Origin of the sequence: Microcoleus sp. S13_B4 (assembly GCF_036700885.1) — a bacterium.
Lineage (GTDB): Bacteria > Cyanobacteriota > Cyanobacteriia > Cyanobacteriales > Microcoleaceae > Microcoleus.
This window is the reverse complement of the sequence record NZ_JAUBPU010000018.1, coordinates 1-57671: the sequence shown is the minus strand read 5'-3', so window position 1 is coordinate 57671 and position 57671 is coordinate 1. Positions and strand designations below refer to the sequence as shown.

Annotated in this window: 56 protein-coding genes (1 of these 56 running past the window's edge); 31 read left to right on the top strand and 25 right to left on the bottom strand. The window is 45.9% G+C overall.

Annotation, left to right across the window (positions count from 1 at the left end):
• Together QT994_RS12875 and QT994_RS12870 are read right to left on the bottom strand one after the other, a co-directional pair.
• Positions 1–1182: the 5' end (the start) of a helix-turn-helix domain-containing protein gene (locus QT994_RS12875; protein WP_333175029.1), read on the bottom strand. 1314 nt of this gene lie to the left of the window's left edge; the window shows 1182 of its 2496 coding nt (coding positions 1–1182); it begins with the start codon at positions 1180–1182; its stop codon lies off the left edge, out of view.
• A gap of 129 nt (positions 1183–1311) precedes the next feature.
• Positions 1312–2358 carry an AAA family ATPase gene (locus QT994_RS12870; RefSeq protein ID WP_333175027.1) on the bottom strand — a complete coding sequence of 349 codons (1047 nt, stop codon included), beginning with the start codon at positions 2356–2358 and terminating at the stop codon, positions 1312–1314.
• Positions 2359–2517: 159 nt separating this feature from the next.
• On the opposite strand from QT994_RS12870, the gene QT994_RS12865 reads away from it, so the two are divergent.
• Together QT994_RS12865 and QT994_RS12860 are read left to right on the top strand one after the other, a co-directional pair.
• On the top strand, positions 2518–2811 hold the full coding sequence (locus tag QT994_RS12865; RefSeq protein WP_333175025.1) for a hypothetical protein: 294 nt from the start codon (positions 2518–2520) through the stop codon (positions 2809–2811).
• A 132-nt stretch (positions 2812–2943) separates the two neighbouring features.
• A complete protein-coding gene (locus QT994_RS12860) occupies positions 2944–3141 on the top strand; it encodes a DNA-binding protein (RefSeq protein WP_333175023.1) in 198 nt (65 codons plus the stop codon).
• 210 nt (positions 3142–3351) lie between these two features.
• Here QT994_RS12860 and QT994_RS12855 read toward each other — a convergent pair whose 3' ends face one another.
• The 3 genes from QT994_RS12855 to lepA all read right to left on the bottom strand — a co-directional run bounded on the left by QT994_RS12855 (position 3352) and on the right by lepA (position 6073).
• Positions 3352–3756 carry a transcriptional regulator gene (locus tag QT994_RS12855; RefSeq protein ID WP_333175022.1) on the bottom strand — a complete coding sequence of 135 codons (405 nt, stop codon included), beginning with the start codon at positions 3754–3756 and terminating at the stop codon, positions 3352–3354.
• Entirely contained in the window at positions 3740–4039 is a 300-nt protein-coding gene (locus QT994_RS12850; protein WP_190738855.1) for a type II toxin-antitoxin system HigB family toxin, read from the bottom strand. Before QT994_RS12850 ends, QT994_RS12855 begins: the two co-directional genes overlap by 17 nt.
• Before the next feature lie 219 nt (positions 4040–4258).
• Positions 4259–6073, bottom strand: coding sequence for a translation elongation factor 4 (gene lepA / locus QT994_RS12845; RefSeq protein ID WP_333175019.1), 1815 nt, complete (start codon positions 6071–6073; stop codon positions 4259–4261).
• Between the two features lie 526 nt (positions 6074–6599).
• Between lepA and QT994_RS12840 the strand changes: the two genes are divergently transcribed.
• Both QT994_RS12840 and QT994_RS12835 read left to right on the top strand, forming a co-directional pair.
• Positions 6600–6827 carry a type II toxin-antitoxin system CcdA family antitoxin gene (locus QT994_RS12840; RefSeq protein ID WP_333046063.1) on the top strand — a complete coding sequence of 76 codons (228 nt, stop codon included), beginning with the start codon at positions 6600–6602 and terminating at the stop codon, positions 6825–6827.
• Between the two features lie 564 nt (positions 6828–7391).
• Complete coding sequence (locus tag QT994_RS12835; RefSeq protein ID WP_333175017.1) at positions 7392–9290, top strand: ATP-binding protein; 1899 nt, start codon at positions 7392–7394, stop codon at positions 9288–9290.
• Between the two features lie 245 nt (positions 9291–9535).
• Here QT994_RS12835 and QT994_RS12830 read toward each other — a convergent pair whose 3' ends face one another.
• Entirely contained in the window at positions 9536–9706 is a 171-nt protein-coding gene (locus QT994_RS12830; protein ID WP_333046065.1) for a hypothetical protein, read from the bottom strand.
• 338 nt (positions 9707–10044) lie between these two features.
• Here QT994_RS12830 and QT994_RS12825 point away from each other — a divergent pair, with 338 nt between their 5' ends.
• Entirely contained in the window at positions 10045–10854 is an 810-nt protein-coding gene (locus tag QT994_RS12825) for a GAF domain-containing protein (protein WP_333046067.1), read from the top strand.
• A 304-nt stretch (positions 10855–11158) separates the two neighbouring features.
• On the opposite strand, the gene QT994_RS12820 is transcribed toward QT994_RS12825, so the two are convergent.
• Positions 11159–12697 (bottom strand): PAS domain S-box protein, encoded by a 1539-nt coding sequence (locus QT994_RS12820; RefSeq protein WP_333046068.1) that lies wholly within the window; start codon positions 12695–12697, stop codon positions 11159–11161.
• 319 nt (positions 12698–13016) lie between these two features.
• On the opposite strand from QT994_RS12820, the gene QT994_RS12815 reads away from it, so the two are divergent.
• From QT994_RS12815 to QT994_RS12785, 7 genes are all read left to right on the top strand, one after another.
• On the top strand, positions 13017–13667 hold the full coding sequence (locus QT994_RS12815; protein ID WP_333046069.1) for a DUF3386 domain-containing protein: 651 nt from the start codon (positions 13017–13019) through the stop codon (positions 13665–13667).
• A 279-nt stretch (positions 13668–13946) separates the two neighbouring features.
• Positions 13947–14183 (top strand): NifU family protein, encoded by a 237-nt coding sequence (locus QT994_RS12810; RefSeq protein WP_006632519.1) that lies wholly within the window; start codon positions 13947–13949, stop codon positions 14181–14183.
• Positions 14184–14532: 349 nt separating this feature from the next.
• Entirely contained in the window at positions 14533–16779 is a 2247-nt protein-coding gene (locus tag QT994_RS12805) for a glycoside hydrolase (protein WP_333175014.1), read from the top strand.
• 356 nt (positions 16780–17135) lie between these two features.
• On the top strand, positions 17136–19703 hold the full coding sequence (locus QT994_RS12800) for a PAS domain S-box protein (protein WP_333175012.1): 2568 nt from the start codon (positions 17136–17138) through the stop codon (positions 19701–19703).
• A gap of 402 nt (positions 19704–20105) precedes the next feature.
• Positions 20106–20498, top strand: coding sequence for a response regulator (locus tag QT994_RS12795; protein WP_333046072.1), 393 nt, complete (start codon positions 20106–20108; stop codon positions 20496–20498).
• A 465-nt stretch (positions 20499–20963) separates the two neighbouring features.
• Entirely contained in the window at positions 20964–21182 is a 219-nt protein-coding gene (locus QT994_RS12790) for a hypothetical protein (protein ID WP_333046073.1), read from the top strand.
• A 106-nt stretch (positions 21183–21288) separates the two neighbouring features.
• A complete protein-coding gene (locus tag QT994_RS12785; protein WP_333046074.1) occupies positions 21289–21501 on the top strand; it encodes a hypothetical protein in 213 nt (70 codons plus the stop codon).
• A 203-nt stretch (positions 21502–21704) separates the two neighbouring features.
• Here QT994_RS12785 and QT994_RS12780 read toward each other — a convergent pair whose 3' ends face one another.
• Entirely contained in the window at positions 21705–21848 is a 144-nt protein-coding gene (locus QT994_RS12780) for a chlorophyll a/b-binding protein (protein WP_006632525.1), read from the bottom strand.
• A 673-nt stretch (positions 21849–22521) separates the two neighbouring features.
• Here QT994_RS12780 and QT994_RS12775 point away from each other — a divergent pair.
• The 3 genes from QT994_RS12775 (at position 22522) to QT994_RS12765 (ending at position 25000) form a co-directional block, all read left to right on the top strand.
• On the top strand, positions 22522–23313 hold the full coding sequence (locus QT994_RS12775; RefSeq protein WP_333175010.1) for an NYN domain-containing protein: 792 nt from the start codon (positions 22522–22524) through the stop codon (positions 23311–23313).
• Between the two features lie 325 nt (positions 23314–23638).
• Positions 23639–24352, top strand: a complete 714-nt coding sequence (rnc, locus tag QT994_RS12770; RefSeq protein WP_333175007.1) for a ribonuclease III — start codon at positions 23639–23641, stop codon at positions 24350–24352.
• 219 nt (positions 24353–24571) lie between these two features.
• On the top strand, positions 24572–25000 hold the full coding sequence (locus tag QT994_RS12765) for a DUF1824 family protein (RefSeq protein ID WP_333175005.1): 429 nt from the start codon (positions 24572–24574) through the stop codon (positions 24998–25000).
• Between the two features lie 134 nt (positions 25001–25134).
• On the opposite strand, the gene glgA is transcribed toward QT994_RS12765, so the two are convergent.
• From glgA to hemC, 3 genes are all read right to left on the bottom strand, one after another.
• Entirely contained in the window at positions 25135–26562 is a 1428-nt protein-coding gene (gene glgA, locus QT994_RS12760; RefSeq protein WP_333175002.1) for a glycogen synthase GlgA, read from the bottom strand.
• 561 nt (positions 26563–27123) lie between these two features.
• Positions 27124–27951, bottom strand: a complete 828-nt coding sequence (locus tag QT994_RS12755; protein ID WP_333046083.1) for a trypsin-like peptidase domain-containing protein — start codon at positions 27949–27951, stop codon at positions 27124–27126.
• Between the two features lie 357 nt (positions 27952–28308).
• Positions 28309–29280 (bottom strand): hydroxymethylbilane synthase, encoded by a 972-nt coding sequence (gene hemC, locus QT994_RS12750; protein WP_333174999.1) that lies wholly within the window; start codon positions 29278–29280, stop codon positions 28309–28311.
• Positions 29281–29426: 146 nt separating this feature from the next.
• On the opposite strand from hemC, the gene QT994_RS12745 reads away from it, so the two are divergent.
• Both QT994_RS12745 and QT994_RS12740 read left to right on the top strand, forming a co-directional pair.
• Positions 29427–29606, top strand: coding sequence for a hypothetical protein (locus QT994_RS12745; RefSeq protein WP_333174997.1), 180 nt, complete (start codon positions 29427–29429; stop codon positions 29604–29606).
• Between the two features lie 113 nt (positions 29607–29719).
• The gene (locus QT994_RS12740) at positions 29720–30175 is read left to right on the top strand and encodes a type II toxin-antitoxin system antitoxin SocA domain-containing protein (protein ID WP_333174994.1); all 456 of its coding nucleotides are present in this window, start codon (positions 29720–29722) and stop codon (positions 30173–30175) included.
• Between the two features lie 58 nt (positions 30176–30233).
• Here the strand turns inward: QT994_RS12740 and QT994_RS12735 are convergent, their stop codons facing one another.
• From QT994_RS12735 to QT994_RS12720, 4 genes are all read right to left on the bottom strand, one after another.
• Entirely contained in the window at positions 30234–30671 is a 438-nt protein-coding gene (locus QT994_RS12735) for a type II toxin-antitoxin system VapC family toxin (protein WP_333174991.1), read from the bottom strand.
• The gene (locus QT994_RS12730; RefSeq protein WP_333046092.1) at positions 30668–30904 is read right to left on the bottom strand and encodes a type II toxin-antitoxin system Phd/YefM family antitoxin; all 237 of its coding nucleotides are present in this window, start codon (positions 30902–30904) and stop codon (positions 30668–30670) included. Before QT994_RS12730 ends, QT994_RS12735 begins: the two co-directional genes overlap by 4 nt.
• A gap of 141 nt (positions 30905–31045) precedes the next feature.
• The gene (locus tag QT994_RS12725; protein WP_333174988.1) at positions 31046–32074 is read right to left on the bottom strand and encodes a hypothetical protein; all 1029 of its coding nucleotides are present in this window, start codon (positions 32072–32074) and stop codon (positions 31046–31048) included.
• Between the two features lie 145 nt (positions 32075–32219).
• Positions 32220–32780: a hypothetical protein gene (locus QT994_RS12720; protein WP_333174986.1), complete on the bottom strand. Its 561-nt coding sequence runs from the start codon at positions 32778–32780 to the stop codon at positions 32220–32222.
• 190 nt (positions 32781–32970) lie between these two features.
• On the opposite strand from QT994_RS12720, the gene QT994_RS12715 reads away from it, so the two are divergent.
• The 3 genes from QT994_RS12715 to QT994_RS12705 all read left to right on the top strand — a co-directional run bounded on the left by QT994_RS12715 (position 32971) and on the right by QT994_RS12705 (position 35757).
• Positions 32971–34056, top strand: a complete 1086-nt coding sequence (locus QT994_RS12715; protein ID WP_333174983.1) for a T4 RnlA family RNA ligase — start codon at positions 32971–32973, stop codon at positions 34054–34056.
• A gap of 176 nt (positions 34057–34232) precedes the next feature.
• A complete protein-coding gene (locus QT994_RS12710; RefSeq protein ID WP_333174980.1) occupies positions 34233–35081 on the top strand; it encodes a phosphatase domain-containing protein in 849 nt (282 codons plus the stop codon).
• Between the two features lie 91 nt (positions 35082–35172).
• Entirely contained in the window at positions 35173–35757 is a 585-nt protein-coding gene (locus QT994_RS12705) for a Uma2 family endonuclease (RefSeq protein WP_333174978.1), read from the top strand.
• A 69-nt stretch (positions 35758–35826) separates the two neighbouring features.
• Here the strand turns inward: QT994_RS12705 and QT994_RS12700 are convergent, their stop codons facing one another.
• Positions 35827–37362: a mercuric reductase gene (locus QT994_RS12700; protein WP_333174976.1), complete on the bottom strand. Its 1536-nt coding sequence runs from the start codon at positions 37360–37362 to the stop codon at positions 35827–35829.
• Between the two features lie 16 nt (positions 37363–37378).
• The gene (locus tag QT994_RS12695; RefSeq protein ID WP_333174974.1) at positions 37379–38110 is read right to left on the bottom strand and encodes a TVP38/TMEM64 family protein; all 732 of its coding nucleotides are present in this window, start codon (positions 38108–38110) and stop codon (positions 37379–37381) included.
• A 77-nt stretch (positions 38111–38187) separates the two neighbouring features.
• On the opposite strand from QT994_RS12695, the gene QT994_RS12690 reads away from it, so the two are divergent.
• The 3 genes from QT994_RS12690 to QT994_RS27815 all read left to right on the top strand — a co-directional run bounded on the left by QT994_RS12690 (position 38188) and on the right by QT994_RS27815 (position 40090).
• Positions 38188–39216, top strand: coding sequence for an isochorismatase (locus QT994_RS12690; protein WP_333174972.1), 1029 nt, complete (start codon positions 38188–38190; stop codon positions 39214–39216).
• Between the two features lie 219 nt (positions 39217–39435).
• Positions 39436–39876, top strand: a complete 441-nt coding sequence (locus tag QT994_RS12685) for a hypothetical protein (protein WP_333174969.1) — start codon at positions 39436–39438, stop codon at positions 39874–39876.
• Positions 39877–39928: 52 nt separating this feature from the next.
• Complete coding sequence (locus QT994_RS27815) at positions 39929–40090, top strand: glutathione S-transferase C-terminal domain-containing protein (protein WP_445243901.1); 162 nt, start codon at positions 39929–39931, stop codon at positions 40088–40090.
• Positions 40091–40235: 145 nt separating this feature from the next.
• On the opposite strand, the gene QT994_RS12680 is transcribed toward QT994_RS27815, so the two are convergent.
• Entirely contained in the window at positions 40236–41258 is a 1023-nt protein-coding gene (locus QT994_RS12680; RefSeq protein ID WP_333174967.1) for a cysteine peptidase family C39 domain-containing protein, read from the bottom strand.
• A gap of 419 nt (positions 41259–41677) precedes the next feature.
• Here QT994_RS12680 and QT994_RS12675 point away from each other — a divergent pair, with 419 nt between their 5' ends.
• Positions 41678–43132, top strand: a complete 1455-nt coding sequence (locus QT994_RS12675) for a methyl-accepting chemotaxis protein (protein ID WP_333174965.1) — start codon at positions 41678–41680, stop codon at positions 43130–43132.
• Between the two features lie 255 nt (positions 43133–43387).
• Here the strand turns inward: QT994_RS12675 and QT994_RS12670 are convergent, their stop codons facing one another.
• On the bottom strand, positions 43388–43807 hold the full coding sequence (locus QT994_RS12670) for a hypothetical protein (protein ID WP_333174963.1): 420 nt from the start codon (positions 43805–43807) through the stop codon (positions 43388–43390).
• Between the two features lie 778 nt (positions 43808–44585).
• Here QT994_RS12670 and QT994_RS12665 point away from each other — a divergent pair.
• The 4 genes from QT994_RS12665 (at position 44586) to QT994_RS12650 (ending at position 50247) form a co-directional block, all read left to right on the top strand.
• Positions 44586–45971 carry a CmpA/NrtA family ABC transporter substrate-binding protein gene (locus QT994_RS12665; RefSeq protein ID WP_333046127.1) on the top strand — a complete coding sequence of 462 codons (1386 nt, stop codon included), beginning with the start codon at positions 44586–44588 and terminating at the stop codon, positions 45969–45971.
• Between the two features lie 65 nt (positions 45972–46036).
• The gene (gene ntrB, locus QT994_RS12660; RefSeq protein WP_333174960.1) at positions 46037–46882 is read left to right on the top strand and encodes a nitrate ABC transporter permease; all 846 of its coding nucleotides are present in this window, start codon (positions 46037–46039) and stop codon (positions 46880–46882) included.
• A 334-nt stretch (positions 46883–47216) separates the two neighbouring features.
• Complete coding sequence (locus QT994_RS12655; protein ID WP_333046133.1) at positions 47217–49217, top strand: nitrate ABC transporter ATP-binding protein; 2001 nt, start codon at positions 47217–47219, stop codon at positions 49215–49217.
• 184 nt (positions 49218–49401) lie between these two features.
• Entirely contained in the window at positions 49402–50247 is an 846-nt protein-coding gene (locus tag QT994_RS12650; RefSeq protein ID WP_333174959.1) for a nitrate ABC transporter ATP-binding protein, read from the top strand.
• Positions 50248–50400: 153 nt separating this feature from the next.
• Here QT994_RS12650 and QT994_RS12645 read toward each other — a convergent pair whose 3' ends face one another.
• The 3 genes from QT994_RS12645 to QT994_RS12635 all read right to left on the bottom strand — a co-directional run bounded on the left by QT994_RS12645 (position 50401) and on the right by QT994_RS12635 (position 52250).
• Positions 50401–50706, bottom strand: a complete 306-nt coding sequence (locus tag QT994_RS12645) for a hypothetical protein (RefSeq protein ID WP_333046138.1) — start codon at positions 50704–50706, stop codon at positions 50401–50403.
• A 100-nt stretch (positions 50707–50806) separates the two neighbouring features.
• The gene (locus QT994_RS12640; RefSeq protein ID WP_333174957.1) at positions 50807–51970 is read right to left on the bottom strand and encodes a DUF6745 domain-containing protein; all 1164 of its coding nucleotides are present in this window, start codon (positions 51968–51970) and stop codon (positions 50807–50809) included.
• Positions 51957–52250: a hypothetical protein gene (locus tag QT994_RS12635; protein WP_333174955.1), complete on the bottom strand. Its 294-nt coding sequence runs from the start codon at positions 52248–52250 to the stop codon at positions 51957–51959. The genes QT994_RS12640 and QT994_RS12635 overlap by 14 nt, the downstream gene beginning before the upstream one ends.
• A gap of 212 nt (positions 52251–52462) precedes the next feature.
• On the opposite strand from QT994_RS12635, the gene QT994_RS12630 reads away from it, so the two are divergent.
• A complete protein-coding gene (locus tag QT994_RS12630; protein WP_333046144.1) occupies positions 52463–52639 on the top strand; it encodes a DUF6888 family protein in 177 nt (58 codons plus the stop codon).
• A complete protein-coding gene (locus tag QT994_RS12625) occupies positions 52639–52845 on the top strand; it encodes a DUF6887 family protein (RefSeq protein ID WP_333046145.1) in 207 nt (68 codons plus the stop codon). The genes QT994_RS12630 and QT994_RS12625 overlap by 1 nt, the downstream gene beginning before the upstream one ends.
• A 59-nt stretch (positions 52846–52904) precedes the next feature.
• Here QT994_RS12625 and QT994_RS12620 read toward each other — a convergent pair whose 3' ends face one another.
• The 3 genes from QT994_RS12620 to QT994_RS12610 all read right to left on the bottom strand — a co-directional run bounded on the left by QT994_RS12620 (position 52905) and on the right by QT994_RS12610 (position 56481).
• A complete protein-coding gene (locus QT994_RS12620; protein ID WP_333174953.1) occupies positions 52905–53117 on the bottom strand; it encodes a hypothetical protein in 213 nt (70 codons plus the stop codon).
• Positions 53118–53198: 81 nt separating this feature from the next.
• Positions 53199–53348: a hypothetical protein gene (locus QT994_RS12615; RefSeq protein WP_333174951.1), complete on the bottom strand. Its 150-nt coding sequence runs from the start codon at positions 53346–53348 to the stop codon at positions 53199–53201.
• Between the two features lie 286 nt (positions 53349–53634).
• The gene (locus QT994_RS12610) at positions 53635–56481 is read right to left on the bottom strand and encodes a diguanylate cyclase domain-containing protein (RefSeq protein WP_333174948.1); all 2847 of its coding nucleotides are present in this window, start codon (positions 56479–56481) and stop codon (positions 53635–53637) included.
• A gap of 539 nt (positions 56482–57020) precedes the next feature.
• Between QT994_RS12610 and QT994_RS12605 the strand changes: the two genes are divergently transcribed.
• On the top strand, positions 57021–57584 hold the full coding sequence (locus QT994_RS12605; protein WP_333174945.1) for a class I SAM-dependent methyltransferase: 564 nt from the start codon (positions 57021–57023) through the stop codon (positions 57582–57584).
• Positions 57585–57671 lie beyond the last annotated feature (87 nt).

The window sequence follows — 57671 nt, the reverse complement described above, 5'->3', positions numbered from 1 at the left end:
AACATCGGCAATTACCCGCCGTAGAGAGGCAATTGCTTCCCAAGTAGTCCCACGAAGCAGAGGTGGATTTGGGGAAGCAGGCAGCTTCAGGGAAGCAATCTCGGCTAGTTCTGCTGTTTGGTGAAAATCTGTGAGAATCTGCGCTAAGGTAAACATCTCGTCTCCATAAACCAGATCTCGCACTACAGCGAAAGCTTCTGTGGCTTTGTCTGGTTTTTGCTCGTGGAGATACCAAAAACCAGCGGCAGAGGCACGGGCAGGAGTATTTAAACGAATTTCTGTTTGAAAACGAGCTTGAATTTGCTGTCGCCAAGGTAGGATGAAAAAAGCTTCTACTGCTTGTGACTTCATTACTTGACTTAAAGAAGCTGAGGCAAAACGCACCAACTTCCAATCATAAAGATCTTCTGATAATTGAGCGACGCGATAGATAAGTTGTTCTTTTGGTGTTTCTGCCAGTACACGATTTACAGCTTTAACAACAGGGATAAACTGAAGGGTAAATCGTAGTAATTGGTTAATGTTGTGCAATCCTGTTTCCCAATCCCGCCTCAGCCAATTAGCTATTTGAGAAGACAGGTAGGGAAGAGGAAGTGGGGTAATGTGAGGAAATTGTCTATTTAGCTGTTGACGCTGGAGTAAGGTAAACGGTACAGCGAAAAGCCAATTTTCAGGACGTGCGAACCCCACGCCGAACGCCACGCCGAACGCCACGCCCCACGCCACGCCCCACGCCACGCCCCACGCCACGCCCCACGCCACGCCCCACGCCACGCCCCACGCCACGCCCAACGCCACGCCCAACGCCACGCCCAACGCCACGCCCAACGCCACGCCGAACGCCACGCCGAACGCCACGCCGAACCAATCGATAGAAATGCCTATTTCCTCGAAAAATCTACTCAAGCCTACGGGGATAACAATGATTAACATCAAGGCTTGTAGAATTAACTGACGCTGGACTGAATTGTGACGCAACCAATCCCACTTTTCTCGCCAGGTTTTGGCGTCTTGTAAATTAGATTCACCCCCAAAAGTAGACTCATACCACCCCACAGCTTGAGGAAAGAAAAACACCCAATATAACAATCGCAGGTAATCTAAAGGATTCCACAAAGAAAGAGGGCGCTTCAGTTTGGGAGCTAAATCTAACCGAGGAACAGGGCGATCGTTTTGACTCATAAATAGGTGGGAATGAATAAACAGGACTTACGCACGGGTGGTGAGAAACCGGGTTTTTTACCGAATCTGCGATTCTCTAACGAAATATTTTCGTAAAAAACCCGGTTTCTGGGCCCCCATGTGTAAGTCCTAGTTGATATAACGAGCATAAGTTTGATAGCACAACTGCATCAATTTCTGAGGATAGCCGCCACTTTCAGCAATTAACCCCGCAATTTCTTCCTCAGTAAAATGCACTTGCTGAGCAACAGGTGTTAACCAGGAAGCCTGGAGGCGACTAGCAATAAATTCGCGGCAGATTTTTTCATCCCATTGCTTCAGAGTTTCCTCAATACAAATCCCTTTAAAAGGAGATGTCATATTTTTGTCTTGACTGTCAGGAAACAGTGTATCCAGAGAGGTGCAGGCGGCGACAACTAGACGCAAAGGTGCGTTATTTCCCTCCGCCAAACCCCTCAATTGGCCGCGTACTTGGTTAGTAAATCCATCCCAGGTCATTTTCTCGACTTCATCTAAAAGCAACAGCAATCGGTGCGATTCTAAAGCCCGTTGTAGTAAATATCCCTTTGCTGTCTCGATACTCACTAAGCTGCACAAAGCACCATAAAAGTCATCTTCATCGCGAACATTTTGCAAATTCAGGTAAATGGGTTGGCGGGGAGAATGGAGTTGATTAGGTGCTTGTTGGTAAATGGCTTGTAGGAGAGAACTTTTGCCGATCGCTCTTTCGCCAATGATTGCTACGCTACTGCCACTATTGAGCGTCTCGAATACCCGCCGAATTTCCCTTTCTCTGCCAAAGAAAAATTTCGTATCGTCTATCTTGCCATGCTGGGGAATAAAGGGATTATTGTGGTTGATATTTAGCGGGTCTAATTCTGCTATTGGATTGTCATTTGGTAATGATTTTTGGGGCGATGGCGTTCCATTGGGTTCTCGAATTTCCTCCCAATCCAATCCTAAAGCCTTGCAAATTCCAACAAATAACTGGGACTTGACATCCTTACAGGTGAAAAAATTATTAACTGTACCAAGACTGATGCCTGTCTGTGACTTTTTGCCCTCCCCTATCACAACACGATCAGCTAAGTCTTGGCGACTCCAGCCTTTGTCTGTGAGAGCTGTTTTTGCTTTTTCGATTCCTGCCTGGGATGCTTTGAGCGTTGGTTGTGGCATAGCCAAATTACAAACCTTTTAAGTATTATAGCGAGCGATCGCCAACCAAACGCATCCTAAACGCATACCAAACTCATACTAACTGAAACCTATACACAGGCTGACTTTCAAGCTTTTACTCTTTAAGATTAAAACATATCCAATAAGAAAGTAGCAATTATGAAAGCTAAACCAAATATGACACCTGCTAAACCCAAATCTACTAAAATGACTCGTAAAAACACTCCTCCTCAATCTCCCTCTCGTTTCCAGTACGTCTTCGCCACTGTTATCTTTTTTACCTCACTTTCTGGAGGCGTGTCTTTCTGGATTAGTACCGAAGATCGGCCATCTCCCCAACAAGTTCGCATTTTTGAGACTTGCAATAGCACTTGGAATATGGGTGTGGGTGCGATTTTCGGACTTTTAGGTAGTAAGGTAGTTCAAGATGATGATGATGATGATAATGAGTAATCTCTGATAGTTTATTTGCAAAAAGGCGATCGCCCTTAATCTCCAAAAGTGCGATCGCTCTTTCAAAAACCCTAACTCCTGCTCAGACAGTTGACGTGCGACACTCAGAGTATCGTCACAGCCACAAACAGAATGCAAACCATTACCATCACAATTCCAGACGATCGCCTGCAGAAGCTCCAAGAAACCGCCAATATCCTCGGCATTTCCCTAGAAGCATTACTGCTTGCGGGTGCTGAAAACTTGCTCGCACCACCAGAAACATTGTTCCAAAATGCTATGGAATACGTCCTCAAAAAGAATGCTGAACTTTACCAAAAGCTCGCGTGATGCGCTATCTAACTTTAACAGAAATCTTATAAATTTATCGGCGCATTATCGAGCAGTCTGGCTGCGCTGTCATATTGTTCCTAATTCTATTTGAGAAATTCGGGTTCTGAAAACTAAACTGTATTATGCCACAGTACGATCGCCCTTAATCTCTCAAAGTGGGCGCGAGCGTAGCTATCCCGTAGGGAATCGCCCTTAATCTCACTTTCCTTAATTACAAAACAAACTCGGCTCTACATGAAAAAAACTCCCCAGAATCAATGCCAACTCTTTACCAATATCTTGATCGCCATTAACCACTTCATACACTCTTTTTTCAGAGCCAATAACTCCCACCAAGTCAGCAGGTTGTAACTCTCTTTGTTCCATCAAAAACAGTAGTATTGAATGAGGCGTTGCTGTAGTTCCTGGTGCGTAATATTCCTGCTCAAATTTTTCAATCAATGCAATCAGCAATTCATATAACTCATTTTCTTCAGGAGTGCGATCGCGCTGGTGCATTAACTCTTCCACAATAGCCAGAGCCTTTTCATTATCCGCTTCAGTTCTAATTATTTTCGGCTGATACTGAGACAATAACTCTTTGTATTTATCTGGATTAAAAGTAAGGGTCATTTTTCCATTTCTCCTTATCATACTCAGCATGGGTGAGAATATATTTGATATAAATTAATTGGCTTTCATAATCAATACTAACGATTAATCGATAATTATTACCTTTGATATTAAAAACTGTAAACCCCCCAACTGCTTCGGCTTTAGGAAAAACAGATTGTACCTCAATTAAATTAGACCATTTAGCCTTGCTAGCAATTTTAAACCAGTTATCCAAAGCTTCCCCGCAATCAGCATGAGTTTCGCTATATTCACGCACCCGTTTGTAGCTGATTATGTGCATCTACTATACGCAATTTAAACTAAGTTTTAGTTTAGCTCAACCAATTTCTTTGGTCAAGAGCGATCGCCCTTAATCTGCAAAAGGTAGAATAGGCAGGAAAGCCTGTTCCTAGAACCCCATTTGTGGAACAGACCGGAAAGCCTGTTCCTAGAAGCGACAAGAAGACTGACTCTTTGTGGAACAGGCAAGATGCCTGTTCCTAACAAAAGGCCACACAGATTACGAATCTCGATCGAGCTTCAGCACAGCCATAAAAGCCTCCTGCGGCACATCCACAGTACCCACAGACTTCATCCGCTTCTTACCCTTCGCCTGCTTTTGCAGCAACTTCTTCTTCCGCGAAATATCACCGCCGTAACACTTCGCCAACACATCCTTCCGCAAAGCCGGAATGTGCTCCGAAGCAATCACCTTGGCGCCAATTGTCGCTTGAATGGGAACCTTAAATTGATGACGAGGAATCAACTCCTTGAGTTTTTCCGTCAACCCGCGGCCCACATTGTAAGCCTTATCCCGGTGTACGATCATCGCCAAAGCGTCAACCGGATCGCCATTAATTAAAATGTCCATTTTCACCAACGGATTTTCGCGATAACCGATGAGGTGATACTCCATGCTCGCATAACCGCGCGATCGCGATTTCATCTGGTCGAAAAAGTCCGTCACCACCTCCGCCAAAGGCAACTCGTAAACCAGCGTAGTTCGGCCTTGACTCAGATACTTCATATCCATAAAAATGCCCCGCCGACTTTGAGACAGTTCCATCAGCGCGCCCACATAAGTTTCCGGCGACAGCATTTCTACCCGCACGTAAGGTTCCTCAATTTTCTCCCGGTACTGAGGATCTGGCAAGTGGCTGGGATTGTCAATTGTTAACACTTCGCCTTTAATTGTTGTGACTTGATAAACCACAGAAGGAGCCGTAACAATCAAATCCAAATTGTATTCTCTCTCCAGTCTTTCTTGCACAATTTCCATGTGCAGCAAACCCAAGAAACCGCAGCGGAAACCAAATCCCATCGCACTCGAAGTTTCCGGTTCGTAAGAAAGCGCCGCATCGTTGAGTTCGAGTTTTTCTAAAGCTTCCCGCAAATCGGGAAATTGGTCAGCATCGATCGGGAACAAGCCGCAAAAAACCATGGGTTTTGCTTCTGTATAACCCGGCCAAGGCTCCGATGCAGGCTTTTTAACTAAAGTAATGGTATCGCCGACGCGAGCATCAGCTACAGCTTTAATTGCCGCGCCCAGATAACCAACTTCCCCCGCGTGCAATTCGTCTACTTGAATTTGAGTCGGTGAAAGGATGCCCAATTCATCGATGACATATTCCTTACCCGAAACCATCAACAAAACCCGATCGCCCTTTTTGACACTTCCGTCCATCACCCGGAAATACACAATTACCCCGCGATAAGCGTCGTAATAACTATCAAAAATTAGCGCCCTCAGCGGTTTGTCAACAGTATCCTGCGGCGGCGGCACCAATTCGACGATCGACTCCAAAATCTCATCTATACCAATTCCTTCCTTAGCCGAAGCCTCAATCGCCCCGCTACAGTCCAGACCGATAATTTCTTCAATTTCCCCTTTTACCCGTTCCGGTTCTGCCCCCGGCAAGTCAATTTTATTTAAAACTGGAATAATTTCCAAATTATTTCCCAAGGCAAGGTAGACATTTGCCAGGGTTTGTGCCTCCACGCCTTGAGATGCGTCTACCACCAGCAGCGCCCCTTCGCAAGCAGCGAGCGATCGCGACACCTCGTAAGAGAAGTCCACGTGTCCGGGAGTGTCGATCAGATTGAGCACGTACTCCTTACCGTCCTTGGCAGTGTAATTCATCCGAGCCGCTTGCAGCTTGATCGTAATGCCGCGTTCGCGTTCGATATCCATATTGTCTAAAAACTGCTCCTTCATCTCCCGTGCCTGCACAGTCCCAGTCGCCTGCAACAGCCGATCGGCCAAGGTGGATTTTCCGTGGTCGATGTGAGCAATAATCGAAAAATTACGAATGCGAGATACAGGGACGTTTGTCATAAAACCTATCGGCAAAAGATTGACTTTTGTTGTATTATAAAACTTCATTCAATTTACAATCATTTATACTCATTTAGAGACTTAAATAGAATTTAATTTTTTCTACGCTGTGGGTTGACAGATTAATTGTATTTATGCTATGTTAAACAGCCAACTCCAGCCAATACGCCCTCCTGGGAAAAAAGTTTTCTCTCTGTTATCGTACAAAAATCTGTTAAACGGTTAGGGAACAGCCGATCGCCACCATCCGCCCTCAAACCTCCAGCTCAGTCAGGTTGCTCTCAGGAGTGCGATCGCCAACTTAAAAATATTGGTTAGAAGTTACTGGCGCTTGACAACAAGCACATAATTTGGTCAAATGACGGAAGCGAGACGGTAAGGGTGTAAAAAATATAGGTTTTCATCCGTTGTGAATATCTACTAGGGGTAAGGCATCACTACCTTCAAAACACTTCCTTCAAAACAAAAAGGCGTAAATTCCTAGAAGGAATTGAAACTTAAGAATTAAAACTAGGATTTTTTAACTATGAGCGAATCACGTATACCATCCCACAGTTCGTCAGAAAAAGTGGAACTATCTATCCATATAGATTCTGAACTGCTAGACCAAATTAAACACTTGACGAATGACCCCAGCAAAGTCATTGAAACCGCAATCAAGCAGTGGCTCAGAGGCGAGCGCCGCGAAGACGAGCTGGCTCTGAGTTTACGCCGCAACCCCCCAGTCCCCCCTCGCGGCGAATGGAACGACTGAGTTTCTCTCGCCCCAGACGGTGCGCGCAAATCTGCAGGGTGTGAAATTTAGATCGCGCGGGCGATCTCCTGCTCATTTTGTGGCGAAAGCTACAGGTTGTGGGCGACTTAACTCGGCTAACTGACAACCTCGGAACTATTCAAGATGACGGAAAAAATGCCTGAGCCAGTCCCAGACTTGAGCTGTTGGCAGCCTCAGATTTTGACGTAATTTTCAAACTCGATCGTTAATCGGTGCAGATTCCTAATTCCTCAATCTTAATTTGAATTTCTTAATTACCCAAAACGGCTGAGAACGAATAGTTTTGAGTTTTGAATTGAGTTCAGAATTAAAGTATTAATATTTGATGAGTTCATTAATCACTCAAAAGTGAATAGTAGAAGCCTAAAATTTTTGCTAAGTGTGAGTTTTGAGCGATTAATGTTTTAATTAAAAAGCCAACAACTTTTTAATTAATTAATAACTCACCAATTAACACTAGAAGCCCCAAACAAGGGCGAGTCTTGAGCCTTTTATTAAAAACTCAATACTCCAAAATCAGAACTACTTTCATCCCCTACTCTGATGGACTCTAACACAGATTTCCGGCAATCGAGCCTCGCCTCTACAGCCTTTTTTCAAGAGTTAGGAGCAGAATTAGTATTTACCCAAGACGCCTCTGGTCGATATCTATCTTTTTATTGGCAAAAAGCCGAACAGTACAACGTTACAGCAGAACAAATTGTCGATCGCCCCCTCAGCGAAACCCTGGAACCCATCCCCCCTGCACCTTATCTCGATATCGTGCGACGATCGCTCGAAACCCTCGTTCCGCAACGGTTCAGCTATCCATTTGGCCACGCCGGACAATATTTTCTCTTCGATTTGACACTCACTCCGGCGATCGACTCAAACGGCAAAGCTACAAAAGTCTTAGTTATGGGAAGGCTGCTGTCTGACAAACCCACAGACAGACGGCCTGATTCCCCAGAATTCATGCTCTATCGAGCTTTGCCATCCCCCTTGGACGCCCGCCAACAAATGTCGCTTCCAGCTAGCCGTATCCCCCGTCGATCGCTCCCTCCCTACTCGGAAATCGACCGTAAAATAATCTCCCAAATCGCTCATAACCTGCATAAAACCCTCGATTTAGCCACCATTTGGCAGCAAACTGTTAACAGCTTGGGTCAAGTTTTAAACGCGAGTCGCTGCATCATCTGTTCCTACAAAAAAGACAGCGAAAATCTCGAAACATCCCCCTTCCTTGCCTCAGAAAATCAGCAAAATTCGACCGCCACAGCAGCCGAATTACAACAGCCCATAGTTAGCGATCCCTCGCCCCCAATTTCCCCCACTCAAATCGAAAATCTCCAATCGAAAATTTTTAAAGTAGTAGCTGAGTACCGCCAAGAAGCTTACTCTTCTATGCTGGGAGTAGAACTGCGCGCAGCCGAACAGCCAGGGTGGATTCAAACTTTAGCTACCTTAAAACCAGTAGCAGTCGATTACGCCTCCCCCGCCGCTGATCCCTTCCACCGCCATTCCGTGCTCGTAGCAGCTACCTCCTATGAAGACCAACCCAATGCACTGATATGTTTGCACCGCTGCGGCAGTTCCCCGAAATGGAGTCCAGTCGAACTCGAATTCGCCCGCGAGTTAGTCGCTCAAGTCGGCAGTGCGATCGCCCACGCTACACTTTACCAAGAATTAGAACAAGCCCGCGCCGAAGCCGTAGCTCTTTCCCAACTTAAAAGTCAATTTCTTGCTAATACTTCTCACGAACTCCGCACCCCCCTCAACGGCATCCTCGGCTTCCTAAAACTGCTTATGGACGGCATGGCAGATGACCCCGAAGAAGCGCACCAATTTATCGAAGAAGCTTACCGATCAGCAGTACATTTGTTCAATGTGATTAACGATATTTTGGATGTCGCTAAAATCGAAGCTGGCAAAATGGAGTTAGACCTCGCTCCCGTCAAACTCGGTGAACTGTTGCAACAAGTTGAGAATTTTACACGGGTTCAAGTCGAGCAAAAGCGATTGCAATTTCAAATCCAAAAACCCCCTGTGGAGGACGAGATTATTCTGTACGGCAACTACCAACGCCTGCTTCAGGTAATCTTGAACCTCACAGGCAATGCGATTAAATTTACCGGGGAAGGGGGAATTCGCATCAGTGCCGAAATTATTAAGAAAAAGGTGACTGTTGACAACCAGCAGTTCCCCGGAATGGTGAAAATCCGAGTTGCTGATACTGGCATTGGCGTTTCTCTCGACAAGCAGGATAAATTATTTGAGTCGTTTTTTCAGGTGGACGGCGCTCGTACCAGACAATACGGCGGCACCGGTTTGGGATTGGCTATTTCTCAAAAACTGGTAGAAGCAATGGGGGGTACAGTAAATTTTTACAGTATGGGCGAAGGGCTGGGAGCGACTGTTACTTTTACTGTCCCGCTTTATCAAGAACCACTATTTAAAAATTAATCATCGGTAATTGATCATCAGTAATTGGTCATCGGGACATTGAAGGAATCAGCAAAAATTAAGAAGCAAGAGGGAATCAGGAAGCCGAAAAAAAACTGCTAGATCGGTTCTCAACTTTCGTGAGGTAATCGCTAGCTTTCTTACCAATTACCAATTACCAAACTGTACCTTACTTACTTAAAAATTGCTATATTCTTGTATTAGTAAGTTCTGTTGCGTGAATAAAGGTCATCGATAATTGGTAATTATCCTATAAACACTGTTCGATCGCCCACTACCGTATCAATTTTGACTTTTATCGGTCGCCAAGCTGCCTCCTTGGGAGTTTTGGACTCATATTGATCACCCACGCCACTTCCGAATCCCCACCCAGAATTGGCATAAATCAAATCCGGGGGATGCGGATAACAGCTCATCTTTAATCTGTCGGCTGGCAGCCCACACCTCCTAGTAAACCCCCACAAACCGCCAACTTTACAAGAACTTAATGCCTACTTTTAGCACTGATTCAGCTTTCTAATCCCCTACTGTAAAGGATTTTTAAGAAAAAAGGACGCTCTCCCTTCTATGTGAAAATCATAAAGATCTTGTAAAGACACCGCAACTACTTAGTAATGTTTGACGACCTGTGGCAATATTTAAGTAGAATTACGTAATCCATAAGTCGCACAGCGGCAGGCTGGCAAATTCAGTAACTTCCTGCTCTGTTGCCGGAGTGGTAAACTTTTGCCAGTCTAGTAGAAAAAGGGTTGCTATGAATCAGCAAATATCAGCTCAATCGCAAAAGCTTTTACTCCAAATTGGCAGAAATATTCGTCGAACCTTGGATGTCCATACCATCTGGCAGCAAACAGTTAATACTCTGGGAGAAACACTAGGCGTCAGCCGCTGCATCATTTGTCCCTATGAAAGTTCTAGCCTACAAGTCAAAGTAGCTGCTGAATACTGCCAAGAAGCATTTTTACCAATGCTGGGAATGGAAATCTCGCTCACAGCAGCACCTCATTTCCTTCAAGCTCTAGCCACCCTCGAACCGGTAATAGTAGACTCCTTTGCAGCTAATGACCCTTTTGGTCCGCAGTCGCTGCTAGTGGTGGCTACCGCTTACCAAGAGCAACCTAACGGCATAATTAGCTTGCATCAGTGCAAGGATCGATCGTCGGGAAAGGGTAATGCCGATCGACCTTGGACTCAATCGCAGATCGAATTCGCACAAGAACTTGCCGAGCAAGTAGGAAGTGCGATCGCCCTCGCCACCCTCTACCAAGAGCGCAGCAAGCGAGTACAAGGACTATCCCAGCTCAAAAAGCAATTTTTGTTGAAGGCGTCCCACGAGCTCCGCACTCCCCTAAATCACATCATCGGCTATTTACAACTAACCATAGACGATCAAGCTGACGATCCGATAGAGGAGAGAGATTTTATCCAAGAAGCTCACCGTTCGGCTATCCACCTTTCTCAAGTAATTTCCAATATCTTAGATTACATTGAGTTAAGTGAAGCTTGCCAAACTCACGCAGAGTTAGCCACTTTCAGGACTCAGGATAAATCAGGGTCTAAGTAAACTTTATAGTGGCGTATTTAACAAGTCTAATATTTACCGTGCCAACAAGTTTTACCGGGAAAAAGCTGACACTTTATCGCTAGATTCCCTCACTAAATTCGGTAGCTGCTTCATCAATTATTTTTAGGGAATTATAGTTTTACAGACTACAGGATAGCAACTACTACACGTAGTAGCTCGGTGTATTTATCAGATTATGTCCGGTCGAACGACTCCCATCAAATAGGTTATTTGACCGGAAAATATTGCCAGCATAAGATTGCACTTTCGCACTTTTAATGCTTTTAACTTGTGCTTGATAGAATTACCCCCGGCCATTTTTTTTCGGAGTTTTTGGAGGGCTGACATAGCGCGCCCAAAAAGGTTCCTCCATATCTTTCATCGCTGCTAGTTTTTGGCGCTCTTCCTCTATGCGCTTGCGTTCTGAAAGATCAGAAAATATATTGATACTGCCGACAGTCTGACCGCCCGCATCTCGAACGCGTGCGGCAAACAGCCAAACATCGATCGAACTACCGTCTTTTTTCAACAAAGATATTTCTAAACCGTTTTGCGGTTTGCCATTAGACGCAGACTTTAGCAGCGCGTAAAAATCTTGCTTTTGACCTTCAGGAATATTCGGTAAAGGTTTCCCTAAAACCTCAGCCGCAGTCCAGCCAAAAAGTTGTTCGGCAGCGCGGTTCCAAACAACGGTATTGCCGTCATTGCTGGTACAGTTAATCGCCAGTGGCGCCGATGCTATCTGGGCTTGCAAAACTTGGTTAACGAGTTGCAGTTTCAATTCTACTTGCTTGCGATCGGTAATTTCCTGACAAGCGCCCCACAAACGGACAACCCGTTCAGCAGTTTTGTCCCACACCACTTGCCAGTAATCCCGCACCCAGCGCACCTCGCCTTTTTGATTAATAATGCGATACTCATTAGCTCCAGTGCGGCTGAAAGTACAGCCTTCTAATTGTTTAATTAACATTTCCCTGTCATCGGGATGAACGAGTTCGGAGTTCCACCAACCAAACGATTCTAATTCTTCAGGAACGATCCCGGTGCAACGCTCAAAAGCTTCTGTCGCCCACTCGCAGGCGAACTTGCCGTCGGGCATTCCCTTAAAAGAATAGGCAAAATCCGAAGTAATTTGCGACATAACTCTGTAGTGGACTTCCGACTCTCGGACTGCGATTTCAGCTTGCTTTCGTTCCCCTATTTCCCGCGAATTAATTATAATTCCCTGCACGCTAGAATCGTAAAGCAAACTGTTACCTATCGACTCCATATAGATCCAAGAACCATCAGCGTGGCGTTTCCGATATTCGATGGCCCCCCCAATTCCTGGAGATTCTAACAACTTACCAAAATACGTCTGCCAAGCCAGCAAATCGTCGGGATGGATTAACTCGCCGTGAAATTTGCCAATTCTTTCTTCTGGGTTGTAACCCAAAAGCCGCTGTAGGGCTCCGCTGTGGTATCGAACTCGCCCGTCCGAGCCAACAATGCTAATTAGATCGGGAGAATTACGCAGCATAGCTTGCAGTTTGGCTTCACTTTTAGTTAAGGCTTGATGATCCCTGCGATGCTGGCTGGTCTGTTTTTCCAACTGCTCCCGTAGTTGTCTAATTTGCCCTACTTGCTGGGCTACAGTTCGTTCCAAGAGGCGATTATTTTTTTCAATTTCAACCAACTTGGCGGCGTTATTTGTGGCGCTTTCAAACAAGCGGCTGCCTGCAATATCCTGTAGAGAATTTGATAAATTTTCCAAAATTTTTGTGAAAATTGCCTGTTGCGGGTGTGGCAATTCCCTAGCTTGTTCCTGCAATGTTTCTAAGTGTTTGTAGACAGTTTCTAGCATTTTATTAAGGGGGAATCTAATAGTTGCCTGCGGGTGAAGCCCCTAAAAAGCGGACACAAGTTTTTTCAACACAACCCATAACTAAGACTGGTGTCTGGCGATCGACCCATCGCGTTCTCAATAACCAGGGATTTTGGGACTTTATTTTCAAATCATAGCAACCGATAGAGAAAGTAAATTCTTGTTGTGCCCTAATTGCCAGCCCAGCACCACCCCCAAGAAGTGCTCGCCAGGAGTGCGGGTAACTCCCCTACCCAGTGAATGTGGGGCTTCTCGCGGTTAAGCTAAACTAGATGGGTGTCAAGAGAAAGAGGGATTTATGACAGAGCAAGCCAACGCTCGCGATTTGTTTCGCGCTGCTTACGAACACCGCTATACCTGGGATGCCAATTTTCCCGGTTACAGCGCCGATATTGAACTCAAACAGGGCGACGAAGTATATACGGGTCATGTTTCCATCAAACCTGACATGAGCGTGGAAGTCAGCGGCATTGAAGATGAGGAAGTGCAGCAAAGCGTCTACACCCAAATGCGCGATATTGTCACCCACCGCAAACGCTCGACATTTGAAAAATCTCACGGCAAAAATAGCTTTACCCTGGGTGAGAAAGACAGCACCGACGCTGTGGACATCTTGGTGCAAGGCGACTCAATGGGCTCGAATTATAAAATCCGAGGTCTCTCAATTTGTCAAGTCAGCCGAGTGATGGGCCGCATGGCTTTCGTAATTGACACGCACAAAAGCTTAGAGACACCCGAAGGTTCTTTGGCGAGCCACTACGATGCCGTTTTCCGCAACCCTCAAACCGACGAAATCATCAGAGAACTCGAATTTGAAGATACCTTTGAGAAGATAGGCGACTATTATGTCATGACCAAGCAAGTAGTTCGAGCCAAAGAAAAAGGTCAACTGACAACAACCGAGTTCAACTACTCCAACGTCAAACTGCTAGAACCAGCAGTAGTCTAGAGCGATCAAAAACCCGATTTCTTAAATAAAACGGGCTTTTTTGGTTAACGTATGAGAATCAACTTGATTTGGCAGCAAGTAACGCTACGATCGAACGAGAGAGCGAATTCCGATCGAGCATCAGCGTGACAGAAACCGGGTTTCGTGCCGCGGGCTCACCTGAGTGCCTAAGTATTTTATCAAAAACCCCGGTTTCTTAAATCCTGCGCGGGTTGAGAATGCTGCCCTTGGCTCAAATCGAACACAATCAACTGCAAGAAATCTTCACAGAGACGAAATATGACACTAGCACTAACCAGAGATAACGTCGAAACAGTTCTTGATGAAATGCGCCCCTACCTGATATCCGACGGCGGCAACGTCGAACTCGTAGAAATTGACGGCCCAGTGGTACACCTGAGACTGCAAGGAGCTTGTGGCTCTTGCCCGAGTTCCACAATGACTCTGAGAATGGGCATTGAACGTCGCCTGCGCGAGGCTATCCCAGAAATTGCTGAAGTCGAACAGGTAATGTAATTACAATAGTCCGGACAGTTTTTATATGGCCCAATGGCTTATTCTGGCTTGACTTCGCAGCCCCTGTGGATAATTAAATCAATGTCAGCTCCACCCCTGACGTGGCATTTAATTCGACTTTATTTATGATCCTTGCCCCGCGTAAGCTTGGAGTCTCGTTCCCAAAACTGTCCGGAGTATTGTAATTAGTCAGTTGGCAATTAGCAGTTGGCCGTTGACGGTTGACTGTTGACGGTTGACTCTTACCAATTACCAAATTTAATTGCCAATTACCAATTACCAATTACCAATTACCAATTACCAATTACCAAATTCAATTACCAAATTCAATTACCAATTACCAAATTCAATGTCTCACCCCCTTTATGTAGCCTTCATTTGGCACCAACACCAACCGCTCTACAAATCCCGAGTATCAGCTAGCGCAGGAACAGCCCAGTACCGACTGCCTTGGGTGCGCTTGCATGGAGTCAAAGACTACTTGGATTTAGTTCTCCTTCTAGCAAAATATCCCAAACTGCATCAAACCGTAAACCTGGTTCCGTCCTTGATTTTGCAGATAGAAGACTGCATCGCAGACAAAGCATTAGACCCTTACTTGGCGGTGACATTAAAGCCAACAGAAACTTTAAACATCGCAGAACAAGAGTTCATTTTAGAACACTTCTTTGACGCCAATTACCACACCCTGATTCAGCCTCATCCCCGCTACGCTCAACTCTACACTCAGCGGCAGGAAAAAGGCATTCAGTGGTGTTTGGCAAACTGGAAATTGCAGGATTTTAGCGACTTGCTGGCGTGGCACAATTTAGCTTGGATTGACCCGCTGTTTTGGGACGACCCCGAGATTGCAGGGTGGCTGAAACAAGAACAAAATTTTAGTTTGGCAGACAGAAAAAACATCTACTCAAAACAAAAAGAAATCCTCGCTCGTATCATTCCCCAGCACCGTAAAATGCAAGCTGAGGGACAGTTGGAAGTCTCAACAACCCCCTACACGCACCCGATTTTACCGCTGCTTGCCGACACCAACGGCGGCCGCATAGCCATTCCAAACATGACGCTGCCAAAACAGCGGTTTCAGTGGGAAGAAGATATTCCCCGACACCTGAGAAAAGCCTGGGAAATGTATCAAGACCGATTTGATTGCCAACCGCGCGGTTTGTGGCCGTCGGAACAAGCAGTCAGCCCGGAAATTTTGCCCTATATTGCTAAACAAGGCTTTAAATGGATAGTCTCGGACGAAGCAGTATTGGGCTCGACAATTAAACACTTTTTTAACCGCGACGGGGCGGGGAATGTCTACGAACCCGAACTGTTATATCGTCCTTACCGTTTAGAAACTCCTGACGGCGATTTGGCAATAGTATTTCGAGACCACCGATTGTCTGATTTGATCGGGTTTACTTACGGTTCGATGGAACCGGAAAAAGCAGCATCAGATTTAGTGGGACACTTAGAAGCGATCGGCAGAACTCTCAAAAACCGACAGTTGGGCGGCCAAACAGCTTTAGAAACTCCCTGGTTAGTTACGATCGCCCTAGACGGAGAAAATTGCTGGGAATTCTATCCCCAAGACGGCAAACCGTTCTTAGAATCCCTCTATCAAACTCTCAGCGATAATCCAGATATCAAATTAGTCACAGTCTCAGAATTTCTCGACCAATTCCCAGCAACCGAAACAATTCCGGCAGCCCAACTGCACACCGGTTCCTGGGTGGACGGTTCCCTCACAACTTGGATCGGCGATCCCGCGAAAAATCGCGCTTGGGACATATTAGGGCCCGCCAGACAAATGCTGGCAAACCATCCAGAGGCCACAGAAGAAAGCAACCCAGAAGCTTGGGAAGCGCTTTATGCGGCCGAAGGTTCCGACTGGTTCTGGTGGTTTGGCGAAGGCCACACGTCGAACCAAGATGCCATGTTCGACCAGCTATTTCGAGAACACGTAGCGGGAATTTACGAAGCTCTGGGCGAGCCCGTGCCCCCGGAAGTGCGACGACAAGTAGAGGTGCACGAGGTTCAAGGCGACCACCTGCCGCTGAGCTTTATTCACCCGGTGATTGACGGTATCGGCAACGAACAGGATTGGGACAAAGCCGGTCGGATTGAAGTTGGGGGAGCAAGGGGTACGATGCACCGGAGTTCGGCAATTCAGCGGCTTTGGTACGGGGTTGACCACTTGAATTTTTACATTCGCGCCGACTTCAAAGCAGGGGTGCGACCGGGAATTGATTGCCCGCAACAGTTAAATTTGTTTTGGTTTTATCCCGATCGCACGATGAACAACAGTCTGATTCCGCTATCGGGTTTGCCGGACGAAGCACCACTAAACTATCGATTCCACCATCAGTTAGAGATTAATTTGCTGACGAAATCGATTTGGTTTCAGGAAGCAGGAGAGGGCGATGAGTGGCATCCCCGCATCAGCCGGGCCCAAGTGGGATTGGATAAATGTTTGGAGGTAGCAATACCTTGGGGGGATTTGCAGATTATGCCCGACTGGTCGCTGCGACTGATTGCGGTTTTATCGGAAGGAGAGCGTTACTCTACCTGTATGCCGGAAGATACTCTGATTCCGATCGGAATGCCGTAAAAAGTCCTTAGTCCTTAGTCATTAGTCATTAGGCTGTAGGGGCGGGTTGCACCAGCTTTCAGAGAACTGAAAACCCACATAAATATAAACCCGCCCCCTGAATTAGTCATTAGTCATTTCTTTCACCAACAAACAATTAAATGATTATCAAATTATTATATTAAATAGGCGCTTTAACTCTGGCTACATAATGCCTTGATCATTTCGAGAACGTCCGGTCGATCAAGGGCTATAAAATTTGTTGGTAGTGAGGGTGCATCCCTCATAAAAAAGAGGACTTAAGCCCTCACTACAAAACATATAATGGTTAATTTACCGGACATCATATCATTAGTCATGGGGAAATAAACAAACTAATGAGCCGCATTTTACTCTTGGTCGATCGCCAACAACAACCTAATTTGCCGATCGCACACCTCAACACCGAGCATGAGGTGATCGTACTCGATCGCGCTTTAGATCCCAACTCGGAATTTCCCTTTCCCCAAATCCCTTTTGACTTGTGCATTCTCGACGAGGCCAATTTTGATCGCATCGGACCGCTGGTAGAATCATTAAAAGCTGCGGCCGAGCCGATATTTTTACCCTTCTTGCTTGTTAGTAAATCCCAAACGGCTGCTCAGACAGAGCAGCCCTTTTCGCAGCAGGCAAAACAACTCGAACGAAGAATAGACGATTTGATAGTAAGTCCCGCAGAACCCGCCCAACTGCACTTGCGGGTAGAGAATTTGTTGGCCCGCAGGCGGCAGTCGGTAGAACTCCACAGACTTCAGGAAGTAATTAAAGAACAGACTTTTACAGAAAGTTTGTTAATCAACTCGGTGCAAACGGCAAACGAAAACCTGCAACGGGAAATCGCCAAGCGGGCGGAGGTAGAAACTGCACTGCGAGAAAACTCCTATCTTGACTCGCTGATCAATGCCATGCCAGATATTGTCTGCTTCAAAGATGGCGAGGGCAGGTGGCAGGAGGCAAATCAAGCGATGTTGGAAATGTTTGAGCTAGAAAAGATAGACTACCGCGGCCTCAAAGATTCTCAGCTAGGAGAACTCAGCAGTTTTTACCGGGAGGCGCTACAGGCGTGCGAGGTGAGCGATCAAGAAGCGTGGCAAAAAGGTGAGCTTTCTAGGGGAGAAGAAGTGATTCCCCGCTCAAACGGTACTGTGAAAATCTACGATGTGATTAAAGTACCTGTATTTCACCCCGACGGCAGACGCAAAAGTATAGTGATTTTGGGTCGTGACATTACTCAACACAAGCAAACTAGAGACGAACTCGTGCGCTTGGCGTCGATTGTCGAGTCTTCCGACGACGGCATCGTGGGCAAAACCCTCGCCGGGACCATTCAGAGCTGGAATGCAGGAGCCGAGAAGATTTACGGCTACTGTGCGGCGGAAATCAAGGGGCAGTCGATCGAGATTTTAGCAATACCCGAACGCCCCAAGGAAATGCCCCAAATATTGGAAAATATTAGGGCTGGAGCCACCATCGACCATTACGAAACCGTGCACTTGCGGAAAGACGGCCAACACATAGATGTGTCCCTGACAATTTCTCCGATTAAAGACGCCACTGGAGCGGTAACGGGCGTTTCCACCATCTCTCGCGACATCAGCGACAGCAAGCGAGTCGAAAAAGCCTTTGAACAACTCCGCCACCAAACAGAAATGATTTTGTTCTCCGCAGGAGAAGGAATTTGCGGGTTGAACAAAGAGGGAAAAGTAACTTTTGTCAATCCTGCGGCGGTGAGAATGGCTGGGTGTGAATCAAAGCAATTGATCGATCGACCACTCTATGAAAGCTTACACCGTTCACAGGAAGAAGGCTCAAAGGGGATCAAGCAACTCTCACCTGCAACAGACATCAATTCAGGCTCTGAACGGGTTCCACACTGCGCCGCACCGCAGGCGGGCAAACTGCTGTCTCAGCGGGTAAGTTCTCAAATTTTAGCCACCTTGGAAGACGGAGAGGCCCGGCGCGTCACCGATGAGGTTTTTTGGCGGCGAGACGGCAGCAGTTTTCCGGTTGAGTACGTTGTTGCTCCGATGCGAGAAGAAGGCGAAATTATTGGAGCTGTGGTGACTTTTAAGGATATCACCGATCGGCTTGCCGTCGAGCGCATGAAAGATGAATTCATCTCTGTTGTCAGCCACGAACTGCGGACGCCCATGACCTCAATTCACGGCGCCCTCGGTCTCCTCAACAGCGGTCTGCTTGACGCTTACCCCCAGAAAGCTAAGCGGATGCTGGAGATTGCTGTCACTAACACTGACCGTTTGGTGCGCTTGGTCAATGACATCCTAGATTTAGAGCGGATGGAGTCGAGTTACAGCACTGCTATCAAACAAACTTGTAATATGGCTGAGCTGATGTTGCAGGCGGCTGACGAGATGCAGGGAATGGCTCAGCAGGCGGGAGTTACTCTGTCGGTGAAGCCTGTGGGGGCGCAATTGCAAGCTGTTCCCGATCGGCTAATTCAAGCCTTGACAAATTTGCTCAGTAATGCTATTAAGTTTTCTCCCTCCGGGGCTACGGTTTGGCTGAGCGGGGAGTTGACCCACAATCCGGATGTGCCAGAAAATGCAGGGTACAAGCCGGTGTCGTCCCCGTCTTTGTTGTCTCCTAAGCCTGCCGCCGCGCCTCCGCACTTGCCAGGGACGAGCTCGTGGTACATCGTGATTGCTGTGAAAGACCAAGGGCGGGGTATTCCGCCAGACAAACTGGAGATGGTCTTTGAACGCTTTCAACAGGTTGATGCTTCTGATTCTCGTCAGAAGGGAGGTACTGGTTTGGGGCTGGCTATTTGTCGCAGTATCGTGCAGCAGCACGGGGGCCGGATGTGGGTGGAAAGCGTTTTGGGGGAAGGCAGCACTTTTTTCTTAACTCTGCCAGTTTTAAGGGAGGGGCTTGCAACTGAAAGTTAATTTCTACTGATCAGGTGTACCCAAAGTTAGTGATTTTCTGTCGATTGTTCGTGAGAGTCATCGAGAAACAATCTCAGCCTTTTATGCCGTTCGGGGACTGCGGGCAAAAATCGCGATTTGAGGTAGAAAAGTGGCTTTTTTTGGGGGGGGGAAATTTTACAGCAACCGCGCCCGAGGGTTAGGATGTTCTTAATTGTTGAAACCCAGGCGGTCGATGGCAACGGAGGTGTTCTTTTTTCCTTCTTTTTACCCGCTCACGAAGCCTCCGGGAGGCGAAGGGCTTTCAACATCTGCTATACAGTTTTGAAAATTTACTGTAAAGTCCGATCGGGTAAGATAATTTGCTTTACAAAATATTCACATTTCGCCTCTAGTCTGTGATCAGTTCTCATTCCTAAAAAAATGTTAATTTTGACTGCCAAGCGCATCTTGGTTATTGACGATGCGGAAGATATTCGGGAAGTGGCTCAAGTCAGTCTTGAGGTGGTGGGGGGCTGGGAAGTCCTGACAGCGAGTTCGGGCCGCGAGGGTGTTGCTAAGGCTCTTGCCGAACAGCCTGATGCTATTCTGTTGGACGTGATGATGCCCGACCAAGACGGGCCTACTACTTTTCTACAGTTACAAGCTAATAATGCTACGCAGCACATTCCGGTAATTTTATTGACGGCTAAGGCTCTCGCTGGGGACAGGCGGATGTTCGCGGATTTAGGGGTTGTGAGCGTGATTGCTAAGCCTTTTGAACCGATGTTTTTGGCGGCTCAGGTCGCTGAAGCTTTGGGCTGGGAGCAAGAATAGATCGATCGCCCGCATTGAATTGTGCAGCTTTTCAAGCAGTAGTTTTGCAGGCAAAGAGAGCTAAAAAAACTTGGTTTCTTTTGTATTGTGCCTCAGCTAGAATCAGGTCGATCGCTGGGCATATCTGTAGGGACTTAGGGGCTGTGCCTTTTGTCCTGTCAGCTTAAGACTAAAAACCGCAGTCCGGCAGAGGCGTTTCAACCCTGCCGCTCTTTGAGGTGAAATTGACACAAATAGGTGATGCCTAAGTCCCTATTTCTAGAGCGTTCATTTAAGCGGATTCGGCCTCAGCCATGAGCTCAGTATTCCTACTGATTTATCGGGAAAATATAAGCTGGCAGGATTATTTTACTTTTTGTAACAACTCACTCGTCTTCATAAGTTCTTCAGGTTTTAGTTTTAAGTTTAAGCACATGGTCAGGGATCGCTCCTGACTGTTGGCAGATACATTGGGAGAAGACGACTATGCCCTCAGCTTACATTTTGCTACTAATAGTTTCTCTGGCAGCAGTCTGGATTTACTGGCAAACTTCTCAAGATATTTTTGTTCTTGTGGCTTGGGCTGGACTGGGTTGTTTTATTTGGGGTTTCTCTTGGGCTCCTTGGAGCGTTCAGCTTCTGATTGTGGTGTTGCTGTTGAGCCTCCAAAAGTGCTACTTGCGAGACGCTCAAAGTTGTGAGTGAAAGAGATTTTTTATTGTTGTGTCTGGAGTGGAGATGCACCGGCACTCGTCAATCTTTGTAATGATTCGGTTATCGCTGCATTATCTTAAAAAAGGTTTAAAATATCATGAATAGTTGCCCTTGTTGCTCCTCTAAATTGCTCCGCCACGCTCGCCACAATCGCGTTTATTGGTTCTGCTCGCACTGCTGGCAGGAAATGCCGGATCTGTCGGAGATGATTTTAGGTAACACTGCGGGAACTCACAAACGAGACGGTTTGGTAAAGCTTCCTGCTTTGACTCCTAAATTGAGAATGTTGGATGCGGTAGGAAGGGCTTAGTTTGCTGGAGTTAGTCTCGTTAGTCTCGCGATAAATATGGAGACAGAAAAGATTTTTGATTGTGCCATCTGTTGGATTTTTTGATAGAGAATGCAAAAGCCCCCTTCCGTGTGAAGTGAAGGGGACTTATTAGCGGGGGGGGCTTTTGCACTTGTGAAGGGGTCGATCGCCGGAATTTCAGCTATTGTATGCAGTTAAGCTGATTACATCAAACCGATTTGAGAGAGAATGCCTTGACCGGTGAGGAATTCGGTAGCTAGGCCGATAACGAAGCCCAACATTGCCAAGCGGCCGTTCCAGGTTTCAGCGAACTCAGTGAAGCCCAACTTTGCGTCTTTGTTTTCCATGACCAGAAACCTCGTTTAATTTCAACCTTATGTAACTAAACTTAACACAGCAGTACAAAGTTTGCAACATATTTTTACATTTACTGTTCAAATGCCGGAGATAAGCCACTAATCTAGCGTAAATTAGCAGAGAATAACCGACTATTTACGCTATATATAGCGTTTTTGTGTAATTCTTGTGCAAGTAGAGATTAGCAGGGGTATTTGTGTCAGATAAACTCAAAAAATTAAATTAGATTACCCCTTGACATCTAAGAGTTAAAGTGCAAGTATCAAAACAAGACAGCTCAGATAGAGACCCGCATTCAAAAGCAAAGAGTGTTGGTTAAGTCGTCTCAGCGGTAGGATGTGCAGATTTCGGGTAAGCGTCCTAAAGCCCCGTTGATATAGACATTCAAGTTAATGTCGTTTCAACTGGAATAAATAGGTCAGTTGGCACGACATTTGTTTGAATTTCTATATCAACGGGTTTTTAGGACGCCTGTCCGAAATCTGCATATCCTATCGCTGAGACGCTAACCAAGCAAGTACACACTAAATTAATAGTGTGTAAGTCAAGAGTTTTGTTAAATGGGAAATGTCCCTTTTGAGCAAACTCAAAAACAATACTTCTTTGGTTAGATGCTTAATTTATTGATGCTGTCCTGCAAACCTAGTTTTAGGACACAGAAAAATGAGGAACCATCATTCAATCATTGGCCAACAAAGAAAGCAGTCTCAGGCTTTAGTTTCTATTTACATCGATCTTCAGAACGCAAAGTCAATTAAACATCTAGGTAGTCTATTGCTAGAATTTGCCAAATTTCAGGGGATATTGATTGAGGCAAAAGTCTACTACAATTCACTCTGTCCCGATCAAGTCTCTGCAAAAGACAAGCTACAAAACTTTGGTTTTAAATGTATCGATGTTCCCTGTCCTCTAAAAAATAGTGCCGATAATCAATTGATGGTTGACTGCCTTGATGATATTTACAGCAATCGGCCTCCCGATACAGTTATCCTTGTATCAGGAGATGGGGACTTTGTAAACTTGGTTCGCAATTTAAAAGATCGGGGTAAAAAAGTTATAGGCTTTGCTGAGCCAGGTAGTCTCAAACAAAAGCTGAAAGAAATTGTGGGTAGTGACTTCCACTTTCTCGATGAATTGCCTAACTTGGTAGCGTCCAAGACTCAGCATCAGACAGAAAAAGTTCCGTGTCATCTCACTTACAACGAGGCTGTTGAGTATTTGATAGAAGCTATCAAAACAGCATTAAGCAAAGGGAAGGGTACAGGATTAGGTTTTATTAACAACCTAATGTTGCAGCTTTTTCCCAAGTACCAAGGAGTCACTTTTGTCTGCCAGCATCAGGGAAAAACCTTTTCACGCTTTAGCGAGTTGGTTAAGGCTGCCGTGAAAGATGGAAAAATCCGATTGCAGGATCAGCAATTGTTTGTAATAGAAGCAGACAGATTATCTGCCTAAAGTTCCACAGTCCGCCAGGGAATGAATTCCTTGGCTAATAGCTAAAGTCGGTTAAAACCGACTGACTGACAGTTGAAAAACATAATCTTCAGTCGTCTTAAGACGACTTTAGCTATGAGCCAGGGGTTAAAACCCCTGGCGGACTGACGGACTAACGGGCTAATAGTAGAACCGCCAAAAATGTGTTAAAATTTACCCTGCCGCCGATAGCAAAAATCCAGTTTATTTGATAAACTAGATTCTCCCCACCTACCGCTATCTGCGGCTCTTTCATGTCCACATAATAACACCAAACTCCAAAAACAATAACCATTACAAAACCCTTATGCAATTAACTAAGCCAACACAAGAACTCAAAATTACCCTTCCCGAATTCAAAAATGAAAAATTGCTGCGCCAAGCCCTCACCCACCGTTCCTACGTCAACGAAAACCCCACATTCCGCGAAGAAGACAACGAACGCTTAGAATTTCTCGGCGATGCTTTGCTGACATTTCTCAGCGGCGAATATCTCTATCAGCGTCACCCAGAAATGGGAGAAGACCAACTGACTCGCCGACGTTCTGCATTAGTAGATGAAAAACAATTAGCCAGATTTGCTACTGAAATCAATTTAGATTTAAAAATGCGACTCGGAAAGGGAGCGTATCGAGAAGGTGGGATTACCAATCCAAATTTGCTCAGCAGCACTTTTGAAGCATTTATTGGCGCTTACTATCTGGATACGCAAGATATGGACAAAGTTAGCCAGTTTGTGTGGCAAATGTTTGATTCTGTTCCCGAAAATGTTGTGGAAACTCGATCGACTGTAGACTCGAAAAATCGCTTTCAGGAATGGGTACAGGCCAACGGTGACACGACTCCGCCCAAATACGTGACCATTCAAGAAGGAGGCACACCCCACAAGCCGGAATTTCTCGCTAAAGTTTATGTCGCAGAGAAACTCTATGGAGAAGGTAAAGGCAAAAGCAAAAAAGATGCTGAGAAAAATGCGGCCGAAGATGCGCTAGCAAAGCTGAAAAAACGCGGATTGATCTAAAGTTGAAAACACGGGTAAAAACTACTAGCTTTTTTGTGCGATACGGGCGTTGGCGAAGCCCTCGAAGACGATCGCCCGAATTGATGGCCAGAGTCCACAATGGGCTATAATCAAGACTTGCGTAAGTGTTACCGCCGTCGATTGAGGGTTGCAATGACAGAAATTCGTTGACGGGTGCCCGATTGTCGATCGTAATTTTGGGAAATATCAGAGCAATTCATGTCTACTCAAAACCCGACTACCCTAACTGTTGAAGAAGCACAGCAAATCCTCAAAGATTTCACTTGTCTGGATATGCAATCTGTAGCATCGCCGCTGGAAAAACACGCCCTCCGTCAAGCGATTTTGCTGGTAGCAAGTTTGTCGGATTATCAAATGTTGGGAGTGTGCGCTTCTTCGACGGATGAGGGGTTTTTAGCTTTAGAAGCTTATTTGAAAGCTTTGGGATATCAAGCTGTTTTAGATCCCAATGCTGTCTCGACCTTTGCTGGTTCGGTTTATATTAAGTTCAATACTTTGAAGGGGTCGTATTATGTTGACGGTTATCCCGGAACTTACCGGGGCGTTTTGATTTCGTGTCAATCTTCCTCAGAAGGTGGAGTTACTGGCACTTACGGTCATTTACCTCTCGATTTATTTGTTGATTAATTTGTCAGTAGTCAGTAGTCAATCGATCGATTAAATTGAATCAAAAACCGACTGCGGACTAAGCTTTAGGGTGCGTCAGCCGATCGCCCTTCGATTCATTTGAATCAAACACCGACTGACACACCTTACTAAAATTAACCCTTGCCAACGCTCAATTCCGGCTCTTGTTGCGGTGCGGTTTCTTCGGGTGGCAGTCCCAAAATATCGCTGTACAAGTTGATGTATTTCCGGGCCGAAATATCCCAGCTAAAATCTTCTCTCATGCCGCGCTGTTGCAGTTCTCTCCACTTATCTTTGTAGCGGAAACCTTCCCAAGTTCTGATCATGCAGGTGAACAAGTCGAGGGGTTCGTAGCGATCAAAACAGTAACCTGTACCAGTATTGTCGATCGGGTTGTTGTGGGAAACGGTATCGACTAAACCGCCGGTGCGGCGAACCATTGGCACGCACCCGTAGCGGAGGGCGAGCATTTGGCTGATGCCGCAGGGCTCAAAACGGCTGGGCATCAGGAAGCTGTCGCAGCCTGCGTAAACGCGCCGGGAAAGGGCCTCGTTGTAGAGTAGTTGGGTGGACATCCGACCGGGATAGCGGGCTGTCATTTGCCAGAGTTGGGTTTCGTAGTAGCGATCGCCCGTTCCGAGTACAATAAATTGAGAGTCGGTATAGGCCATGAACAGATCGAGCATTTGAATTATCAAATCTAATCCCTTCTGTTCTACCAGCCGCGTCACCATGCCGATCAAAAAAGCATTTTTATTCACTTCCAAACCGACTTCTTCTTGCAGCGCAATTTTATTAGCGGGGCGCTTTTCAATAGTATCAACACTAAATTGTTGATGGAGGTACTTGTCAGTGGCGGGGTTGTAAGATTCTGTATCAATTCCGTTCAAAATGCCTGATACTTTGCCACCGATGTAAGACAGCAGGCCTTCCAAACTTTCCCCATAAGCTGGGGTTTTGATTTGCTCGGCGTAAGTCGGTGAAACTGTATTTACTCGATCGGCAAACTGTACTGCGGCAGCCATTGTATTGTGACCTTGCATATACCAAGGACACCAAGTCATCTGCTCCAAACGCCAGCGCCACGGCCCTTGATATGCTAAATTGTGAATAGTAAAAACTGTGCTGATATCAGGATCTTGGCTCATCCAAACAGGTATCATCCCCGTATGCCAGTCGTGACAGTGGATAATTTGGGGCTTCCAGTGATTCCAGGCAAATTCAGCCGCAGCATTGGCAAAGAAAGTGAACCTCCAATCTTCATCTAAACCGCCGTAAACGCGGCGCGGCAAGAAAGATGGATGTTGCATTAAGTATAAAGGTACATCGGTTCCCGGCAAAACAGTTTCAAACACCGAGAAGCTTTGAAACATGGCAGCCCCATCCCAAACAGGTTTTTTGGGAACGTCCATTTTGTCGGAGATGAAACCGTAGTAGGGCATGAAGATGCGGACATCGTGTCCCATGCGCCGCAGAAATTTAGGCAAAGCGCCGACGACATCGCCCATACCGCCCACTTTTGCCAGCGGTGCTGCTTCGGCGGATACAAATAAAATACGCATTATTTTTTTGTGTTCCTTGAGATTGTTAGTCTAAATTAAGTTTAAATGGGGAGCGTCACAATATTAACGTGATCGTGCCAAATAAATAATTTTCGATCCCTATTCTCAGATCTGCGTCGGTTCATCTTCAATAAAAAAGATAGCGATCGCTTTTTGAGGTAACAGTGGCGGGGGATGAAAGTGCGATCGCTCGTACTCCCCTCCCGCGATAATTTTCACGCTCTAATCAAACTTATCTGTCACTTTCTGAGGGACGGTAAACATCAAAAAATGTATGAACTTTGCTCATCTTTACGCATTAGTAAAACTGCCCGCAAAGCCATCAGTATGTAATTAAGGAAATAGCGATCGCCTTTTTCATCCCCTCTGAGAAAAAGAGCGATCCTCTTCGAGGGCTTCGCCAACGCCCGAATCCCATATTACGAACAACGGGAGCATCTTAATGAAAGTATCCCAGCTAGAAATTGGAGTTTTGAGGCAGGAAGCAGGAGGAAAGAAGAAGAAGGAAGGAGCCAGAGGAAGTGTGTTTACAAATATGAGATGCTCCCGGATAACTCCCGACTAATTCTGAGAATTGTCCTCAAAAGTCTCCTCAAATCCCGCTAGAAAATCATCCAAAGCTTCAGAGGCGATCGCCAAATTAATATTATCAGCATCTTCCCATCCCCACGTATTCACCCCAACCACTTGACCTGCCATATTAATCAGTGGCCCGCCGGAATTTCCAGGATTAATCGCCGCATCAGTTTGCAACACCTTCACCTCACCCACCTCATCTTCGTCGTCACCGCCTTCTTCATATTCCTCGGGTTCGCGAATTGCACTCACAATACCTTGAGTTACAGTTGAAGCAAACTGCCCTAAAGGATTGCCCACAGCAATTACTCTATCTCCCACTTTCACATCAAAAGACAACTCTAGAGGAGGATATTCTTGGGGAGAGTCCACTTGTTCCCCTGTGTTCGGGTCGAAGGTAAAATCGCTAATTAAGAGTAATGCTAAATCTTCTTCAGTGTTACCAGTAAACACCACCTCTGCCAATCTCAATTTTCCGTCGTGAGTTTCGACTAAAACCTGTTCGATTTCATCTTCTTCATAGAAGTAATCTTGATCGGCAATATCTTCTACAACGTGATAGTTCGTGACAATTATGTCCGGCGATACAAAGAACCCGCTCCCAGAAGAAATCTCTTCTTCTGTATCCCAATCCATGACGTAAATTGACACTACGGACGGCAAGACTTGCTCGACTACATCCGAAAAATTTCCTGCTTGAGTTTTGAACTCTTTCAATTGCTTCTGCAAAGCTTGTTGGTCTGCCTGCATTTTGCTATAGAGTTGCTGAACCTTTTTCAATTCCAGCTTTAATTGAATTTCTCTAGCGCTCATATTGGGCCTTTACCTGAAATAAATTGCTGATTAATTTTGGATGTTTGATTATAGATTGGGGATGGGGATGTTAAGAATTATAGGACTTACGAAAAAAACCGGTTTTTACCATAAATCTTGGGCTATACAGCGAGACTTACATCAGAAACCGGGTTGGTTAACACCCCTGCGGAGCGTCCTAAGTTAGTCAGATATTTTTGAAATCCATCACGCAAGTCCTACCTAAAATCCCCTCAAAAATCTACAATCAGACTGCTACTCTACCCGTGAAAGCCAAAGCAAACCGCCTGTTACTTTTATTTTACAAAAGGCGATATATCGCGTCTAAAAGCATTGACAAAGAGATGCGGATCGGTTTTAGGAACCACGTTGAACTTGGACAAATATTTCCTCCAAAATTTCACTAGCACCCTGTTGGCGCAGGCGGTGAGCGAGGTCAATTCCGATCATTTCAGCAGTCTCGGCGGCGCCGGAAACACTATCTTTGACGAATCGCTTGCCGTCGAGACTCGATACCATTCCGGTTAAGGTTAATTGACCGTTTTCTATTTTGGTATTGACGCCGATTGGCACTTGACAGCCGCCTTCTAATTCTCGCAGAAATGCGCGTTCGGCATAACATCTTTGGGCGGTTTCCAAGTGTTCGAGAGCTTTAATCACTGCCATGATTTCTGTGTCTCCGGCGCGGCATTCGATGCCCAAAGCACCTTGTCCGACGGCGTGAAGGGAGATTTCAGCAGGGATAATTTGGTGGATGCGATCGCCCATTCCCAATCTTTCGAGGCCGGCAACTGCTAAAACAATCGCGTCGTAACCGCCCTCATCTAATTTAGCGAGTCGAGTATTGAGATTGCCACGAATATCTTTAAATTCAAAATGAGGGAAATGATGCCGAAGTTGAGCTAGCCGCCGCAGGGAAGAAGTGCCGATTACTGAACCTTCTGGGAGGGTGTCGAGTTGCTTGTCTTTGTGCTTGGAGTGAACTACCAAGGCGTCAGCGGGATTTTCTCGTTCGGTGACGCATCCTAAAATTAAACCTTCGGGCAAATTGGTAGGCAAATCTTTGAGGGAATGAACGGCAAAGTCCGTTTCATTGTTAATCATCCCCGTTTCTAATTCTTTGGTGAAAAGTCCTTTATCGCCAATTTTAGCGAGGGCGACATCAAGAATTATGTCCCCTTGGGTTGACATGGTGTGGACTTCAAAAGTGTGTTCCGGGAAGTGTTTCTGTAGCTGTTCTTGCACCCAGTGGGTTTGCACGAGGGCGAGTTGGCTTTTGCGGGAACCGATGCGAACGGTTCGGGAAGGGGCAGATGTGGTTGGGGACATAAGATCGATCGGAGGATAGCTTGAAATCAGCCAATATATTCACCTGATCTAGCGTACCGCAGGTGGGGACTTTAATTGCTGGTTGGGATAATTCGGGCAATAAAATAGAAATACCAGGTTTTGAGCGCCAGTAGCACTGAGTCTTGATGATGTTTCCCATCCAGCGTTGGGCGTCGCTTGCAGTCCCGGCGATCGACATTCCGAAGCAAAGGCTACGGGCGATGTACGATTTACCTAGGGTCAAGCCGGATGAACCTGGTTGGGATGAGGAGTTAGCTCAGCAGCAGCGAGAAAGAATTAGCTCAAAGGTTGCGGGATTTGGGTAGAGAAATGTAGTTGCGAGGGGAAAATGGCGATCGTAATTGCGATCGTACTTCTAAAGCCACCAAATAGCTTAGCATCAAAAGTGAATTTGTCAAATTACTAACATCCTAAAACTATGAAAAGTGCTCTTGACGTAGCTCGTTACTTTTTATGTCGTGTGGATCGAGAAGCAGGCGATACCATTTCTGGGCTGAAACTGCAAAAGCTCGTGTATTATGCACAAGCTTGGAGTTTAGTTTTTAGAAGCCAGCCGCTATTTGATCAAGATATTGAAGCTTGGGTTTCTGGCCCCATTGCCCGCGATGTTTGGAATGAGTACAAAGCTTACAAATATAGCCATATTCCAGATCCCAATTATTTTGAAGAAGAATTTGATGAAGATGAAATCGAGGTACTCGAAGAAGTTTGGAATGCTTATGGAGAATTAAGTGCTAAACATCTTGCAGAATTGACGCAATCAGAGACACCTTGGCTCAACGCCCGCAAGGGATTAGAACCTGCAGAAACATCAACTAAAATCATCTCCCACGAGGATATAAAATCCTGCTATTCACCTTTGGTGGAGGCGTAAGTGCAGCTTCCTTGCCAAAAAGTCGATTCCCTCCGGGATAGCTTCGCTTCACGACCTTTTAGTTCTCAGCTACGGCAATCAATAACTGAACTTCAATTCCTAAAGTCCGAGCACTGCGAGCCAAAGCCTCATCGCCAGTCACCAAAAGCAACTGATTAGAACTTGCTACTGCTAAATGCAGTGCATCTAAGGTACGCAACGGTACTTCAAAGCGGCTAATCCAATCGCGAGCTAAATTGTAATGAATTGGCTCTAAGGGGATGCGAGTATAAAAATTTTCATCCAAGTCAGTTTGAAAATCGAGTCCTATTTGTCTTGCCTCTTCTGGAGAAATTTCCCTCATTCGCAATTTGCGGGCAACTGCTGAAAACAGTTCCACCTCAACTAATTGACTTAGTGCGGGCGTGTCTTCAATCCTCAGCAATTCAGCAACAGCATCGCTGAGAGCTTCTGGTAAATAGAAGGGGACAAGAGCGCTGGTATCTATATAAATCAATACCGTGCTTCCTCCCTTAGCCTAACGACTGTTGCACTCATGGGCTCGCCCTTGACATTAATGGAGTTTCGGAATGCTTTACGCCTAGCTAACCGCTGCTCCTTGGATAGTGGCGGAACTATGCGAGCTACTACTTGGCCGGACTGTAGGATTGTCACTTCTTCTCCTTTGGCTACCTTTTCCAAGATAGCTTGCAGACTCTGCTGGGCTTCTTCAACGCTAATCGCAGGCATCTCATTAGTTTTTTAGGTACTTTTTAAGTGTACAGCAACGGGATATTTAATGCGAAAAAAATCGATTCTCTACCCTGCCCGAAGGCAAGCGCCTTCTGGATAGCTTGGCTCGCGCGTACCTTTTCCATTTCTCACCCAAATTTAACGTTGCCCTGCTTGAAGTGCAGAATTTGCTATCTGGATAACTTCTTGCTGCCGTGCGTTTTTCCTTGTGACTCGGTACAGCACCCCCAGCCTTTGCCACTCAACAAAAGCAGTGCAGTAAGCACCGCAATTATTGAAATAAATCCCCCTGATTCCGCCCGCCAATTCCACGCTTCTGTAAGTATCCTGTGGCAATCGCGAAGGAGGCGAAAACGGTTCATTTCTTTTAGCTTCGATGGTGCCGAAATAACAGGCCCCGGCACGGCATCCTTTGCCTAAATACATTGCCACAATGTAACCGTGAGCACCCGCTTGCACATCAAAATCAAGTTGCTGAATTTCAGATAAAGGCAGTCTACTCGGAAGAAAAACAGGCACTCGCGTTTTGCCTTTGATTTGCCGAAAGATGTTACTGGCAGGAAAACTACTGTTAGCTTGGTTTGTACCTGAGTTATCGGGGATTGGGGGAAACTTTTGCACAAAATTCCTCCACTGCATAACTCTATTTTTAGCAATGTTAAAAGTGGGAATTGAGTATTTTTCTAGCGCAAAATAAGGGCTACCGTTTTTCAGGTTGAAGTTGCGGCGAATCACTGTAATTTCGGGTTTGCCTAAGCCGTAAGCTGTGGCTATGGAACGGGCGAGATTGCAGCTAATTTTGAAGCGTCCCATTTCAATATTGCCATTTTCCGCTTGATAAGACCAATTGTAACCTTCAGAAGGGCGATCGCGCTCGCACAGAAAATGAGAAATCTCAAACATTTTGGCAATATGAACATCGTACAACCGCAACTTGCGGCTGCCGGCAGATTTTGCAGTGTTGCGATCGGGTACAATAAATTGTATCGGTTGCCAGCTATCTTCAGGGGAATAATTAAACCAGCGGATTTCTGTAATCGGGAGTTCAGTCCTTGCTAACGCTGAGTTTGGTGTCAAAGGTGCGTGAAGGGAAGCTATCCCGAAGGGAATCGTAAAATCAGTCACAATACAAGCAAAAATCGCCGCAAATAGCCATCTTCCCCTCATCCTCATTTCTCCCTAAGTAGGTAAGCGCAAAAAAATATAGCATCTTGTAAGGGGCGAGTGCGAGTTAAGATATATCATACAATAACGGTAAGGTGCGTCCTTACGCACCTTACATATAGAAGTTGTGCCTCCCCGACTGCTAAACTTAACGCTTCCCAGCTTGAATAGCAGAATTTCCTATTAAAATTAAATCAGATTCTCGTCCGTTCTTAATGGCGACGGTATACATAAAGCCCTGAGTTTTCCACTGAAGAGTTGCTGTGCAGTAAGCCCCGCAACCGTTATGATAAACTCCTTTCACTCCGCCCGCAAGTTTGACATTTTTTAACGTCTTAGTTACCCCTTCTAGTTTTGTAGTAAACTCCCCGCCTTTTTGACCTAGAATTGACCCAAAAGAGCAAACTGTCGTACCGCCGCAATCGGGTTTAAACTCGATTGAAATACTATAGCTGTTTGCTTGTGCTGTAGTTGGATAGTACATTTTTCCCGAAAGCGGAATCCTGCTGGGAATAAAAATAGGCACTTGCGTTTTGCCTTTTAACTTTTGCAAAATTTGATTTACCGAAACCGCAGTGCCTCCTTGAGCAATTTGTGTTGTTCCCGATTGTCGCTGCGACAATTGCGAAGAGCCAAAAACAACCGAGGGAGGTACTAAAGCAGTCAATACACAAGCAGAAGTAGCCAAAAGTAATAATTTCTTCTTCACGGTCTTTTCCCTTAATATTCCAATAGTTTAGTTGGGCGGCGAACCGCATTCACGTATGTACAACCATAATTCAAAATACCAAATTAACACTCGCTTTTCCGGGAAAAATGTTTTTTGACTATCTTGACAAGGTTGCCAGAATATGAATTCATCTATAATATAGAGAAGGCGAGCAATTTAGGAGTCGATCGTGGAACTGCAAGAGTATTTGCGCGAGCACGGATTGGAAACTTTGTCCGAAACTTATCATATCAAAGTTACCCGCCACCGCCAATATCCCGATTTAGTCTGTCTGAAATACTCGCAGATAGAATCTCCCCTGGGCGAAAAAATAGTCCAGCAGTGCCGAGGCATTATTTTAGATTCATCTCAAAATTGGCAGATAGTTTCTTATCCCTACGACAAATTTTTTAATTACGGAGAAATTCACGCCGCTGCAATTGATTGGAGTCATGCCAAAGTTTATGAAAAACTCGACGGTTCTCTGACTGTACTGTATTTTTACAAGGGAGAATGGAGAGTGCAATCTAGCGGCACTCCCGACGCCGCCGGCGAAGTTAATGGTTTTGGGTTCAGCTTTGCCGAACTTTTTTGGAAAGTTTGGCAAGAATTGGGATATCAATTGCCGGAAGAAACCGACCAATGTTTTATCTTTGAATTGATGACGCCTTACAATAGAATAGTTGTCCAGCCAAAAAACAATCAAATTGTGCTGCACGGGGTTCGCAACACTCAAACGCTGCTAGAAACCGATCCGAGTATTTGGGCAAATAAATACGGCTGGGAATTGGTAGCATCCTATCCTTTAACTAGCTGGAAAGAAGTTATCGAAGCGGCTCAACATTTAGATCCGATGAATTCGGAAGGGTATATTATCTGCGACGCTAACTTCAACCGAGTTAAAGTTAAGTCTCCGCAATATGTCGCGATTTCCCATCTGCGCGAAGGGTTTTCGACCCGCCGCCTGATAGAAATTGTTTTAACTAATGAAGGAGAAGAGTTTTTAGCTTATTTTCCTGAGTGGAGTGAGTTGTATCAACAAGTTAAGGACAAATATCAATCTTTGGTTGAAGAAATCGAGGAAGCTTACCGACAGCATGAACATATCGAAGTTCAGAAAGATTTTGCATTAGCTGTGAAGCATTTGCCGTATTCCGGGATTTTGTTTTCTTTGCGTGCCCGAAGAGTTGCGGGAGTGAAAGAAGCTCTCCGTGATGTTACGATCCATAAAATAGAGGAGCTCTTGGGTTTAGATTACCTCCATCTAGGTTTGTAGTAACGACTAAAGTCGTTCTTGAATGAGGACTTTAGTCCTCACTACGAACGAAAATTAACATTCTATTTTAGCTGATCGAAGAAAGGAATGCACCTAATTAAACCTAAGATACAGCTAAAAAGTTTGCTGTATGATTCTTCTTCCTTCTTCCTTCTTCCTTCTTCCTTCTACTTACCATGAAAAGAGTTATTGTACTTGTCGGTTTACCTGCTTCGGGAAAATCTCAATTTGCTAGGGAGTTGCTGCTGTCTGAACCTGCAAAGTGGGTGCGTAGCAATAAAGATTTGCTCAGAGAAATGGCTCACGCTTCTCATTGGTCGCCGGCGAATGAAAAGTTTATTTTGCTGTTAAGAGATACGATTATTTTGATGGCTTTGGAAAGCGGCAAGCACGTCATTGTTGATGATACTAATTTCGGGCATCACATCGAGCATATCAAACAGTTGGTAAAAGGTAAAGCCATCGTCGAAGTTAATGATTCTTTCTTGCAAGTTCCGGTTGAGGAATGTATTAAACGGGATTTGAAAAGGCTTAATTCGGTGGGCAAAGATGTGATTATGAAGATGTACAATAAGTACGTGCGTGTTCCCGTTGCGCCGCCGGAATATAACCCGGATTTGCCGGATGCAATTATTGTCGATATGGACGGTACCCTGGCACTTCTCAATGGCAGAAATCCTTTTGATGCTTCGACGTGCGATCGCGATTTGCCAAATCAGCCAGTTTTAGATACCGTTCGCAAGTGGCAGTCCAGCGCCCATATTATTGTAGTGTCGGGCCGCACAGATGACTGTCAGCCTCAAACTGAAAAATGGTTGCAGCAGTACGAGGTTAATTATGCCAGTCTTTATATGCGAAAAACCGGAGATATGAGGAAGGATTCGATTATTAAAGAGGAGTTCTATCGACGGCATATTGCAGGAAAATATAACATTAAGTTTGTTTTGGACGATCGCCAGCAAGTAGTTGATATGTGGCGGTCGTTAGGATTGACGGTATTTCAAGTAGATGAAGGGGATTTTTAAGACAGGGTTTGTTTGCGCGGGCGATCGCAAATTCCAACCATTGGCCCACCCCTAATGCTACAATCAAAGTAACATTGCAAAAAATTTTGTTATGATATCCATTCCCCAAGCACCCCAAAAAATGACCGTTGAGGAATATCTCGAATGGGAAGCTCAACAAGAGATTCGCCACGAATATGTCAACGGCGAAGTTTTTGCCATGACGGGTAGTACAATTCCCCATAACGATCTGGCACTCAACTTTTACAGGAACTTGTACCCGCATCTGCGTTCCATAGGCTGTCGGATGAACGTGTCAGATGTGAAATTGCAAGTTAACTTTCAAAGCCGTTACTACTACCCTGATGTGATAGTCAGTTGCGATCCAGAAGACATTAATTCGCGCAATTTCATTCAGAATCCTAAAATCATTGTGGAAGTTCTTTCCCCCAGTACAAGTGCTAAAGATCGGGATGAAAAATTTACTTGTTACCTAAAAATTCCGACTTTGCAAGAATATATCTTGATTGACGCCGAAAAGATTTTCGTTGAGCGTTACTGTCGCGGAGAGGGTAGAATGTGGCTTTACTATTCTTACAGTGCTGGGGAGATTATCACTTTATCAAGCATTGAGTTTGATTTGCCGATCGAACTTTTGTATGAAGGTGTTGGATTTGAAACAGAAATAGAAGCATAAAAATACATTTTTTGTTGCACTTCTATCAGGAACAGGCAGTCAATTTGTTTGTGGGGTAATATTATCCCTCTACCGCGTCCAAGCCAGCCAGCGATTAAACAAATTTTTCACAAACGGAGTCAAACGAGTGCGATTGTAAGCATCTCCGGCTTTCCGAATTGCCTCAGCTTGTGTCGGATACGGGTGAATTGTGCTAGCAATCTTTCCCAAACCAATATTGTTAACCATTGCCAAAGTAATCTCGCTGATCATATCCCCAGCGTGTCGCGCAACAATAGTTGCACCTAATATTTTATCGCTGCCTTTTTTGACGTGAATTTTCACAAATCCTTCCTCTTCGCCGTCAATAATTGCCCGATCGACTTGACTGAAAAAAATTAAAAATGTATCGATATCAAGGCCTTTTTCCTTAGCCTCGTGTTCCCCAATTCCGACGCGGGCAATTTCCGGGTTTGTGTAAGTACACCAAGGTATCGTCAAAGCGCTGAGCTTTTTGCGCCCGAAAAATAGAGTGTTTTGAATCACCATCCTTGCGGCAAAATCAGCAGCGTGAGTAAATTTATGTTTCATGCAAATATCCCCAGCGGCATAAATGCGGGGATTAGTAGTTTGCAAATTGTCGTTGACAAATACGCCCGTGTGTGTATCGTATTCGACACCGATCGCCTCCAGATTCAATCCTTCCACGTTGGGCGATCGCCCTGTACTCACAATAATTTCATCTACTGTTACCGATGCTTCCTTACCTGAAGATTTATAATAAATTACTTTGCCTGCATTTGTTTTCTCAACGCGCTCTATTTTTGATTCTAGTATTAGTTGAATTCCTTCGCTTACAAAAGCCTGCTGCACGATTTTAGCACCATCCGCATCTTCCTTATCTAAAATCTGAGCATTTTTGTGCAGCAATACGACTTCCGAACCCAGCCTGCGAAAGGCTTGAGCCAATTCGCAGCCGATCGGCCCTGCGCCAATTACTGCCAAACGTTGAGGTCTTTCTGTGAGGTTAAATACAGTTTCATTTGTCAGATATCCAGCTTCTTGCAAGCCGGGAATTTGTGGTTGTAGCGCCCTTGCGCCTGTGGCAATTACTGCTTTTTTAAAGCGTAGAGTTTGACCTGCAACTTCTACTGTATTATTGCTAGTAAAACAACCTGAACCCAGAAAAACATCGACTCCTAATTTCTCTTGATATCGTTGAACAGAATCAACATCGCTGATTCCCGCCCTGATGCGGCGCAGCCGTTCCATCACAGCGGCAAAATCCACTTCTACATTGTCAGAAACCTTAACACCAAATTTACTTGCTTCCCAAATATCGCCGACAGTGCGGGACGAGCGAATTAAAGCTTTTGACGGCACACAACCGACATTCAAACAGTCGCCGCCCATCAAATGTTTTTCAATCAAAGCAACTTTCGCGCCCAAACCTGCGGCACCTGCAGCAACAATTAATCCAGCGGGTCCCGCGCCAATTACTACTAAATTATAAGAACTAGCCGGCTGCGGATTTACCCAATCTGGCGGATGCAAATAGGAGACTAATTTCTGGTTGTGTTCGTCCATCGGGGGGACAGTTACGCGATCGACTTTTGACTGCGGCATTCGCAAATCCTCCTAATTAAATACTTTCTTCCAAAGCTTTGCTGGCTATCCTAGTGAGAAAAACAGTTACAGCAACAGTAGCTATAAAACCGAGGATATTGAGCGACCATTTGGCTGCTTCTGTTTGAGGATTTGTTGACTGACATATCGCGCCAAGCGCCGCAATATTTCCCACCAAAGAACCCGAGTAAACGTACATAATTGTACCCGGTATCATGCCAAAGGAACCCAGCACGTAATCTTTCAAAGAAACCTGAGTAATTCCCAGAGCGTAATTCAATAAATTGAAAGGAAATAAAGGACAAAGACGAGTCAAAAAAACTATTTTTAATCCTTGTTGGGAAACTGCGCGATCGAGAGCTTTAAACTTGGGGTGAGATTCCATATATTTTACCACGCGATCGCGGCAGAAATAGCGCCCGATCGCAAAAGCAAATACAGCACCTAAAATCGACGCCACAAAGACGTAAACAGAACCCCACCACAAACCAAAAATCGCCCCCCCTCCCAGCGTCAGTACCGAACCCGGTACAAACAGCACAGTAGCCAAGTTGTAAGTAGCTACAAAAGCCACCGGCCCCCACCACCCTAAATCCTCGATCCGCATTAACAGAGTTCTCACAACATCTTGAACGTAGGCAGATCTAGTTGCTACAATTAAGAGAGCGAGCAAAAGGGCGATCAAAAAAAACAACACTATGCGTTTAAATTTTACCCTAGCATAATCTTGGATTTGTTCTTTGGCCATGATTCACCCGCAAATATTTATCAGCATTATACTCCAAACTTAAATTATTACTGTAAACTCCCCTAAAAGCGATTGTCATGACACCAAAAGCCCAACTTCCAATCCCCCAACATTTCGACACTAAAAAATTAGGCGAAGTCTGGCGAGTCCCCTACCAAAAACGTGCCACCCAAGCGAAAGAGTGGGCAAAACAGCACAACATCCAGCCAGCCGCCAGCGACACAAACCGCATTTGTTTGCTGATAGTCGATGCCCAAAATACCTTTTGTTTGCCCGAGTTTGAATTATTTGTGGGCGGGCGTTCCGGTAGCGGTGCTGTCGAGGATAACCTGCGGCTGTGCGAATTTATCTACCGTAATTTAAATGCAATTACAACCATTGCGCCGACAATGGACACCCACACCGCCATGCAAATTTTTCATCCAATCTTTTGGATAAATGAAGCAGGCGAACACCCCCTACCAGCCGCCACGTCAATTACTTTAGAAGACGTGCAGCAAGGTATTTGGAAAGTCAATCCAGCCGTCGCCGATAGCATTAGCGGGGGCAATTTTTCAGCACTGGAAAGACAGGCTTGCCACTACGTCAAAAAACTCAGCGACGATGGGAAATATCCGCTGACAATTTGGCCTTATCACTCCATGGTGGGTGGCATTGGACACGCACTGGTTTCTGCGGTGGAAGAAGCAGTATTTTTTCATACTATAGCCCGCAACAGCCAAGCACTTTTTGAAATCAAAGGCGGGAATCCGCTAACAGAAAACTATTCGGTTTTGCGGCCGGAAGTTTTAGATGGATTCGACGGCAATCCGATTGCGGAAAAAAATGCTAACTTTATTGATAAATTGCTCGATTTTGATGCAGTAATTATTGCCGGACAAGCTAAAAGTCACTGCGTTGCTTGGACAATTGATGATTTGTTAACGGAAATTTTGACGCGAGATCCGAATTTGGCAAAGAAGATTTATTTGCTGGAAGATTGCACTTCGCCTGTGGTTGTTCCGGGTGTTGTTGATTTTACGGAACAAGCAGATGCAGCTTATCAAAAATTTGCGGCGGCGGGAATGAATATTGTTCAATCTACTGAGTTAATTCTGGGCGCTTAAAGACGAGTGTTTTTTCTTGGGGTTGTCTCTGCAAAAAAAAGTATACATGATTAACCAGAGGCGGTAATTTTTGTTCGCTTTGCACTCTGCTGCGATCGCATTTAACTGATTACTTATGATATCATATCCGGTAAATCATTTCCTAGAGAAGCGTAGTTAAGGAGTTTCCCGATGGCTGAAAGCGAAATTTATAGTGTTGTTCTTTTTCGGGAGCTGAGTGTGCAAGCAATTTCAAAACTCTCGGTAGCGATCGCCACGACTCTTCTGAACACAGTTGTAACTGCAACCCAAGCCTACGCAGTTCCCGTAACCTACGATTTCACCATCACTGTTACTAAAGGCGGGTTAGCGGGCAATTCATTCAACGGTTCTTTCAGCTACGATGATGCCAAATTGAAGGGAACGGGAGTGGAAGAATTGGGAATTAATGAGGGATTAACGACTTGCCTAAATTACCTGGAACGCACTTATCGCGAAACCGATGATACCAGTTATCCTACCTTTCCCACACTCAGATTTGAGGATGGCAAGATCGTGCAACTAAACTTCTGGATTCAGCCGAATAAGCGAGTTAATTGGTGGAATTTGCCTGGATGGGAAGTCAAGCTGTCTGAGCCTAAAAGGAGCGGTTCAACTGTTCCCAATTGTCAAAAACGGTGAGAGGTGGCCAAGCTGCGCTCGACCGTAAAAATATAGAAGGAAAATGTAAGCCATCGGTCGTCATAATCATGAAGAAATCACTCAGGTAATCTGCGCTGATTTTCCAGCCCTCTCCGACTTTCTGGCAGAGAAACCGTTGGTTATGGGAAAGGAACGCATCACATTAGATGCAACTGCCTACGGTTACATTGGTAATTTCCTGCAGCCATGCTAGGAAGGTGCACTCGTCACTTATCTGCTGGGGGGATCAACTTTTTGCGATCGCTAAGAACGGATGGCTCAACTATTGTTTAAAAAAACTGCCCAGGCACTCTTCCCTCTGCGTCACGAGTGCCTCTGCGGTTGACGATTTTTAATAACTATTTCCCATCCAACCTGGGGACTTCTTGCAAAAAACTGCCGCTCAACATTAATTCAGTCATCCGGTCTAACTTGCCGCTGACTTTTAATTTTTTATCTGTTTGAAAGCGCTCGATATCTGCTTTTAAATCGCCCCTATTATATCCTAATTTACTCAAATAGTCCCTAGCTTTTTTGTCACTTAACCAGATATCCGCAGAACGAAAAATCGGCACGTATTCCTCGCGCCAAATCTGGGCAAAAGTTGCCCTATCTAAATAGAAAATCCTGCCCCGCGCCGGGTCTCCAATTGCAGCAATACTGTCATTCATTCCCAGCAAAGCCACAGCGTGCGGTAGCTTCCGAGGGCCGTCAAACAGCCAAACTGCTAGCACTCCGGGGCGATTAATTTGCTGAATTTGCTCCCAAGTCGGCGCCAGTTCGATCGCATTTACGCCCAAAGCTCTGGCTGCTACAATTATTTGTGGCATAGAAGTTCCCAAGCGACTCGTCCCCGCAAAACGCGCTACACTCGATTCCGTCGCATCGATTCCCCAACGCCTTAACACTGTTGCCAAAGCCGCCGGCGCGCAACTGCTGTTAGATGTTTGTCGAAATACACCGTTTGGCTGCAAATTATCTATTAAATCAGCATAAATTGGCGCCATAAAATAGTTTTCAGCGCTGGTAAATCCTGCCAATCCCAAGCAACCAATTAAGATTACCGCGATTACTTGCGATCGCGCTGTCAACCAACTTATACTAAACCCAATACCGCCGACTCCCATCAACATCACTCGTAGCAAAGTCCAAGTAACTTGCATCCCGTGAAAGCGCCACTCGATCGGCAAAGCGGGCATTTGAGGCAGATTTAGAGCCAGTAGCAGCAAAGCAATATAAAAACCCAAAAACAGCAGGGCGATCGAATTTCTGCCCTTAAACAAATCATTAGCCGTCACTCCAGATCGAACTAACACCCGCCCGAACCGCATTCCCCAGACAAACAGCACCGAACCCAGCACCAACGTCACTACTATTTCCATGAACTCAAAATTTTGTTGCTTAACTAGGTTGTAACATTTATGTGATCGACTTGAAGCCCAATCAATAGTGGGAGAGAAGAAGAGTGGGGGAGAGAATTTGACGATGTTTGGGTTTCGTTCTTCCATTTCCCGCTACAATCGAATAAACACGATTTATCCAAAATCGAAGCAGGCAAAACAACCCTTAATCCTCAAGGCTTGACCTGCATAGCTTGCTCCCTATTAAGTTTTTTCAGGTTTTTCTTAATGAGTCTGAGTCAATGGTTGAGAATCGGATAATTCAGCTACCTAACCCAACAGGAGATCTTGCCAGGTGGGCCAACTTAAGGCTGAGAAACCGGAGGCTAATCGGATATGCCGTTCCCCTTGCTTTGAAGGCGATTAATTTGTTTGTTTTTTAAATATAGGAAAAATTTAAGATGATTAACTTCAAAGCCCCAAAATTAAGAGAGCGTATCCTGTGGGGATATTCCATACCGATTTTGCTTTCAGTTGGAGCAGCTACTTTAGTTTTTTTTAATGCTAAAGAAGTAGAAGGAAAAGGAAAACTGCTAAATAATTCTCATGCTGTTGTTATAGATTTGAAAGAGCAACAGCTAGGATTTGCAGGTATGCAAAAAGCTGCTCGTGGGTATTTTTTGGCAAAAGATAGTACTTTCTTAACTGAATACAATCAAGCGGTAAACAGCTTTGACCACTTCTATCAGGATTTACTCAAGCGGGTTCAAAACCCACAGCAGCGCCAGCGGCTGGATAAAATGAATGTCTTACAAAATCAGATAGACAAAGGCTATAAACAAGCCTTTTCTTTGGTTGACCAAGGTAAGAAAGACGAGGGAATTAACTTATGGAAGAGCCAAATTGTACCAAAGCTTCGTCAGGTTGATGCTATAGCTAAGGAGTTTCAAAGCACCGAGGAAAGTGTTTTAGTCGATCAAGAAAAAAAACAGATTCAAGCTTTGCAGTTCCTGAGTACAGTGGTGATTTTAAGCACTGCTTTAGCTGCACTTACGGCAATTGCGATCGCTCTGTGGATTGCTTCCGGCATTGCAGAGACACTGAATCAGTCCGTCACTATGATTGTTAGTTCTTCCACAGAGATTGCTGCCACAGTTGAACAGCAAGAACGCACAGCCGCACAGCAATCTAGTTCTGTAAATCAAACTACAATCACAATGGATGAGTTGGGCGCTGCTTCCCAACAATCAGCCCAGCAAGCCCAAGCTGGTGCTGAATCTGCACGGCAAGCTTTACAGATAACTGAAAAGGGAACCCTAGCAGTGGAGCAAACACTGGAATCGATGATAATTTTGAAAGAAAATGTCGGGGCGATCGCGACACAAATTCTGCGATTGAGTGAACAAACCCATCAGATTGGCAATATCTCTACTGATGTCACAGATTTAGCCAATCAAACAAATATGCTGGCACTGAATGCCTCAGTAGAAGCAGTCCGGGCGGGCGAAAACGCCAAAGGTTTTACTGTCATAGCCACAGAAATCCGCAAACTAGCAGATAAAAGTAAGAAATCAGCCGAGAAAATTAACCGCCTAGTCGAGGATATCAAGAATGCGATAAATTCCACTGTAACGGTGACAAAGGAAGGTACTAAAACAGTAGAAGAAGGAACCAAAATTAGTCAAGAAACAGCAGCAGCTTTCTCGGAAGTAGCAAATGCTGTTAACAATGTGGTATTGAACAATCAACAAATTTCTCTAACTGCTCAACAACAAGCAGTTGCTATTAAACAAGTAGTGGAGGCGATGAACAGCCTCAACCTAGCAGCAAAAGAAACCGCTAGTGGTATTACTCAAACCAAAGTAGGGACTCAACAATTGAACGATGCAGCCCAAAATCTCAATTCAATTGTCTAAAGGGTGCTCAGTGTTTTGGGCTAGCAGACTAGCACTTGATAGCATTGAGTCATGAATTGATCAGGCAGCCCTCCCAGCTTGTCAAACCTCTGGCCTCCAAGTAAAAACGATCGCAGGCGATCGCATCGCGAAGGCCAGGGCGATCGAATTGCCTGGTAAGACACATCCAGAGGCTATGCCTCCAGTTTTCCTGCTAAAAGAGCGAGCCTCTTCCTCTGGACATCAGTTCCCTAGCTCTTCCAGGGAACCAGTTATTTATGGTTTATTAGAAAGGGCGCGATCGCGTAAATAAACCCAAAATAAGATCGCCATAGATAAAACGCAAGAAGCTTTCCAAACAAATAACCACCAAGGACTCCACCACGCACCCGTTTGTACTTCGACAATATCTGAGCCACCAAACAATAAAAAAGTTAGGGTAGTAATCAGGCGATGATTTTTGGCTTTGCCTGATGTTTTCCAGGCATTAATAGCGAAACCAATAGCAAAGCAAAACCAGATAAAGGCTTCAATATAATTGCCGCTTACATATATTTGCTCTAATAATTTAGATTGTCCTTCAGCTTGTTCTAAAGAAGCCGGACTTAACAGGATTTGCCATGAATAAGCACCACCTATTCCGAGAAAAATAAAGAGAACTGTTAGTCTTATTGCTGCACCTTTTGTGATATTCATAATAATTAAAAGTTAATCGCATCTTACCCACTGATATCCTAACCGTCTTAGCGGTTGCTATATCATTAAAACCAAAAGTTAAATGCCCTCTTATTCACTAGATCCAAATTCTGTCTGTATCCTAGACTACAATTAACCCTTAGCTTAAACAGGACTTACGCACTCCGACAAAGAAACCGGGTTTTTTACCGAATCTGCGGGCTGCAACGCGTCTTTTCGTAAAAAAACCCGGTTTCTGGGCCCCCATGCGTAAGTCCTATTAAAAAAAGTAGACATATATTAACAAAGTAAATGTGCGATCACTCAGATGTTTGCCAGTTATTGACAAGAGATTTGAATGCCCCCCGATCGCCCTTCGCTACAACCTTTACCCACCAAGCCTTGGTTTTAACCAGTTTGGATAAGCAAATCGGCTCGCCCTTCCCAACGGCTCCTTATCGCTAGCCCACTCCTAAAAGATTTACTTATCAATCAATTTTAATAATTGTTTCATAATTTCCGCAAGAGTACGGTAAGCTAATAACGAAGCCAAGGAAACGGGGGGCTCGCAAAAAGTGAGTTCACACAACTCGGCCGATCGAAATATCGATATTAATCAAAAAAGTCAAATCTGCAGGGATAGTTTAAAGACTTATACTAGCGATAAATCTTTTGCTCCCTCCTGCCAACCTGCGCTCCAAACAGTTAGCTAAACCCAATTAGCGAACAGAAAAAAAGCGCCTTGATAAACTTCAGTGATGTCGTTACAGAAGATTATGAATTGCAGCGAGGCTAGGCTATGACCAAATTTTCTGAAAATTTTTCCCGGCGTAAATTTATCGTTACAGCAGGTGCATCTGCTGTCAGTTCTATACTGCTCAAAGGCTGTTTGGGAAATCCCCCAGAACCCGGTGCAACTGCCGGTGCTGGCGGCGCAATACCCGCGGCTACCTCAGTAATGGCTGTTGCCAACGAGAAAAGAGTCGAAGGAATTGAAAGCACTAAAATTACATTGGGATATATCCCGATCGTCGAATCAGCACCATTAATTATTGCCCAAGAAAAAGGCTTCTTTGCCAAATACGGCATGGTAGATGTCAAAGTCGCTAAGCAAGCCAACTGGGGCTCGGCCAGAGATAATGTAGAAATTGGCTCTGCAGGCGGCGGCATTGACGGTGGCCAGTGGCAAATGCCGATGCCTTATCAAATTAGTAAAGGTCTGATCACCAAAAACAGCGTCCAAATCCCGATGTATGTTCTGGCCCAGTTGAACACTCAGGGAAATGGAATTGCGATCGCGGCCAAACACCAAGGCAAAGGCCTAGGACTTAAACTAGATCAAGCGGCCCAAGACTACATCAAAGGCCTCAAACAAGCAGGCACGCCCTTCAAAGCAGCCTACACTTTTCCCAAAGCCAATCAAGACTTGTGGATTCGCTACTGGCTAGCAGCTAACGGCATCGATCCCGACACAGAAGCCGAGTTGCTAACAGTACCGTCAGCGCAAACCGTAGCCAACATGAAAACTGGAAGCATGGACGGTTTCAGCACCGGCGACCCCTGGCCACTGCGGATTGTCAAAGAAAACATCGGCTTCATGTCCGCCCTGACTGCCGAAATCTGGAAAAATCACCCCGAGGAATATCTAGCAATTCGCAGCGACTGGGTAGACAAACACCCGAAAGCCACCGAAGCTTTGCTAGCAGGACTGATTGAAGCACAGCAGTGGTGCGACAAACGAGAAAATCGTGCCGAATTGGTCGCCATTGTTTCCGGCAAAAACTTCTTTGACGTAGATCCGACAGTTTTAATACCTCCCTATGAAGGCAAGTACGTCATGGCCGACGGCAAACCAGACATCAACGACTTCAAGAGCAGTCCGCTGTACTGGAAAGACGACCTCGGCAACGTTTCCTATCCATACAAGAGCCACGATTTGTGGTTCTTAACCGAAAGCGTGCGCTGGGGTTTCTTGCCAACTAACACCTTGGCAGATTCTAAGACAATTATCGATAAAGTCAACCGCGAAGATTTGTGGAAAGCCGCAGCCAAATTAGCCGGAGTTTCTGAGGGTGACATTCCTACAAAATCCACTCGCGGTGTTGAGAAGTTCTTTGACGGTAAAGAATTCAACCCTGAAAATCCCGAAACTTACCTTAAGAGTTTGGCAATTAAAAAAGCGTGATGGGGTCGATCGCTTCCCATAACTTAGTCTGGAAAAAAACAGCAGAAACATAGGAGATTAGCAAGATGGCTGTCAGCATGAATCGGAGAAGGGGAGTCGATGCCCAAGGAGCGCTGGGCGAGTTTTGGAAAAAGAATTCGTCAAATATATTGCCGCCAATTTTAGGACTTTTAGGGTTTCTGTTAGTTTGGCAATTCCTGTCGGGTACAGGAATCATCAAGTTGCCACCCCCAACTAGCGTTTGGACTGACGAACGGACGCGGATTTTGTTGATGTATCCTTTCATGAACTCCAAAACCTACGGAGTCGGCTTATTTTGGCAGACTTTGGCTAGTTTGGAACGGGTAGCAAAAGGCTACACTCTCGCGGCCGCTGTGGGCATTAGCATGGGAGTTGTGGTAGGTACGAATCCCTTCCTAAACAAGGCTTTAGACCCGATTTTCCAGTTTTTGCGGATGGTGGCACCTTTGGCTTGGGTACCCATTGCCCTGGCGGCACTGCAACAAAACGAACCTGCTGCTTTGTTCGTAATTTTTATTACCTCAGTTTGGCCGATTTTGATCAACACGGCTGAAGGTGTCCGCCAAATTCCCGACGATTACAACAACGTGGCGAAAGTGCTGCAACTTTCTCGGAAGGAATATTATATCAATATTTTGTTCCCGTCGGCGCTGCCTTATATCTTTACCGGATTGAGAATTGCGATCGGTTTGGCTTGGCTGGCGATTATTGCAGCGGAAATTGTGATGTCTGGGATTACGGGTATCGGCTTCTTTATTTGGAATGCTTACCAGCAAAACTACATCAGCGAAATTTTGTTAGCTGTAGTCTACATCGGGGCTGTTGGTTTGTTGCTCGATCGCATGATGGCTTGGTTACAGCAAAAGATTGCTCCTTCTCAAGGAAAGTAGCTAATTCGATCTGTTGACTGTTACTCGTTCCCAGCCTCTGCCCATTGGTGACAACAAACACGTCAAACGTAATACCAGTCTGCTGTTTGATGATTAGGCAAAGATCCCCCCTAACCCCCCTTAAGAAGGGGGGAACCGGAAATGGATCAAAGTCCCCCTTCTTAAGGGGGATTTAGGGGGATCGAGATTCGATTACAAGCGACATTATCTATAGCCTTTCTCAGTAACATGAGGTGTTCTTGGGCATTGGGCAAACAGGGCATTGGAAGAGTACCTTACTTTCCTGAGAACCGCTATTGAAAAATAACAAACCTACAAAAAAGGCAAGAAAATCATGTCTGTTTTGATTGCAGTAGAACAAGTCGGAAAAGTATTTAATTTAACAGACGGCGGCACATACATAGCCCTCAAAGGCATCGACTTAGAAATTAAAAAAGGCGAATTTATCTCCTTAATCGGACACTCCGGTTGCGGTAAATCTACCTTACTAAATATGGTCGCAGGTTTGGATCTGCCCACAGAAGGATTGGTGACGATCGACGGACAAAGAATCACCCAGCCAGGCCCCGATCGCATGGTAGTATTCCAAAACTATTCGCTGCTACCTTGGCGGACGGTCAGAGAAAACATTACTCTAGCTGTAGACTCGGTGATGAGTGGCTTACCCAAAGCCGAACGCCTCGAAATCATTCAAAAACACATCGATATGGTGGGCTTAACTCCCCACGCAGAGAAACAGCCTGCATTGCTATCAGGCGGACAAAAACAGCGCGTGGCGATCGCCCGTGCTCTGGCCCTGCGCCCCAAACTGTTACTCTTAGATGAACCCTTCGGCGCTTTGGATGCTTTGACTCGCGGCAACTTGCAAGAAAAGTTGATGGAAATTTGCCAAGAGTACGAAATCAGCGCCCTGATGGTAACGCACGATGTGGATGAGGCCGTGTTGCTGAGCGATCGCATCGTCATGCTCACCAACGGCCCAGAATCGAAGATTGGCGGGATTCTCGACGTAGACATCCCCCGCCCCCGCAAACGGATGGAAGTCGTCTCACACCCCAGCTACTACGCTCTACGTAGCGAAATGATTTACTTCCTCAACCAGCAGAAGCGGGTGAAAAAACTGCGGGCGCGGAAAGTACCCGCGATCGCCCGCCACGGCCTAGAAAAAGTCAACCTCGAACTCGGCTTTATCCCCTTAGCAGCCTGCGCTCCCCTAGCTGTCGCCAAAGAAAAAGGCTTGTTTGCCAAACACGGACTCGATGAAGTCCACCTCGTGCGGGAAACAAGCTGGCGCGGCATCGTAGATGGCATCGCCGCCGGTTACTTAGACGCAGCCCAAATGCCCTCTGGGATGGCGATGTGGTTGAGCTTGGGAGGCCACCAAGAGAAGCCGATTCCGACGGTTACAGCCCTCACCATGAGCCGCAATGGCAACGGAATTACCCTCGCCAGGCGCTTTTACGACCAAGGGATCTACACTCTGGCCGACTTTAAAAAAATGCTCCAGAGAACGCCCGCGCAAACGCACCGTATGGCGATCGTGCACCCTTCTTCCATGCACAACCTGCTGCTGCGTTACTGGCTGGCTTCCGGTGGCATTGACCCGGATCGCGATGTGTTGCTGAAAAATATCCCACCGGCTCAGATGATCGTTGACTTGCAGGGCGGCACTATTGACGGTTTCTGCGTCGGCGAACCTTGGAACTTGCGGGCCTCGATGGAAGGAGTCGGCTTTACGGTGGCGACAGATTTGGAACTGTGGCCCGGACACCCCGCGAAAATTCTGGGGGTTCGGGAAGACTGGGCAAATGCTTATCCCAACACTCACATTGCTTTAGTCAAAGCTTTGCTCGAAGCTTGCCACTATTGCGCCGATCCAAATCACGCCGCCGAGGTTTCGGAAATTGTCGCGGGACGGGAGTACGTCGCTACTGATAAGAGTTTCATCCAACTCGGCGATCCGAAATCTAATGCCTGCAACCTGACTTCTCCGATGCGGGAATACGCCCACCACTTGTTCTCTGGAGATGGGGTGAACCGCCCAAGCCGCACCGAACAACTCTGGCACATGGTGCAGATGGCGCGCTGGGGCGATACTGTGTTCCCCCGCAACTGGGTGGAAATTCTGGAGCGGGTGGTGCGAGTCGGTGCGTTCAGCACGGCGGCGCGAGAGCTGGGGATGGCTGATATTACTTACACTCGCGGTTCTCTCAGCTTGTTTGACGGCTCGGTGTTTAATGCTGACGATCCGATCGGCTATCTCAACAATCTGGCGATAAAACGCGATTTCACGATGGCGGAAGTTGTACTCGATTCCGGCCGCAGAGCTGCTTAGAGCGGTTTTTAGTTGGATAAAAAAAGGGTAATTGCTAATTGTTAGTTGTTGCTTTTTAGCTGTTAATTGCTAGTGATCAATTCCCTCTTCATGACCTCCGTTACATCCGTTAAATCCCGTACATTGCTCGTTGCCGAACTTGCTTCTTTCTTTGCGAATCACCCACTCACAATTTCCTAAACCCATGCTCAACACCACTAAAAACCAGACGAACACCAAAACTCAAATTCAGCGGGTAAAAGGCCGCCGCCAACCTTTTTTGGTGATTGACAATGTTTACAAAGAATATCCAAACGGTTACAGAGCTTTAGAAAACGTCAATCTGAATGTAGCTGAGGGAGAGTTTATTGCTCTGATCGGACACTCGGGCTGCGGCAAATCAACACTGTTAAATATGGTGTCGGGTTTTAGCCATCCGAGCCAGGGTACGGTGTCGATTAACGGAGAGCGGATTACGAAGCCGGGCCCCGATCGCATGGTGGTGTTTCAGGGTTACGCTTTGCTGCCTTGGCGGACGGTGTTTGAAAATGTTTATATAGCTGTTAATGCTGTATTTCCGAATAAGTCGAAGGTCGAAAAAAATGCGATCGTCAATGAGCATTTGGCGATGGTGGGATTGACGGAAGCTGCCCAGAAAAGACCGCCACAAATTTCGGGGGGGATGAAGCAGCGGGTTTCGATCGCCCGCGCTTTGGCAATTCGCCCGAAAGTGCTGATTTTAGACGAACCTTTTGGTGCTCTGGACGCAATTACTAAGGAGGAATTGCAAGAAGAGTTGCTGAAAATCTGGAACGATCACCGCTGTACGGTGTTGATGATTACTCACGATATTGATGAAGCGCTGTTTTTGGCCGATCGACTGGTGATGATGACTAACGGCCCGTCGGCGACAATTGGCGAGGTTCTGGAGATTCCTTTTCCGCGTCCGCGCGATCGGGTTCAAATGATGGAAGATCCGGAATACTACAATTTGCGGAACTACGCCCTAGATTTCCTGTTCCGTCGTTTTGCACACGATCACGATGCCTAATCAGTTGAGAAATCAAAGTTAAAGAGGAGAATTATGAGACTTCTCGAAAAATTTTAATTCTTGTGCGGAGTAGGGGTTGGGCATCCTGTCGGCCCAAGACGAGCTTTTTTGCACAAGTCTATTGAAAAGTTGAAGCCCCAGTGTTCCCCGATTTCAGGGGAACATCCCTACGGGCGCAATTTTCCCGATCCGGTTGGGTAAACTGAAGCTTAATGGTGGGCGATAAGTTTTTTCGGACGTTCGGATCTTTTTCCGATATTTTACGTCTACCAGCCAAGAGACCCGATTGCCTAGCTGTCGGTAAGCTGGCATGAACTTAGCCCACCTTCGATCGAGGGTGGGCTTCTTCTTCATGTTATTAACAGTTTTTGGGCGATCGGTGGTTGGTGCATTCCACCCTTGGAACTGGCACACTGCGGGAACGTCGATCGGTGTTTCATGGATTAAGGCTGTTGTCAATATAGCGGTTTTCAGTTGAGTGAAGTACAGATATCGGGTAGGGAAACGGTTTAGCCTAAGTCCGGGGCGGGGCTCTGTGACTTTTAACAATTGGTATTACTCAGGTTTGCACGAAAAAATCCTCTGGATCGATTCCCCAATTTACCCAGCGAATTGCCTCAAGAGCCGTTAGCGAAGCCCTCGAAGAGGATCGCACATCAGGCGGCACTCGCAAAGCGTGAATGTGTCCCGTACTTGGACAGCTCATTTTTAACAAATAAACTGGCTTTGCATTACCCCTAATATCAAAATCATCGTCAAACTCGATGCTTAATAGAGTGTATCCCTGCCAACTATCTAATTCTGTCACCGCTAATTCTTGACAAATGCGATCGTAACTAATTCCCTGAATTAAGGCGCGCCGAATTTCTGCATTCTGTTCCTTCAACACCCACTTAGACTGCCACTCGTGCGGGTGCAGCTTACCGTACCATTCAGGTAAAATCACGCCGTGATAGGCGTAAATCGAAACACCGTCGGCAAATTGTACCGCTGGTGTTCCTTCGGCGTGCAAGCGGTGGTTGCTGTCAACGGAAAGTGCGATCGGCTTTTCACAGACAATGCAAACTTTGTCATAGGGATAAATCAAGCCGCAATCCCGGACAATCGATTGAAAAACTATCCAATTTCTGGCGTAGGAATGAGGTAAATTTAGAACGGAAATGCAAAAATCCAACAAACTGCCATAAGCAGCCCACAATACTGGTTGAATGCAATTACTGAATAGTTCTCTTCCTAATCTTTGCCAGTAAAAGTCTCGACTCGGCTCATTGAACACCTCTTCCGGTGGCAATTGGCTTGCTATGAAGCCAGCTAAATAATTGCGGTGTGCCTCCCACATTTGCGTTTGCAGTTGAGTATAAAGTCGAGCTGAAAGTTGAGTTTGCAGTTGGCTTTGCAGTTCGATTTCTAGTTGGCTCCCCAAATAACGTCGCAGTTGTTTTTCTAGCTGGCTGCGAAGTTTTCTCTCAAATTCGCTCCGCAGTTCGCTGCTGGGATTGTCAACTCGACTGAGGATTATATCAGCAGCTTCGTAGGGGCGATCAACAAAAATGATTTCCGGTGCTTTTTTGCCGATCGCACTGTATGCCGATTTTATTGTTTCCGCAGCTTGCGAGCGATTTATCGGCCCAGTGGAAAGCGATATCGCTCTCCACTTTTCCCGATAAACTGGAATCAAAGCTGCTTGTTCAGGCGTTAGTTTTTTAACCTTAGTCTGCGACATACCTCCAACCTTGTGGCTCATATTGCCGCTGAATTCGCACCATCCAATTACCTTCGGGAATTGCGATCGCATGGTGTTCTTCGTGACTCAATAAAGCTGTCGGTGAAAGCACCCGCAAGTACAGAGTCCCGTCTTTTTCGTACAGTTCAGCTTGTCCCTCAATAATCTGGTGAGAATGTCCGGTGACTTCACCTTCGGCGAGAGTTAGGTGAGGTTTTTTTTCTCCTTCGATTTGCTGTACGGGGGTGAGAATTACGTCGCCTTGTCGGATGGGTTGCATAGGTTTTTTCTCAATTTTGTTTGCTGGTGTCGATCGATCGAGCTTTTCTACCGCAACTTTATACTACATTTGTAATACATGGCTGTCAAGAGCCACAAACCAAATTCCATAACTCTTTGCTGCACTGACAGACGTTATCTTGGAAGGTGAAAGTGCGATCGCAGACAGAAATGCTACAGTAGATGTTAGTTTCGATAAAGTTTTAGGTTTGAATGCCTACCTACGCGCAGCTAGAGGGTTTGTATCGAATCAGTTATTACTTGACATATTTGGCATTGCAACCTATTCACCTCGTCTGTGTTGACGAGAGAAGCAAAAACTTGTTCGTATTGGCTGGATATGACGAGGAAATTGAGATTGAAATTGCTCCAAATGGAGAGGTATTTTAATGAGCCAAGTAGATTATACTGCAATGTCTGATCGAGAATTAAAGCGTTATTTTCTTAAAAATCGCGGGGATAAAGCAGCACTGCAAGCCTACTTAGACCGGCGGAAAAAGCGCTCGAATTTAATCATAACTAAAGTGGGAGATTCGGATTTCGATACTAAGATTGAGGCAGCCATTCGCCAGCAAATGAAAGAATATAAAGGTTAGTCTTGTATCCTAACAATATATTTATAAATGCGGGAGCGATCGCCCAAGCCACTTTCTCTCTAAACCGCAGAAATCCCGCGCCGAAACTCCTTAACTGCTTCAACCCTAGAAGCCATCAGCAAGCAGCGAGACAGCAGGTTGATGTCTAAACCGGGCAGAACTTCGCTTTGGTCAATTTTTTCATATCCGTGCGATCGCAAATGATACAGGCCAAATACTCCATCCTCCCAACACCAAACTTCGGGGACTCCCAAGGCTTGGTAACGATTCAACTTGCTTTCGTTGCCGCTAGTAAATACAACTTCGATCGAGAAATCTGCAATGCCTCCCGATGCTTTGCCAATTAAGTAAGATTAATCTACTTGTGCGGAGGCTTTTCCTTCTTCTTCCTGGGTAAAGCTTCCTAGGGGAGTAAAATCGATTTGTTTTTCTACAAAATAAGTGCCCAGCAACAGGGCGATGACACCGCTGAAGACTTCATGTTCTTGCGAAACTGCCAACATTTCTACCTCACCTTTGAAATAAAAAAGTCGGAGGCCGGGGGAATCAGAAAACCCCTGCTCCATTAGCTTGAATTGTTGCCAATCAATCCCGGAGTGAATTAGGCACTGGTCTTTTGCGTTTGTCTAAGGTTGCTGTTATGGCACGACATTTTTTAACTATTTTATAGCAATTTGAATTAGCACAAGTTTTCAAGCACATTGGTAGGGTGCGTCAGAGCAAAAAAAACTGTTTAAATCGAAACTAATCGATGTCAGACGCACCATACAAGTTGATTTAACTATTATATTATCCTTGAAATGCGGCAACCGAAACTCGATCGCGCCCAGATTCTTTCGCCCGATAAAGCGACTCGTCGGCGATCGCGATTAGCTCCCCCGGCTGCGATATTGGCGCCGGAATGCAGCAAGCTACACCCAAACTCAGCGTCACGTATTCGCTGACAGCAGACTTAGCGTGAGGTATGTGCAAACCCCGCACCTGTTGTGCGATCATTTCAGCTACGCAAGTCGCACCTTCAATATCCGTATTCGGCAAAACTATTACAAATTCTTCCCCACCGTAACGCGCTACTAAATCTGCCGGTCGCTTTACCGAATGTTGGATAACCGCCGCCACTTGCCGCAAACATTCATCCCCCGCTTGGTGACCGTAAGTGTCGTTGTAAAGTTTGAAATAATCAATGTCGCACATAATCAAAGACAGCGGTGCTTCTTCTCTTGCCAAACGCCGCCATTCCGTATCGAGGTATTCATTAAAAGAGTGGCGGTTTCTTACCTCAGTCAAACTGTCGTAAGTTGCCAAATAGTGCAAGGCTCGATTCACCGTTTCTAACTGCTTTTTCTGCTGCTGCAACTGACGGTTGAGCTCCGCCAACTGCTGTTCGGCTGAGTGCGATCGCAACAAATTTCTCACCCTCGCCAGCAATTCCCTCTCGTCAAAAGGCTTTGAAATATAATCATCAGCACCCGCATCCAAACTTTCGATCCGAGCTTCCATCCCCGCTCGCGCTGTCAAAAAGATTACCGGAGTCGATTTCAATTCTGGCGTGTTCCGAATCTCCTTAAGCAAATCCAGTCCGTTTTGTCTGGGCATAACTTGGTCGCTTACAATCAAATTTGGCTGCAAAGTTTTGGCTTTTTCTAAACCTTCAACCCCGTCACTCGCCACGGCGACTCGATAGTACGGAGTTAATAAAGTTTGGAGGTAAGCCACCAAAAAATTGTTGTCTTCTACTACCAGCAACAGCGGTAATTCTCTGCTGTCAGTGGTTAATAGTTCCCCATTATTTTTGTCGTCAGAACTTTTAGGTTCCGGCAGCGGGATCTGGAGTCCGCTCGCCCCGACATTTCCCGAACCCCACTCTCCGGCGCCGAATCCGGTCAGTCCCGCCAATTGGGCGATCGCGCTCACCAACTGATTCGCTTCCACCGGCTTCGACAAATGCCTCTGAAACCCCGCCTCCAGCGCCGATGCCGAATCTTCTTCCTCGATGCCTTCCGTCAGCGCCACGGCCGGCAGCAGTTCCCTGTGTTCGGACATTTCCATTGCTCTGATGCGGCGGATCAAATCGCAGCCGTCTGCTCCCGATACCGTCATATCGCTCACCAACACGTCGGGCCGCGACTTTTGCAACTCGGCCATCGCTTCGGTGGCGCTACCCACCGCTGTTACCTGGGCTCCAAATGCTTCCAGGCCAGTTTTGAGAAATTTCCGGATCTCGGCGCTGCTTTCCACCACCAGAACTTGCTTTCCCGCTAGGGGTTTGGAAACCGATCCGGGCCGGCTTTCACTTTGGGCGATCGCAGCAGTGCGATCATCGGCTGCATTTTTGTTGGCAATCGGTAGCAGCACCCCAAAGGTGGCCCCCTGACCGATACCGGGACTCGAAGCCCAAACACTTCCCCCGTGCAGTTCCACTAACTGCTGCACAATTGAGAGCCCCAGCCCCAGCCGGTGGTGTTCCTTGCTCTGGAAGCTGTCTGCGGGGCGGAAGTAGTCAAAGATGTGTGGCTGAAATTTGGGGTCGATGCCGCAACCGCTGTCGCTGACCCGAATCAAGACGCCGGACGGACTAGGATCGAGGCGCACTTGAACTGGGTTTGGTGTCGATTCTGGGGTGAATTTGATGGCGTTGGTAACGAGGTTCCAGACTACTTGTTGGAAGCGTTCTGCATCTGCCAAAATGTAATCGACGCCGGGGTCGAAATGTTTTTCTACGCAGATGTTTTTAGCCTCGGCGTCGGGACGGAGGGTATCGATCACAGATTCGACGATCGACGGGAGGTGAACTCGGCTGATGTTCAGGCACACTTTCCCCCGCAGCAGCCGCGAGAGGTCGAGGAGATTGTCTATTTGTCGGTTTTGTAATTTGGCGTTGCGCTCGATGATTTCCAAAGCGCGGCTGGTGGTGGCTTCGTTGAAATTGCGCGATCGAGCTAGCTGCGCCCATCCCAAAATCGCGCTCAGGGGCGATCGCAGTTCATGGGATGCCATCGCCAGAAATTCGTCTTTTGCCCGGTTGGCTTCGACTTGGGCGGCTTCAACGGCTTTGCGATCGGTGATGTCGAATCCGATCGCCAAATACTGACAGGGTTTTCCCTTGCATTCTAACAGCGGAACTACTGTTGCGTACACCCAATAATCAGTTCCATTCTTAGCTTTATTCTTAATGTCTCCTTGCCAAACTTCACCTTTGGCAACAGTTAACACCAAATTTTTGATTAATTCCGAAGATTTATATTCCGAATGGAGGATGCCGAAGTGGCTGCCGATTAGTTCGGCGTGGGAATAGTTGGAGATGGAGCAAACTCTTTGGCTGACATAGTTGATAATTCCTCGCGCGTCAGTCCTCACCGCAAGTGCCGATCGGTCGATCGCTCTTTTAAAATCTAAACATTCTTGCAGCAACGAATCTAGTTCTTTTGTTGTAGAATTTTGACCTGGGCTATCAGGCGCGTTTTGTTGCTGGCGATCCCGCTTATCCTTACTCCGTTGTTGGATTTCCATTGCTTCTCTCTTCCCCTGACGGCTGACACCTAATCTACTCGCATCCTGATTCATTATCACTATTTTCTTTCCCGCGCCGGCGGGTGCAATATTTTGTATCTCTTCATCTTCCAGAAAAATTGGCATACACCACATCCACTCGGGAGTCACCTCAATTTTTGTTTATAGGGGGCTAAGTTTTGTCAATCTGAGGACTGATTTTTTCCTATCTAGCCGATCCTCGGCTGCTTGCTAATTCCCTTTTATATTTTATATTTTATATTTTACTATGTGGAATTACTGATAAATTTAGGGTGGGGAGCACGCGCCTAGAATTGCATTCTTGTTTTAAACGGGTATCATAACCGTCATTTTTTTTCTCACAATTAGTCCTGGTAGCTGGCCCAAAGTTTCGTCTTCTGCTGGCTTTCGGGTCTGGGGGATTCTGTCTCATCTGCACTGAAAGACAATATGTGCAGGGCTAGACCGTTCCCAAATCAGGGGCGGGTTTGGGCGCACAAACTCCCTGTCTGGCGATCGTCCGTAACTTCTTTTAAATTATTTTCTTCTACATCTTGACAGGTCTGTACCTTTTTTGTATTATAAAATGTAATATACCTTCAGAGAAGAGAACCGCCCAACTGCATTGACGCACTCAACTATTAACAATTTGAGGAAAATCGTCTGTGAATTTAGACACTGTACGCGAGCAATTTGAACAAAGAGCATTTGATTATGACGGCTTAATTCCTCGCCTCATTCCGCGCTATCGCGAGCAGCACGATGTAATACTCCAGTTGATCCCTTTTAAAACTAATGCTAACATAAAAGTTCTGGATTTAGGCGCGGGGACAGGCATACTGTCGGCAATGATTTTGTCAGCATTTCCTCAAGCAAATGTCCTCGCCTTTGATATGGCCCAAAATATGCTGAAAACTTGCCAAACTAACTTGTCCGCTTTCCGAGAACGGCTGACCTTGCAGCAAGGAAACTTTGCCGAAGATGATTTCGGCAGCGGTTACGATTTGGTAGTTTCAGGCTTAGCAATCCACCACCTCGACAGCGCCGGCAAACAACAGCTATTTCACCAACTTTTCCACTCGATGAATCCAGGGGGAATCTTGCTAATTCGAGATATTGTGACAGGTGCTACTCCCCGGCTGACTGAGCAATACGAAAACTTGTGGCGGCAGTACATGAAAGCTAACGGAGAAGACGATGCAGCCGGGAGCGTGTCACTTTTGCGCTAAGTATAAATACTTAATAAGAGGAAAATAGTGGCTTTGAGCCATTGTTGAGCAAAATAGGCGAGAATAATAGTGTCTTATTAATGGCGA

Bases quoted from the DNA above. Each gene is read 5' to 3' on its own strand.
- QT994_RS12695 (WP_333174974.1), bottom strand. From the start codon at position 38,110: ATGGCCAAAGAACAAATCCAAGATTATGCTAGGGTAAAATTTAAACGC.
- hemC (WP_333174999.1), bottom strand. From the start codon at position 29,280: ATGTCCCCAACCACATCTGCCCCTTCCCGAACCGTTCGCATCGGTTCC.
- QT994_RS12805 (WP_333175014.1), top strand. From the start codon at position 14,533: ATGTCTCACCCCCTTTATGTAGCCTTCATTTGGCACCAACACCAACCG.
- QT994_RS12675 (WP_333174965.1), top strand. From the start codon at position 41,678: ATGATTAACTTCAAAGCCCCAAAATTAAGAGAGCGTATCCTGTGGGGA.
- QT994_RS12855 (WP_333175022.1), bottom strand. From the start codon at position 3,756: ATGACCCTTACTTTTAATCCAGATAAATACAAAGAGTTATTGTCTCAG.
- QT994_RS12860 (WP_333175023.1), top strand. From the start codon at position 2,944: ATGCAAACCATTACCATCACAATTCCAGACGATCGCCTGCAGAAGCTC.
- QT994_RS12610 (WP_333174948.1), bottom strand. From the start codon at position 56,481: ATGCCAATTTTTCTGGAAGATGAAGAGATACAAAATATTGCACCCGCC.
- QT994_RS12835 (WP_333175017.1), top strand. From the start codon at position 7,392: ATGGACTCTAACACAGATTTCCGGCAATCGAGCCTCGCCTCTACAGCC.
- QT994_RS12755 (WP_333046083.1), bottom strand. From the start codon at position 27,951: ATGAGCGCTAGAGAAATTCAATTAAAGCTGGAATTGAAAAAGGTTCAG.
- QT994_RS12625 (WP_333046145.1), top strand. From the start codon at position 52,639: ATGAGCCAAGTAGATTATACTGCAATGTCTGATCGAGAATTAAAGCGT.
- QT994_RS12765 (WP_333175005.1), top strand. From the start codon at position 24,572: ATGTCTACTCAAAACCCGACTACCCTAACTGTTGAAGAAGCACAGCAA.
- QT994_RS12680 (WP_333174967.1), bottom strand. From the start codon at position 41,258: ATGGAAATAGTAGTGACGTTGGTGCTGGGTTCGGTGCTGTTTGTCTGG.
- QT994_RS12740 (WP_333174994.1), top strand. From the start codon at position 29,720: ATGAAAAGTGCTCTTGACGTAGCTCGTTACTTTTTATGTCGTGTGGAT.
- QT994_RS12640 (WP_333174957.1), bottom strand. From the start codon at position 51,970: ATGTCGCAGACTAAGGTTAAAAAACTAACGCCTGAACAAGCAGCTTTG.
- QT994_RS12800 (WP_333175012.1), top strand. From the start codon at position 17,136: ATGAGCCGCATTTTACTCTTGGTCGATCGCCAACAACAACCTAATTTG.
- QT994_RS12655 (WP_333046133.1), top strand. From the start codon at position 47,217: ATGTCTGTTTTGATTGCAGTAGAACAAGTCGGAAAAGTATTTAATTTA.
- QT994_RS12665 (WP_333046127.1), top strand. From the start codon at position 44,586: ATGACCAAATTTTCTGAAAATTTTTCCCGGCGTAAATTTATCGTTACA.
- QT994_RS12710 (WP_333174980.1), top strand. From the start codon at position 34,233: ATGAAAAGAGTTATTGTACTTGTCGGTTTACCTGCTTCGGGAAAATCT.
- QT994_RS12785 (WP_333046074.1), top strand. From the start codon at position 21,289: ATGAATAGTTGCCCTTGTTGCTCCTCTAAATTGCTCCGCCACGCTCGC.
- QT994_RS12730 (WP_333046092.1), bottom strand. From the start codon at position 30,904: ATGCCTGCGATTAGCGTTGAAGAAGCCCAGCAGAGTCTGCAAGCTATC.
- QT994_RS12615 (WP_333174951.1), bottom strand. From the start codon at position 53,348: ATGTTGGCAGTTTCGCAAGAACATGAAGTCTTCAGCGGTGTCATCGCC.
- QT994_RS12775 (WP_333175010.1), top strand. From the start codon at position 22,522: ATGAGGAACCATCATTCAATCATTGGCCAACAAAGAAAGCAGTCTCAG.
- QT994_RS12745 (WP_333174997.1), top strand. From the start codon at position 29,427: ATGATGTTTCCCATCCAGCGTTGGGCGTCGCTTGCAGTCCCGGCGATC.
- QT994_RS12830 (WP_333046065.1), bottom strand. From the start codon at position 9,706: ATGAGCTGTTATCCGCATCCCCCGGATTTGATTTATGCCAATTCTGGG.
- QT994_RS12690 (WP_333174972.1), top strand. From the start codon at position 38,188: ATGACACCAAAAGCCCAACTTCCAATCCCCCAACATTTCGACACTAAA.
- QT994_RS12780 (WP_006632525.1), bottom strand. From the start codon at position 21,848: ATGGAAAACAAAGACGCAAAGTTGGGCTTCACTGAGTTCGCTGAAACC.
- QT994_RS12630 (WP_333046144.1), top strand. From the start codon at position 52,463: ATGCCTACCTACGCGCAGCTAGAGGGTTTGTATCGAATCAGTTATTAC.
- QT994_RS12815 (WP_333046069.1), top strand. From the start codon at position 13,017: ATGACAGAGCAAGCCAACGCTCGCGATTTGTTTCGCGCTGCTTACGAA.
- QT994_RS12820 (WP_333046068.1), bottom strand. From the start codon at position 12,697: ATGCTAGAAACTGTCTACAAACACTTAGAAACATTGCAGGAACAAGCT.
- QT994_RS12810 (WP_006632519.1), top strand. From the start codon at position 13,947: ATGACACTAGCACTAACCAGAGATAACGTCGAAACAGTTCTTGATGAA.
- QT994_RS12705 (WP_333174978.1), top strand. From the start codon at position 35,173: ATGATATCCATTCCCCAAGCACCCCAAAAAATGACCGTTGAGGAATAT.
- rnc (WP_333175007.1), top strand. From the start codon at position 23,639: ATGCAATTAACTAAGCCAACACAAGAACTCAAAATTACCCTTCCCGAA.
- QT994_RS12865 (WP_333175025.1), top strand. From the start codon at position 2,518: ATGAAAGCTAAACCAAATATGACACCTGCTAAACCCAAATCTACTAAA.
- glgA (WP_333175002.1), bottom strand. From the start codon at position 26,562: ATGCGTATTTTATTTGTATCCGCCGAAGCAGCACCGCTGGCAAAAGTG.
- QT994_RS12795 (WP_333046072.1), top strand. From the start codon at position 20,106: ATGTTAATTTTGACTGCCAAGCGCATCTTGGTTATTGACGATGCGGAA.
- QT994_RS12650 (WP_333174959.1), top strand. From the start codon at position 49,402: ATGCTCAACACCACTAAAAACCAGACGAACACCAAAACTCAAATTCAG.
- QT994_RS12725 (WP_333174988.1), bottom strand. From the start codon at position 32,074: ATGAGGGGAAGATGGCTATTTGCGGCGATTTTTGCTTGTATTGTGACT.
- QT994_RS12840 (WP_333046063.1), top strand. From the start codon at position 6,600: ATGAGCGAATCACGTATACCATCCCACAGTTCGTCAGAAAAAGTGGAA.
- lepA (WP_333175019.1), bottom strand. From the start codon at position 6,073: ATGACAAACGTCCCTGTATCTCGCATTCGTAATTTTTCGATTATTGCT.
- QT994_RS12635 (WP_333174955.1), bottom strand. From the start codon at position 52,250: ATGCAACCCATCCGACAAGGCGACGTAATTCTCACCCCCGTACAGCAA.
- QT994_RS12825 (WP_333046067.1), top strand. From the start codon at position 10,045: ATGAATCAGCAAATATCAGCTCAATCGCAAAAGCTTTTACTCCAAATT.
- QT994_RS12870 (WP_333175027.1), bottom strand. From the start codon at position 2,358: ATGCCACAACCAACGCTCAAAGCATCCCAGGCAGGAATCGAAAAAGCA.
- ntrB (WP_333174960.1), top strand. From the start codon at position 46,037: ATGGCTGTCAGCATGAATCGGAGAAGGGGAGTCGATGCCCAAGGAGCG.
- QT994_RS12850 (WP_190738855.1), bottom strand. From the start codon at position 4,039: ATGCACATAATCAGCTACAAACGGGTGCGTGAATATAGCGAAACTCAT.
- QT994_RS12790 (WP_333046073.1), top strand. From the start codon at position 20,964: ATGCCCTCAGCTTACATTTTGCTACTAATAGTTTCTCTGGCAGCAGTC.
- QT994_RS12670 (WP_333174963.1), bottom strand. From the start codon at position 43,807: ATGAATATCACAAAAGGTGCAGCAATAAGACTAACAGTTCTCTTTATT.
- QT994_RS12700 (WP_333174976.1), bottom strand. From the start codon at position 37,362: ATGCCGCAGTCAAAAGTCGATCGCGTAACTGTCCCCCCGATGGACGAA.